General features: G+C 49.4%; 49 protein-coding genes, 3 tRNA genes and 2 pseudogenes (2 of these 54 only partly in view). 21 read left to right on the forward strand and 33 right to left on the reverse strand.

Going from position 1 to position 57671, the window contains the following annotated elements:
* On the reverse strand, positions 1 to 383 hold the beginning of the coding sequence (locus BGX14_RS13145) for a glycosyltransferase (RefSeq protein ID WP_095880123.1). Its footprint begins 1132 nt before the window's first position; the window shows 383 of its 1515 coding nt (coding positions 1–383); its start codon is at positions 381 to 383; its stop codon lies off the left edge, out of view.
* 207 nt (positions 384 to 590) lie between these two features.
* Here BGX14_RS13145 and BGX14_RS13150 point away from each other — a divergent pair, with 207 nt between their 5' ends.
* Genes BGX14_RS13150 through BGX14_RS13160 form a run of 3 tightly spaced genes read left to right on the forward strand, consistent with a single transcriptional unit; the run spans position 591 to position 1942 of the window.
* Positions 591 to 1013: a sulfurtransferase TusA family protein gene (locus BGX14_RS13150; protein ID WP_143394253.1), complete on the forward strand. Its 423-nt coding sequence runs from the start codon at positions 591 to 593 to the stop codon at positions 1011 to 1013.
* Between the two features lie 18 nt (positions 1014 to 1031).
* Positions 1032 to 1613 (forward strand): hypothetical protein, encoded by a 582-nt coding sequence (locus BGX14_RS13155; RefSeq protein ID WP_073302456.1) that lies wholly within the window; start codon positions 1032 to 1034, stop codon positions 1611 to 1613.
* Between the two features lie 2 nt (positions 1614 to 1615).
* Complete coding sequence (locus BGX14_RS13160) at positions 1616 to 1942, forward strand: hypothetical protein (RefSeq protein WP_073302458.1); 327 nt, start codon at positions 1616 to 1618, stop codon at positions 1940 to 1942.
* Between the two features lie 20 nt (positions 1943 to 1962).
* Here BGX14_RS13160 and BGX14_RS13165 read toward each other — a convergent pair whose 3' ends face one another.
* The 5 genes from BGX14_RS13165 to BGX14_RS13185 all read right to left on the reverse strand — a co-directional run bounded on the left by BGX14_RS13165 (position 1963) and on the right by BGX14_RS13185 (position 6073).
* Entirely contained in the window at positions 1963 to 3021 is a 1059-nt protein-coding gene (locus tag BGX14_RS13165; RefSeq protein ID WP_095880125.1) for a SufD family Fe-S cluster assembly protein, read from the reverse strand.
* Entirely contained in the window at positions 3021 to 3770 is a 750-nt protein-coding gene (sufC, locus tag BGX14_RS13170) for a Fe-S cluster assembly ATPase SufC (protein WP_073302462.1), read from the reverse strand. The genes BGX14_RS13165 and sufC overlap by 1 nt, the downstream gene beginning before the upstream one ends.
* Before the next feature lie 12 nt (positions 3771 to 3782).
* Positions 3783 to 4112 carry a hypothetical protein gene (locus tag BGX14_RS13175; RefSeq protein ID WP_095880126.1) on the reverse strand — a complete coding sequence of 110 codons (330 nt, stop codon included), beginning with the start codon at positions 4110 to 4112 and terminating at the stop codon, positions 3783 to 3785.
* A complete protein-coding gene (dnaG, locus tag BGX14_RS13180) occupies positions 4112 to 5662 on the reverse strand; it encodes a DNA primase (RefSeq protein ID WP_095880127.1) in 1551 nt (516 codons plus the stop codon). The genes BGX14_RS13175 and dnaG overlap by 1 nt, the downstream gene beginning before the upstream one ends.
* A 337-nt stretch (positions 5663 to 5999) precedes the next feature.
* A tRNA-Ile gene (locus tag BGX14_RS13185) sits at positions 6000 to 6073 on the reverse strand.
* A gap of 224 nt (positions 6074 to 6297) precedes the next feature.
* On the opposite strand from BGX14_RS13185, the gene BGX14_RS13190 reads away from it, so the two are divergent.
* Positions 6298 to 7650, forward strand: coding sequence for a glycoside hydrolase family 5 protein (locus tag BGX14_RS13190; protein WP_158223330.1), 1353 nt, complete (start codon positions 6298 to 6300; stop codon positions 7648 to 7650).
* A gap of 616 nt (positions 7651 to 8266) precedes the next feature.
* Here BGX14_RS13190 and BGX14_RS13195 read toward each other — a convergent pair.
* The gene (locus BGX14_RS13195; RefSeq protein WP_095880129.1) at positions 8267 to 9844 is read right to left on the reverse strand and encodes a sodium-dependent transporter; all 1578 of its coding nucleotides are present in this window, start codon (positions 9842 to 9844) and stop codon (positions 8267 to 8269) included.
* Positions 9845 to 9854: 10 nt separating this feature from the next.
* Positions 9855 to 10013 (reverse strand): hypothetical protein, encoded by a 159-nt coding sequence (locus tag BGX14_RS15640; protein WP_158223331.1) that lies wholly within the window; start codon positions 10011 to 10013, stop codon positions 9855 to 9857.
* 155 nt (positions 10014 to 10168) lie between these two features.
* Between BGX14_RS15640 and BGX14_RS13200 the strand changes: the two genes are divergently transcribed.
* Complete coding sequence (locus tag BGX14_RS13200; RefSeq protein ID WP_095878741.1) at positions 10169 to 11128, forward strand: IS30 family transposase; 960 nt, start codon at positions 10169 to 10171, stop codon at positions 11126 to 11128.
* A 147-nt stretch (positions 11129 to 11275) separates the two neighbouring features.
* On the opposite strand, the gene BGX14_RS13205 is transcribed toward BGX14_RS13200, so the two are convergent.
* From BGX14_RS13205 to BGX14_RS13260, 12 genes and pseudogenes are all read right to left on the reverse strand, one after another.
* Positions 11276 to 11971, reverse strand: coding sequence for an AzlC family ABC transporter permease (locus BGX14_RS13205; protein ID WP_073302471.1), 696 nt, complete (start codon positions 11969 to 11971; stop codon positions 11276 to 11278).
* 213 nt (positions 11972 to 12184) lie between these two features.
* Positions 12185 to 13570, reverse strand: coding sequence for an amidophosphoribosyltransferase (gene purF / locus BGX14_RS13210; RefSeq protein WP_078777018.1), 1386 nt, complete (start codon positions 13568 to 13570; stop codon positions 12185 to 12187).
* Between the two features lie 181 nt (positions 13571 to 13751).
* Complete coding sequence (locus BGX14_RS13215) at positions 13752 to 15428, reverse strand: endo-1,4-beta-xylanase (RefSeq protein WP_095880130.1); 1677 nt, start codon at positions 15426 to 15428, stop codon at positions 13752 to 13754.
* 163 nt (positions 15429 to 15591) lie between these two features.
* Positions 15592 to 15834 (reverse strand): annotated as a pseudogene (locus BGX14_RS13220) (acetyltransferase); the annotation flags it as partial.
* 6 nt (positions 15835 to 15840) lie between these two features.
* On the reverse strand, positions 15841 to 16698 hold the full coding sequence (locus tag BGX14_RS13225; protein ID WP_073302477.1) for an NgoMIV family type II restriction endonuclease: 858 nt from the start codon (positions 16696 to 16698) through the stop codon (positions 15841 to 15843).
* Entirely contained in the window at positions 16679 to 17626 is a 948-nt protein-coding gene (locus tag BGX14_RS13230) for a DNA cytosine methyltransferase (RefSeq protein WP_078777014.1), read from the reverse strand. Before BGX14_RS13230 ends, BGX14_RS13225 begins: the two co-directional genes overlap by 20 nt.
* A gap of 87 nt (positions 17627 to 17713) precedes the next feature.
* Entirely contained in the window at positions 17714 to 18346 is a 633-nt protein-coding gene (locus BGX14_RS13235) for a Vat family streptogramin A O-acetyltransferase (RefSeq protein ID WP_095880131.1), read from the reverse strand.
* 232 nt (positions 18347 to 18578) lie between these two features.
* A complete protein-coding gene (locus BGX14_RS13240; protein ID WP_143394255.1) occupies positions 18579 to 19331 on the reverse strand; it encodes a hypothetical protein in 753 nt (250 codons plus the stop codon).
* A 14-nt stretch (positions 19332 to 19345) separates the two neighbouring features.
* The gene (locus BGX14_RS13245; RefSeq protein ID WP_073302485.1) at positions 19346 to 20098 is read right to left on the reverse strand and encodes a hypothetical protein; all 753 of its coding nucleotides are present in this window, start codon (positions 20096 to 20098) and stop codon (positions 19346 to 19348) included.
* Positions 20095 to 22620: a hypothetical protein gene (locus tag BGX14_RS13250; RefSeq protein WP_143394256.1), complete on the reverse strand. Its 2526-nt coding sequence runs from the start codon at positions 22618 to 22620 to the stop codon at positions 20095 to 20097. The genes BGX14_RS13245 and BGX14_RS13250 overlap by 4 nt, the downstream gene beginning before the upstream one ends.
* Positions 22621 to 23173: 553 nt before the next feature.
* Positions 23174 to 23246 (reverse strand) — tRNA-Gly (locus tag BGX14_RS13255).
* Positions 23247 to 23303: 57 nt separating this feature from the next.
* The gene (locus BGX14_RS13260; protein ID WP_095880134.1) at positions 23304 to 24107 is read right to left on the reverse strand and encodes a UbiA family prenyltransferase; all 804 of its coding nucleotides are present in this window, start codon (positions 24105 to 24107) and stop codon (positions 23304 to 23306) included.
* A gap of 85 nt (positions 24108 to 24192) precedes the next feature.
* On the opposite strand from BGX14_RS13260, the gene rsgA reads away from it, so the two are divergent.
* Both rsgA and BGX14_RS13275 read left to right on the forward strand, forming a co-directional pair.
* Positions 24193 to 25302: a ribosome small subunit-dependent GTPase A gene (rsgA, locus tag BGX14_RS13265; protein WP_095880135.1), complete on the forward strand. Its 1110-nt coding sequence runs from the start codon at positions 24193 to 24195 to the stop codon at positions 25300 to 25302.
* Between the two features lie 390 nt (positions 25303 to 25692).
* Positions 25693 to 26019: pseudogene (locus tag BGX14_RS13275) on the forward strand (transposase); the annotation flags it as partial.
* 233 nt (positions 26020 to 26252) lie between these two features.
* On the opposite strand, the gene BGX14_RS13280 reads toward BGX14_RS13275, so the two are convergent.
* The 7 genes from BGX14_RS13280 to BGX14_RS13310 form a co-directional block, all read right to left on the reverse strand.
* A complete protein-coding gene (locus BGX14_RS13280; RefSeq protein WP_095880137.1) occupies positions 26253 to 27257 on the reverse strand; it encodes a GSCFA domain-containing protein in 1005 nt (334 codons plus the stop codon).
* The gene (locus tag BGX14_RS13285; protein ID WP_073302497.1) at positions 27235 to 28005 is read right to left on the reverse strand and encodes a ThiF family adenylyltransferase; all 771 of its coding nucleotides are present in this window, start codon (positions 28003 to 28005) and stop codon (positions 27235 to 27237) included. The genes BGX14_RS13280 and BGX14_RS13285 overlap by 23 nt, the downstream gene beginning before the upstream one ends.
* A 111-nt stretch (positions 28006 to 28116) precedes the next feature.
* Positions 28117 to 29409: a citrate synthase gene (locus tag BGX14_RS13290; protein WP_078776904.1), complete on the reverse strand. Its 1293-nt coding sequence runs from the start codon at positions 29407 to 29409 to the stop codon at positions 28117 to 28119.
* Positions 29410 to 29417: 8 nt separating this feature from the next.
* On the reverse strand, positions 29418 to 30722 hold the full coding sequence (locus BGX14_RS13295) for an aminotransferase class I/II-fold pyridoxal phosphate-dependent enzyme (RefSeq protein WP_073302501.1): 1305 nt from the start codon (positions 30720 to 30722) through the stop codon (positions 29418 to 29420).
* A 220-nt stretch (positions 30723 to 30942) separates the two neighbouring features.
* The gene (gmk, locus tag BGX14_RS13300; protein ID WP_073302503.1) at positions 30943 to 31500 is read right to left on the reverse strand and encodes a guanylate kinase; all 558 of its coding nucleotides are present in this window, start codon (positions 31498 to 31500) and stop codon (positions 30943 to 30945) included.
* Complete coding sequence (locus BGX14_RS13305; RefSeq protein ID WP_073302505.1) at positions 31497 to 32408, reverse strand: glycosyltransferase family 2 protein; 912 nt, start codon at positions 32406 to 32408, stop codon at positions 31497 to 31499. Before BGX14_RS13305 ends, gmk begins: the two co-directional genes overlap by 4 nt.
* Positions 32409 to 34976, reverse strand: a complete 2568-nt coding sequence (locus BGX14_RS13310; protein WP_095880138.1) for an NPCBM/NEW2 domain-containing protein — start codon at positions 34974 to 34976, stop codon at positions 32409 to 32411. It lies immediately after the preceding gene.
* 1207 nt (positions 34977 to 36183) lie between these two features.
* On the opposite strand from BGX14_RS13310, the gene BGX14_RS13325 reads away from it, so the two are divergent.
* The 3 genes from BGX14_RS13325 (at position 36184) to BGX14_RS13335 (ending at position 39188) form a co-directional block, all read left to right on the forward strand.
* On the forward strand, positions 36184 to 37143 hold the full coding sequence (locus BGX14_RS13325) for an IS30 family transposase (protein ID WP_095878741.1): 960 nt from the start codon (positions 36184 to 36186) through the stop codon (positions 37141 to 37143).
* Positions 37144 to 37330: 187 nt separating this feature from the next.
* Complete coding sequence (locus BGX14_RS13330; protein WP_095880141.1) at positions 37331 to 37633, forward strand: hypothetical protein; 303 nt, start codon at positions 37331 to 37333, stop codon at positions 37631 to 37633.
* Positions 37634 to 37871: 238 nt separating this feature from the next.
* Entirely contained in the window at positions 37872 to 39188 is a 1317-nt protein-coding gene (locus BGX14_RS13335) for an ISL3 family transposase (protein ID WP_158223236.1), read from the forward strand.
* Between the two features lie 619 nt (positions 39189 to 39807).
* Here BGX14_RS13335 and BGX14_RS13345 read toward each other — a convergent pair.
* Positions 39808 to 41475: a hypothetical protein gene (locus BGX14_RS13345; RefSeq protein ID WP_095880142.1), complete on the reverse strand. Its 1668-nt coding sequence runs from the start codon at positions 41473 to 41475 to the stop codon at positions 39808 to 39810.
* A 217-nt stretch (positions 41476 to 41692) separates the two neighbouring features.
* Between BGX14_RS13345 and BGX14_RS13350 the strand changes: the two genes are divergently transcribed.
* A complete protein-coding gene (locus BGX14_RS13350) occupies positions 41693 to 43777 on the forward strand; it encodes a transketolase (RefSeq protein WP_095880143.1) in 2085 nt (694 codons plus the stop codon).
* Positions 43778 to 44459: 682 nt separating this feature from the next.
* On the opposite strand, the gene BGX14_RS13355 is transcribed toward BGX14_RS13350, so the two are convergent.
* Positions 44460 to 45422 (reverse strand): calcium/sodium antiporter, encoded by a 963-nt coding sequence (locus tag BGX14_RS13355; protein ID WP_158223333.1) that lies wholly within the window; start codon positions 45420 to 45422, stop codon positions 44460 to 44462.
* A gap of 81 nt (positions 45423 to 45503) precedes the next feature.
* Here BGX14_RS13355 and asd point away from each other — a divergent pair, with 81 nt between their 5' ends.
* From asd to prfB, 6 genes are all read left to right on the forward strand, one after another.
* On the forward strand, positions 45504 to 46361 hold the full coding sequence (gene asd / locus BGX14_RS13360; RefSeq protein ID WP_073302519.1) for an archaetidylserine decarboxylase: 858 nt from the start codon (positions 45504 to 45506) through the stop codon (positions 46359 to 46361).
* A gap of 39 nt (positions 46362 to 46400) precedes the next feature.
* Positions 46401 to 47222 carry a hypothetical protein gene (locus BGX14_RS13365; RefSeq protein ID WP_073302521.1) on the forward strand — a complete coding sequence of 274 codons (822 nt, stop codon included), beginning with the start codon at positions 46401 to 46403 and terminating at the stop codon, positions 47220 to 47222.
* Positions 47209 to 48066: a hypothetical protein gene (locus BGX14_RS13370; protein WP_095880145.1), complete on the forward strand. Its 858-nt coding sequence runs from the start codon at positions 47209 to 47211 to the stop codon at positions 48064 to 48066. Before BGX14_RS13365 ends, BGX14_RS13370 begins: the two co-directional genes overlap by 14 nt.
* A 15-nt stretch (positions 48067 to 48081) precedes the next feature.
* Positions 48082 to 48417 carry a GerW family sporulation protein gene (locus BGX14_RS13375; RefSeq protein ID WP_073302525.1) on the forward strand — a complete coding sequence of 112 codons (336 nt, stop codon included), beginning with the start codon at positions 48082 to 48084 and terminating at the stop codon, positions 48415 to 48417.
* A 58-nt stretch (positions 48418 to 48475) separates the two neighbouring features.
* The gene (locus BGX14_RS13380) at positions 48476 to 49489 is read left to right on the forward strand and encodes a peptidylprolyl isomerase (RefSeq protein WP_073302527.1); all 1014 of its coding nucleotides are present in this window, start codon (positions 48476 to 48478) and stop codon (positions 49487 to 49489) included.
* Positions 49489 to 50593, forward strand: a protein-coding gene (prfB, locus tag BGX14_RS13385; RefSeq protein WP_095849475.1) for a peptide chain release factor 2 whose coding sequence is annotated in 2 segments (ribosomal slippage) — positions 49489 to 49557 and positions 49559 to 50593 — 1104 coding nt in all. Because the reading frame shifts where the segments join, the coding sequence is not laid out codon by codon here. Before BGX14_RS13380 ends, prfB begins: the two co-directional genes overlap by 1 nt.
* Before the next feature lie 12 nt (positions 50594 to 50605).
* Here prfB and rfbD read toward each other — a convergent pair.
* Positions 50606 to 51520 carry a dTDP-4-dehydrorhamnose reductase gene (gene rfbD, locus BGX14_RS13390; RefSeq protein ID WP_095880146.1) on the reverse strand — a complete coding sequence of 305 codons (915 nt, stop codon included), beginning with the start codon at positions 51518 to 51520 and terminating at the stop codon, positions 50606 to 50608.
* A 378-nt stretch (positions 51521 to 51898) separates the two neighbouring features.
* Positions 51899 to 52600 carry a hypothetical protein gene (locus BGX14_RS16205; protein ID WP_233126553.1) on the reverse strand — a complete coding sequence of 234 codons (702 nt, stop codon included), beginning with the start codon at positions 52598 to 52600 and terminating at the stop codon, positions 51899 to 51901.
* On the opposite strand from BGX14_RS16205, the gene BGX14_RS16210 reads away from it, so the two are divergent.
* Together BGX14_RS16210 and BGX14_RS13400 are read left to right on the forward strand one after the other, a co-directional pair.
* On the forward strand, positions 52560 to 53468 hold the full coding sequence (locus BGX14_RS16210; protein WP_233126554.1) for a DUF5683 domain-containing protein: 909 nt from the start codon (positions 52560 to 52562) through the stop codon (positions 53466 to 53468). The two genes, BGX14_RS16205 and BGX14_RS16210, sit on opposite strands and share 41 nt — an antisense overlap.
* A gap of 3 nt (positions 53469 to 53471) precedes the next feature.
* The gene (locus BGX14_RS13400) at positions 53472 to 54212 is read left to right on the forward strand and encodes a hypothetical protein (protein ID WP_095880148.1); all 741 of its coding nucleotides are present in this window, start codon (positions 53472 to 53474) and stop codon (positions 54210 to 54212) included.
* 146 nt (positions 54213 to 54358) lie between these two features.
* On the opposite strand, the gene BGX14_RS13405 is transcribed toward BGX14_RS13400, so the two are convergent.
* Complete coding sequence (locus BGX14_RS13405) at positions 54359 to 54679, reverse strand: TfoX/Sxy family protein (protein ID WP_073302537.1); 321 nt, start codon at positions 54677 to 54679, stop codon at positions 54359 to 54361.
* 827 nt (positions 54680 to 55506) lie between these two features.
* Positions 55507 to 55579: transfer RNA gene (locus BGX14_RS13410), tRNA-Gly, on the reverse strand.
* A gap of 80 nt (positions 55580 to 55659) precedes the next feature.
* Here BGX14_RS13410 and hemW point away from each other — a divergent pair.
* Both hemW and BGX14_RS13420 read left to right on the forward strand, forming a co-directional pair.
* Positions 55660 to 56805, forward strand: a complete 1146-nt coding sequence (gene hemW / locus BGX14_RS13415; RefSeq protein WP_095880149.1) for a radical SAM family heme chaperone HemW — start codon at positions 55660 to 55662, stop codon at positions 56803 to 56805.
* Positions 56806 to 56979: 174 nt separating this feature from the next.
* A protein-coding gene (locus BGX14_RS13420; RefSeq protein ID WP_095880150.1) for a hypothetical protein crosses the window boundary here: on the forward strand, positions 56980 to 57671 show its start. It continues 1993 nt past the right edge of the window; 692 of the gene's 2685 nt are visible here — the first part of the coding sequence; the start codon lies at positions 56980 to 56982; its stop codon lies beyond the right edge, outside the window.

Consider the following 57671-nt stretch of genomic DNA (forward strand, 5'->3'; position numbering starts at 1 on the left):
TGGATGAGCTTGATGTCGTAGCCCTTCGCCTGCATTTCGGCGACTTTGCGTTTGGTCACTTCGTAGCAGTCGTCGGTCGAATCATCGAGGACCTGGATCTCGTGCTTATCCTTCGGGTAGTCGATGGCGCAGACGACGTCGATGAGACGTTCCACGCAGTTGGCTTCGTTAAAAACGGGAAGCTGGGTCGTGACCTTCGGGAGTTCATCCATCTTGTGGTCGCGGTAGAAGCGGAGCAGATTCTTGCGATCGGCGAGACGCACCCGGCGAGAATTCTTGAGAAAAAGATAGATGCTCCAGTAGCAGTTGAATCCGTAAACGACAAGTCCGATCCCTGCGATGACGTAGATGACAAAGAGGATATCCAATAAGTATTGAGCCATTTTAAACCTTTTGCATTATCGATGCTTGCGGCCAAATATAGAATTACAAAAGAAATAATGCTATATTCCGTTCGGAATTAGTGACAAAAATATGACACAAAATCGGTTGGAAAAATCCCCTCTGGAAAAATGGCTGGAAGCGAATCGGGAATGTGAAAATCTGGGAAATTCGCTTTTGCTTCTTTTGGGGCACGCTTGGGGGGGATTTTGCGCCGTTCCGATTCCGTTTTTGCCGTTTTTTCGCCGGAAAAGGCTCTTTCTTTTATCCAGCGGTTGCCAAAGTCGGCTCTTCCCGAAGGACTGGGAGACTGGATTGCGCAGCCGAAGGCCTATGCCGAAGAGATTGTCCGTTTTTGCGAAAGATCCCGGGATTTTAGCTTTCCGGCGGAACTCGGTCTGCACCGCTTTGCTTCCGCTCCTGTGGACTTGCGGGGAGTTGCTTGCCCCATGGGTTCCGTTCGGGCGCGTCTTGTGCTTTCGGGAGTGAACTCCGGCGAGGAAATTCTTTTTCTTGTCGATGACGGGGAGCCGATTGAAAATGTGCCTCGGGCTTTGGTTGAAACGGGAAATCGCATCGTTTTTCGCCGAAAAAAAGAAAAATATTGGGAATTATGTGTGTGGAAAGGCTAAATAAAGTAGTTTATATCCATGACTCATCGAATCCAAGTTATCGGCGATGAATTGATGGGTGCCGACGGCGAGGCGGCGACCCTGTTTTCCGAAATGGTCCTTTGCGAATATCCGACCCGGCCTGTGCAATTTGCCATTTCTCCGCTGGTCCGCTATCCGCTGGCTTCCGTACTTTCCCGCGCGCCTTGCGACATATTCGGGAAACTGGCCGAAAGGATTGTCTTGGGACTCGGATTGCATGAATTGCGTCTGGGTGCGGACGCCGAAAAAGTTTTTGCCGTTTACAAGCGCCTGTGCGAAGAAATTCTTTCCAAGACGTCTTCGGTGCTGTATCTGCTGACGATTCCGCAAGAAGCTTTTCCCGAAGCGGCAACGGAAGTGGAAAAATTAAATGGGAAGATGCGTACTTTGGAAAATGGAGACCGAGTCCACGTTCTGGATTTTGCCGCCCATGTGGAGAATTTTGAAAAGGAGCAGCTATTACGGGGAAAGTTTGCGCGGAGCCTCTACGATTCCAACCATGCTTCTACGTCGCTGGGGCATACCCTTTTGGGACTGTTCCTTTCTCGGCGGATTTTTAGTATCAAAAAGGAGTTGTAGATATGATTTCAGACAAGTTTTTGGCGAAAAATGCTGCTTCTGCCCGCGCTTGGGAAGAAACGAAAAAAAGGGATAATCGCCCCCGCGAAAAGAAAGCGTCCGAGCCCAAAATCGGTATTTGTGAAAAATGCAAAAAGGAAGCCGCTCTGCACTCCTACATTTCCCGTGAAATGGTGATAGAAGGCGGTGCCGCAAGTTTTGGAAGGGTCGTGCATTTTTATTGTGAAGACTGCATGCCGCAAAAACGGCGCAACACGCCGACAGAACCGCCGATGACGGCGAAACAGGTGAAAAACCTTTTGCGGGGTGCCAAGAAAAATCTGCGCTAGCGAATGGTTTGAATCTTGCCCTAGGCGTTCAACAACTTGAACAGGCGTTCGCGTCCGGCTTTGCCCGGATGCTCGGCAATTAAATCTTTGGCGAAGGCTTGCTGCAAAAGCGCCTCCGCTTTTTCTTTTTCAATCCCGCGACTCGTCAGATAGAAAATGGCTTCGTCGTCCAGAGAGCCGACCGTATTGCCATGGGAGCAGGAAACGTCATCGTGGTAGATTTTGAGTGTGGGCTTGACGCGGACTTTGGAATCGTCGGAAAGAAGGATGGTATTGACGAGTTCCGAAGAATCGGTGCCGGGGCAATTCGCACTGGCGATGACGCCGCCGTCGTAGCTCATGGAAGAGGCTCCCGAAAGCAGGTTGCGCACAAATTGATGGCTTTTGCACTGCGGCGCATTGTGCTGCACCCGCACAAATCCGTTTTCGCTGGCTTCGCCCGAGAGCCGGTTCAGTTCCCGGAAGGCAAAACGGGCGTTTTCTCCGTTGAGAAGCACCTTGACTTCGATACGGCGAACGGACTCTGTACGATTGAAATCCAAAATATCGACTTGGGAATTTTCGGACTGGAAAACGTGGATGCTGCGGAATTTAAGTTCCCCGGCGTGGGATTCCTCGGTGGAGAAAAGTTCCAACTGGGCGTTCGCTCCGACAAAAAAATCTAGCCGTTCCGCCGAAAGATTTCGTGGGATTTTATTTTCCAGAATTTCAAGGGAAACCCGGGCGCCGTCGCCGATGCGGAAGACCGTGTGCGAAAATTCGTCGTGCGCTTTGAGAATGCCGTTTTCGCTTTCGCCTTTGCCGATGTTCTTGACCAGCGTTTGAGCGCCGAGGGCGATGGGAAGCAGTGCGGCAAAATCGGTTTCGCTTTCGACTTGAAAATCCTTTGGGGAAATTCCCGCTTGGGACAGGCGTTCTTCGTTGCGGTCGTCCTTTGGTTCAATGGGAATGGACGGGTCGGCGATAAAGCGCAGCCCTTCTGCCTGGGCGAGCAGGGAAATGGGGAAGTAGTTCCAGTCTTCGGAGTGGCGGGTCGGGAGGCCAATCGCCCGGATTCTTTCCAAAGCTTCTTTTTGCATTAGACGATGCCCTCAAGGTTTTCGTAGCCTTCTTTTTCCAGTTTTTTCGCCAGTTCCGGTCCCCCGGACAGAACGATTTTCCCCTTGAGCAGAATGTGGACGAAATCCGGCTTCACATAGTCGAGCAGGCGTTCGTAATGCGTCACCAGAATGATGGCGCGATCCGGTGTGCGCAAGTGGTTGATCCCGCCGGAAACAATGCGCAGGGCGTCGATGTCGAGTCCCGAATCCGTTTCGTCCAGAAATGCGTATTTGGGAAGGAGCATCGCCATCTGCAAAATCTCGTTGCGCTTTTTTTCCCCGCCCGAAAAGCCGTCGTTCAGTCCGCGGGTGCGGTAGCGTTCGTCCATTTCCAAAAGTTCCATGGCGGCGTTCAGCTGCCGGTTGAATTCCTCGTCGGAAACGGGTCCTTGATTCAAGTAGGCACGCTTGGAGTTTACCGCCATGCGCAAAAATTCCACGTTGGGAACTCCGGGGATTTCTATTGGGTATTGGGTGCTGGCGAAAAAGCCTTCGTTCGCCCGGGATGCGGGATCGAGTTCCAGCAGATTCTTGCCGTCCATTTCGACGGAGCCTGCGTCTATTTTGTATGCTGGATGTCCGCTGATGACTTTTGCCAGAGTACTTTTTCCGGAGCCGTTGAGTCCCATGATGGCGTGAACTTCACCGGGTTTCACGTCCAGGTTGATGCCTTGAAGAATCGGCGTTCCATCCAACAGGCTGGCTTTGAGATTTTTGATAGAAAGCATGGTGACTCCAATTTATAATTTGCTGCTGAATTGGACGAGTTCGTTGCGGTAATCCAGCAGGTTTTTGAAAAAGGTAGAACTTAGGGAAGGATCTTCGCCGTAGCGGGTTCGGTTTTGCTGCATTTTAGAAGCAAAGGTGTGCAAATCCAGACGCCATTGAATGACTTCGCCGGTTATTGGCTTCGTCTTGAGAACATCCCTCATGCGCTCGGCCGTGCGGATTTCCAGCTCGGCCAGGGTTTCCAGAAATTCCTTTTGCGCAGCTTCCGGCTTCCAGGATTCATCCCCGAAGGATTCGAGGACTTGGGCGGGGAGAGGCGAAAGCGAATCGTGAAGGCGCATCAGATGGATCTGTTTTGTTTCCGCGTATTCCGCGATGGCAGTGCTGAACAGCTCGTCCAGAATTTCGGAAGCGAAGAGGCTGACTCCCGAAGCGGCGAAATCCAAATCGAAGAAGGCGCTGGCCGCTTCCCAAAGAGAAGGGGAGGCGATGACCAAGTGGATGAATCGGAGTTCCAGCGGAGGGAGTGCTTGCCAGGGGACTTGCTCTTCGGGGGAGCTTGTGGAAGTTCGTCCTCTTTTTGAAATTTCCGTTTTTCTTTTTCGGGGCGGATGCCAGCAAAGTCGGGTCTAGTGCCAAAGCGTTCGGCCAGAATGCGCAGATACTGGTTTTGCAGTTCGCTGTCGCGGATGTTGACGAGAATGGATTTGATGTGGGTGATGAACTTCGCCCTGTCTTCGACGGTGTCCGTCGGCGAAATGCGGGAAAGGTAGCTGAACCAGTCTTCGGCGTGGGTAAGCTCGGCCCGAAAATCGTCGGCAGCGGATTCGCCGTGTTCGTTCACAAAGTTGTCGGGGTCGATTTTTTCTCCGTTCGGGCGGGAAAGGGCGACAATCTTTGGAATAATGCCTTGTGGCAAAACGATTTCGATGGTGCGTCTTGTCGCCGTGCGCCCAGCCTCGTCCCCGTCGAAGACCAGATAGGCGGTCTTGGTGTAGCGCGAAAGGATTTCGGCGTGCTTTTCGGTAAGGGCTGTTCCTGAAACGGCGACGACGTTCTTTACGCCGGCCTGAAAAAGGCTGATCATGTCGAAATAGCCTTCGACGAGGATGACCGATCCCGCTTTGGGAATTTCATTTTTGGATTTGGAAAGCCCGTATAGGATTTCACCTTTTTTATAGAGGGCGGTGTCCGGGCTGTTCAGGTATTTGGGGGCCTTTTTCTCTTTGTCGAGAATGCGCCCGCCGAATGCGACCACTTTTCCGGAAAGATTTTCGATGGCGAACATCAGACGGTCACGGAATTTGTCGGCGATGCCTCCGTTCTCCCTTTCGACGGCGAGTCCCGCTTCTACAAGCTGCCGAGGAGAAAATCCGTTTTTGGCGGCGAAACTCAAAAAGCCTTCGCGTCCGTCCGGAGCGTATCCGACTTTAAAAAAGTGGCGCGTTTCCTTGGACAAGTGCCGGGAGGAAATGTAGCCGAGGGCTTTTTCGCTGTGGGGAAGCTGCTCTACAAACCAATCGGCGGCGAGGTCGTTCAACTCGCGGACAAGGGAACGTTCTTCGGCATTTTTCGGATTTTCCGCGTGATGGATGGACGGAAGCTGAAAACCGGTCGCATTGGCAATCCACTCCACAGCCGCTTTGAAGTCCATTTTTTCGTGTTCCATGATGAATTTGAAAACGTCGCCGCCCGCTCCGCAGGCAAAGCATTTGTAAATGCCCATTTGCGTGTTTACGTTCATCGATGGGGAATGGTCGTTGTGGAAAGGGCAACGCCCGACAAAGCGCCCGGATCCGGAACGCTTCAGCGGAACGAATTGCTGGATGATGTCCGCGATATTCGTCTGCTGTTTCAAATCTTGGAGGACGTCGTCTGAATAGAATGCCATTGCGCGGGTAAAGATAGCAACTTGCGCTAAAGGTTTAGGATTAGAGAGTTGGAAGAGGGGAAAGGCTAGTGGTTAGTGGATAGGAGTTAGTGCTTGCATCAAATGATATTTGGCTCGCTCAAGCGTTTCCCGATAAATATCAAATGATATTTTGCTGTCTATCCACATTTTCCGGCTTGTATCAAATAATATTTTGCCGTCCACGCATTTTTCTGGAATTCGTTAAACGATAGGATGCCGCCTTGATGTCGTTTCTCGCTTTTATGTGGCGAATAGGATTCAAATGATTCTGTATGCAAAATAAAAAAGACCCCGGCGCAATGCCGAAGTCTTTAAGTGGAGCCTCCGGGACTTGAACCCGGAACCAACGGGTTATGAGTCCGTGGCTCTAACCAATTGAGCTAAAGCTCCGCTGGTTTCTACCAGTAACGCAGAATATAGAAAAAATATTGGATTTGGAAATCGTGAAATGGAGAATCAAGTGTTCTTTTATTTGTTGGACTTGCTTTGGCGGTTAGTTTTGGGATATTTTTCTGTGCGCTCGTACACATCCGTAAACGTCATCGGGAAAAATTTCCCCTTCCTTCAAAAAAATGGCTTATATTTCTAAAAGAACCCCTTGAATGGAGATTTTTATGAATTGGAATAAAGCTATTGTTGCAGGATTGCTTGCAGTGACGAGTGCCTTTTCGATCACAGCAGAACGTGTCGGCCCTGTCAGTCAATACGGACAATTGATGGCTGGAAAAAATTCAAGCGGCAAGGGACAAATTTACGGTTCTTGCAAAGGCGTTCAAGATGGTGCCGAAGTTCAGGTTCGCGGAATGAGCCTTTATTGGAGCCTTCTGCCAGATGCGATGGAGTTCTGGACCGATGCGGGCGTGACAACGATGGTGAATGACATGAAAATCCAGATAGTGCGGGCGGCCATGGCGACGGGAACAGAGGATTGGAGCGGCTCTTGGAACGGCATTTCGCTCAAAGGATATACGAGCGATCCCAATAATCAAAAACAATTTGTCAAAACCGTCGTAGAAGCGGCCATAAAAAATGATATTTATGTGATTATCGACTGGCATTCCCATAATGCGCATGAACAGACTTCCAACGCGGTGGCTTTCTTTAGTGAAATGGCGCAAGCTTATGGGCAATATGATAACGTGATTTTTGAAATCTACAATGAACCTACGGATATTTCTTGGACGACGATTAAAAATTACGCGAATCAGGTAGTGGCGGCCATTCGCCAGTATTCCGATAATCTGATTCTCGTTGGAACCCGCTCTTGGGATCAGAATCCGCAGGAAGTTATCGGTAATGAAGTCTCGGACTCCGAGAAAAATACCGCCTACACTCTCCATTATTATGCAAATTCCCATTGCTGGGATGGATCTTATAGTTGGGGTGGCAATTGCGAAGGGACGAATGGATTGACGGCGATGAATGCGGGCCTTTCCGTGTTCGTTTCGGAATGGGGAACGGGAAATTCCGATGGCGGCGGCTCGCCGGATGTCAGCCGGAATAATAGCTGGCAGGAATACTTGAATACGCATAAACTTTCCTGGGCGAATTGGTCGGCTTCTAAAATCAACGAAGGCACGGCTGCTTTTACATCGGGCGCGTCGGCGACAAATCTTCAATACAGCACTTCCGGTTCTTTGGTCAAAGGTTTTCTGGCTTCAAACCCGGATTCCTATACGGCTTGTTCTGCGGAAATCGATACCATTCCCGACCCGATTTTTGCGGCTCCTTTAAAACAGAATATCTCATTCCAAAAACTTTCCGGCGGCGTACAGTTTACGCTTCCGAAATCGGGCGTAACGAAAGTGGAAATTTTGGATTTGCTCGGCAATAAACGGTTTGAAGAAACTTCTGCGAAATCGGCTGGAACGCATTTCCTTTCGACGAAGAAACTTTCCAAAGGCGGCTTCTTGATCCGGATTCGACAGCAAGGCGTCACCTTCCAGACGAAGTTTATGAACCTCTAGTTTAAATGACGCCGTTTTTCTCATTCGTCCAGAATTCTTTTTGGACGAATGAAGCGTTTCAGATGGCAAAAGCGTTTGATTTTTGGCATCTTCTAAAAAGTCAATTTGTATGAGAGTGCTAGTGGTCTGTGGTTAGTACTTTATTTTGGGGAATGATGGGCAATCTTCCACCAAATACTCGTTTTTCACTAGGTGAAGTTCTTTTCAAACGGAGCATTTTTCTTTCACAAGGTGAACTCAGTTTTCAGTTCCAACTCCCAATTTTCAACTGATCACGCTTCGGCTAGTTCGACAAGCTCACTAAGCGAAGCTCAGCGACCTCGCAAAGAGGCTTAGTTCGACAAGCGGTTACCGAGCTTGCCGAGTTGCACTAACCGGCGGTCCCTGAGCCTGTCGAAGGGCGCTAACGAATCGGCCCTTTTTGTTGCCCTTTTTAAACTTGAATGGAATGCGCCAAATAAAAATCCGGCAGATCCATCTGGAAATGCCGGAACTTTCGTTTTTTGTAAACGCTATTTCTTCTTTTTGAAGATTTTGTAGAAGCAGAATGTGTTCAATCCGATGATGGCCGTCCACGAGGCAATCATAAAGACGAGTCCGCCGAGAGTCAGTTCCATTAGGCTATCCTCCTGTGTTTTTGTGCGCGCCCGCTTTTCCAGGCATACCAAATCGCCGCGTTAAGGAGTCCGACAAGGGCTAGCAGGAAAATGCGGAATCCCAGGACAAAGGACTTTTGAGAAAATTCGCAGCCGAAGAAGGAAACGACGGCTTTGGGATCGATGTTGTTCATCAAAAGGACGTTCAGTCCATCGTGGAAAATCCATGCGACCAGCAGGGTGAGCAGTGCCGCCGGACAGACGTAGCGGATGATGATGCGAAAAATCCGCGGCAACTTGATGGCACTTCCGCAATTTAAAAGTTCGAAGGCTACGGAATCGCGGTTCTTTCGTTTTTTGCCGAGGACGATGGCAAAGACGAGAGCTTGGACGGCTCCTAAAACGACCAGCAGAAAACTGCCGCCCCAGAAATCCAGTTCGTCAATGGCGCCCGCCGCATTGCCTGCGATAGCGATGATTCCGCCGACAAGGGAAATGAGGCCAATCGTCATGACGGACTTGTTGTGGGAAATTTTTAGGTCGTCTTCACAGAAACTGATTAAAGGCTGGATGATGGAAATGGCGCTGGTGACCCCGGCGATGAACAGCATAAAGAACCAGATGGTCATGAAAACGGAGCCGAGCGGCAGCTTGCCGAATACGAGAGGCATGCTTTGGAACGCCAGCCCGAAAGTTCCCAGTTTGGCGCATTCTTCAATGTTGGATCCGAGGATGAGAATGGCTAGCGGAATCACAATGGTGCTGCCCAAGATGATTTCGGCAAAGGCGTTCGCCGATCCCGCCGAAAGGGAAGAGAGGACGATGTCGTCGTGCCGTTTGGTGTAGCTAGCATAGCAAAAGACGATGCCCATGCCGAGGCTCATGGTAAAGAATACCTGCCCCGCTGCGGCAAGCCAGATTCGGGGTTCCAGGAGAGCTGAAAAATCGGGATTCCACATGAAGGCGAGACCCTTGCCAATATCGGGAAGGGTGAGGACGCGGACGACCAGAATGATTCCCATGATGACGAGAATCGGCATGGAAATTTTATTCGCCCGTTCGATTCCCTTGCGCACTCCAAGAAAAATCAAAACCATATTGCACACGAATGTGATGGCAAAGAAGAGTATCGCTGCGGGAATGCTGCCGATTTTTTCGTTCAACGAAATAAAGTTCCGGAAGAACTCGGTAATCTCCCCGGCTTGGACGACCGCCATCAGTTTTCCGGTCAGGGAATACCAGGCGAAGGCGAGGATCCAGGATTCGATAAAGACGTAATAGAAGATGATGAACAGGGGAGGGAGAAGTCCGAGGGAGCCCAAATACTTTCCCCAAGGCCGGTCGATGATTTTATCGTAGGCGCTCGGCGACGTGCCGTGGCGAAGAATTCCCGCATAGCGCCCCAGCGTCCATTCTATCCAAGAGAGCGGAATGCCCAGAACCAGAAAGGAGATGAGGTAGGGAATGATGAAGGTCCCGCCTCCGTTGCTTGCCGCTTGAACCGGGAAGCGTAAAAAATTGCCGAGACCCACCGCGCTACCGGCGACTGCGAGAATGACACCGAGTTTGGAACCCCAGTTTTCTCGTGAAGAACTCATGTTTTACCTCTCATAAAATAACGCCATCCATAAATAAAACCGCTGCGGTTGCTGCACAGGCGACAATGACGAGTCCGCGCCCTAAAATGGCTGCGGCGGCTGCGGCAAAAAAGGCGGCAATGCCCGAAAGCCGATTGTCCGTCGCATAGAACATGGCAGGGACGGTCATCGCTGCGAGAACCGTAAAGGGAATATAGGACGCGAATTTTCACCGTCAATGCGACTGATATAGGTTGAATCGGGAAGAAAAAAAGTTCCCTAGGGCTAGCCCCTGGGGAACCTGGCCGAAACTTTTCTACCTTGCCGATTCTACCAAAAAAGGACATGGCGGTGAGTCTCAACCAAGCACAAAGATACGAAATACGAGCGCTCAATGCGGCAAAGATCCCCCCGAAAAACATAGCCTTGCAGCTGAAGGTCCACAAATCCACAATCTACAGGGAACTAAACAGGGGCGGCGGCCGCCAGCATTACGACCCGGTCAAGTCGCAGGAACGGGCAGACCTCCTTGCCGCGACAAGTCACCTGCATTACGACTACGACGAGGACGACTGGAAAATCGTGGACGGGAAAATCAAGGAAGACTACTCTCCCGAACAGGTGAACGGACGCGCGAAACTCGATGGGATGGGTGTCCCTAGCGTCGCCACGATATACAGGCATGTGAACAAGGACGAGGACCTGAAGAAGCACTTGCGGCACGGCAAGAAACCATACCGTAAGCGCGGGGAGAAGAAGGACAAGAGAGGCCAGATTGTAGGCCGCGTGCCCATCGAGGAACGTCCGGCAATCGTGGACGAGAAATCACGCGTAGGCGACATCGAGATAGACCTGATAAACAGCGCGGACCATGACGCGAACCTGCTCACGATCAACGACAGGATGACGAATTACAGCCTGATAAGGTATCTTCCGACGAAGAACGCGAAAGACCTGAAGAGAACGCTTGTGAGGGCGCTGAAGGACTTTGAGAAAACGTTCGAAGTCAAGATTCTCACAATCACTTCGGACAACGGGAAGGAGTTCGCCTGTCACGCAGAAATAGCGAAAGCTATGAAGGCGGATTACTACTTTGCGAACCCGTACCACTCCTGGGAGCGCGGTGCCAACGAGAACATGAACGGTCTAATACGCCAATATCTTCCCAAGAAGGAGTCGTTCAAGGGAATCTCTCCCCGGAAAGTTCGCTGGATACAGGATAAACTGAACAACAGGCCTCGAAAAAGGCTTGACTTTATGACCCCTTTAGAGTATATTTATACGCAAGTTAAACTACAAACCTAAGTCGCGTTAGCGACGAAAATCCGCCGGATAAAAAAGAATTCCAAAATTCGCTTTTGAGCTGTTTACGGAGCAAAATGAAAGGAATTGTCCGAAGCAAGTAAGTAACTCCCGCCATGGTCAGCAAATACAGGAAAAAATCACGCCAATTCATGGAAGATTTCCTTGTTTTACGGGAAAAAATCTGGCGCAGAAAAGGGAAGCAATAAGCGCGCAGAGGATAATGGAAAATCCGGCGGAAACCCCTTGCAGAATCGGAATGTATCGGAACGCCAGACTGAGTGCGATGGCAATAGCGACAGCGACGCAGGTCGGCTTGTGCAATTTCATCTGGGGAATCACAATCGCGATGAACATGCCGTATAGGGCGACACCCAGCGCGTTGGTCAGTATGGCGGGAAGAACTTGGCCGGCAATCGCTCCGCAGAAAGTGCCAAGACTCCAGCCGATATAGGGAAGGGCGGTAAGTCCTAAAAAGTAGAGAGGCGTTACCGCTTCCTTTTGCGACATGGCGAGTGCGTAAATTTCGTCGGTAATGCCGACGCTCAAAAGCAGGCGTTGCGGCGTTTTAAATGAGGGCGAAACCTTTTGGGAAAGTGAAATCGCCATCAGGGAATAGCGCAGGTTGATGAAAAAAGTGGCGATTGCCATTTCGATAAAGGTGCCGGCTGCCTGCATAATCTGGATTCCGGCAAATTGCCCGGCGGATGTCAGGTTTGTCATGGAAATGAGCGTGACAAAATCCCAGGGGAGAAACTTGGATCCGGCGATGCCAAAAGAAAAGGAGACGGCGAAATAGCCGATTCCAATCGGGAGACCATCGATAAATCCTTTTGAAAATTTCACGGCAACAATTATAATAAAAGGCCGCCTCGAGGAGGCGGGGAGTTGCCAGTTAATAGTTAGAAGTTAGGAGTTAATAGTTAGGAGTTAGGAGCATTTAGAATGGGAGAAGCGGCTAGTGATCAGCGGCAAGGGGAACGTGCGGTAATTCACTCGCCGCTAGCCGCTAACCACTGCCAACTACCAACTGATAACTGATAACTATCAACATGAACCCTAGCCGCAGCTGAATTTTCCAGTGTCCTTTCCGATATATTCGGGATAGTTGCCGTCAAAACAGGCGGCGCAATAGTCGGCGGGAGCTCCTGTGCATTCTTTCATTCCTTCGATGCTCAAGTATCCCAGGCTTTCGACGCCGAGCATTTTGGCGATTTCTTCCGGGGTCATATTATTTGCCGCCAGGTCGCCTGCATTCGGAAAATCCATTCCGAAATAGCAAGCGTGTGCTACAGGGGGCGATGCGATACGAATGTGGACTTCAGTCGCTCCGGCGTCCCGAATCATGCGCGAAAGAATTTTGAGTGTCGTGCCCCGTACAATGGAATCATCGACGACGCAGACCTTGCGATTTTTGAGAACGCCTTCGATAGGGTTGAATTTCAGCCGGACTTTTTGGGCGCGGACGTTCTGTGTCGGGTCGATGAATGTCCTTCCCACATAGTGATTGCGCAAAAGCCCGAGCTCAAATTTGATGCCGGATTCCCGGGCGTAACCGAGGGCCGCTGTTGTCGAAGAATCGGGAACGGGAATGACGACGTCCGCTTCGACGGGGCATTCCCGGGCGAGCTGTTTGCCCATTTTGCGGCGCACCTTGTCGCAGATTTGTTCAAAAATGCGGGAGTCCGGTCTGGCGAAGTAGATGTATTCGAAAATGCAGTGGGCAAGGTGATCTTTCTTGACGAAGGTTTCGGAATGAAGGCCGTCTTGGGTGATGGTCAAAAGTTCACCCGCTTGGATGTCGCGGACGTAAGTGGCACCCAGAAGATCGAAGGCGCAGGTTTCGCTGGCGATGCACCAGCCGTTGCCGAATCGGGCAAGCGACAACGGTCGGAATGCGTAACCGTCCCGCGCTACATACATGGCGTCTTTGGTCAAGATGATAATGCAAAAGCAGCCGGTGAGTTTGGAAAGCGCTTTTTTGATGGCTTCCTTGACGTTTGGCGCATGGGTTCTGGCTATATCGTGCAAAAGAATTTCGGAATCCGAAGTCGTTTGAAAAATATGCCCGGCTTCTTCCATCTCGGCGCGGAGTTCGGCGGCATTTGTCAAGTTGCCGTTGTGGGCGATGGCTAGTTGCCCCCATTTGCAGCTGACAAGAATCGGTTGCGCATTGGCGAGAGTGCTCGAACCTGTCGTGCTATAACGGACGTGCCCGATGCCGGCAAATCCCTGCAGTTCGTCAACGTTGTGTTCTCGGAGAAGGGTGGATACAAGTCCCATGGATTTTCGGACTCGTATTTTTTCTCCGTTGGTGATGGCGATGCCAGCGCTTTCCTGGCCTCGGTGTTGCAGGGCGTAAAGTCCCATGGCAACATTGCGGGCGACGTTTTCGCTATTGTAAATGCCGATAACGCCGCATTCTTCGTGAAGTTCTTCCAGCATGGAATCCTCTTGGATGATGGAACGAATCTAAAAAAAACGCCCGTTTTCAAAAAGAAAATGGGCGAAGGAATTTCAACCGGGATATATGGTTCGGCTTGGATATCCGAAAATTCAGAACATTTTTGTAAAGAATGCGAATCGCATTGGAAATTGGCCCCCAAAAGGCCTTCCGCAAGAGGATTTATTCGACTCGCATTTCAAAGGTCTTGCCTTCGGCTGTTACCTGGTAAGTTCCTTTGAATCCGCGAAAGTGGGCGAGTCCATCTTCGCCAGCGACCGCGGTCGTGTCGGTGTTCCAGATTTTGTGCCACAAGTCGAAAATCGCTTTGGCTGCGGGCTTTTCGCGCCCGTCTGCGGCAATAACGCCGCCGTTCTTGAGCCAATGGCGATTGTCCCAGAATCCCCATAAAAGAATTCCCGAAACGGCGGGATGGCTGAATGCGGTGCGGATGAAGGTCTCGTATTTTTGTGCCTGTACGCTTTCGGAATCGTTCATGCCTAGTTGCCAATCTCCGATGTCAAATTCCGTGATCTTGATGGGCAAGCCGAGAGACGCCAGCTTATCCAAACGTTCCCGGATTAGGGCCGGGACGACGGGGCGTAAGCCGAAGTGACATTGCACGCCGATTCCATGAATGGGAACTTTGCGGTCCAGCATTCCTCGAATCAGATTGTAATAGCGGTCTGTTTCTCCGGCGGCGACGACATTGTATTCGTTGATGTAAAGCTTGGCTTCCGGATCTGCGCGGTGCGCCCAGATGAATGCGCTGTCCAGAAGATTCCAGCCGCAGGTGTTGAAAGTGTATGCTTCGTGCAATGGTTCGTTCCACACGTCGTATTCGGTGATTTTTCCTTTGTATTCTTTGAGGTCGCGGTCGATTCTCGCTTTGAGATAGTTGGCGAAATCCTTGCATTTCTTGGGCGAACCCGGATTGGAATAGTGCTTGTCGAAACCGTAGCCCTGGTGTCCCCACATCAAGGCGTGCCCTCGCAGTTCCCAACTGTTTTGTGCGGTAAAGTCGGTGTATTCCTTCATCTCTTCCCGTTTGACTTTTCCTTTTTTCGGTTCGTATTCAGGCCATTTGAACTGGTTTTCCGAAACGCCGTGCCAAAAGAATTTCTTCGCTTTTTCACGATACCATTTTTCCACGCTGTCCTGCTTGCTGTTGCCGTTCATTTTGTAAAGGGCGAGTGCCGTGCCAAATGGGAATGCGTGCCGTTGCAATTTGACATGGACTTTTTCTCCGGGCTTTGCCTTTACCGAAAAGTCGGCTTTGCGCAGGCTATCGATGCGCGATTCGGAAGAGGCAAACCATTGGCTGTCCATGGAACCGATTTTTTCGATTTCCACGTCGTCCATTTGCAGCCAGCCTTTTTTCAAACCCACATGGAAGGTGACGTTATTCAGCCCGTAGCCCTTTTGGTCGGCGAGAAATGTCATCGAATAGGTTTGCCATTTTTCCGAAAGGTCGAAGGAGGCACTTTCCTTTTGGCGGTAATCCGGCGGGCCGCCTTGGACAATCGCATTGATGGGAACGTTTCCTTTGGCCTTGAACTTTAATTTGTAATAAGCTGAATCCGCTAAAAATTTTGGCGGTTGCAGTTGCAATCCCCACCAGATTTTTGGCAGTTGCTTTACGACGATTTTAACGCCTTGCGATCCGTCGTAGCCGAGTCCGGGTTCGGCGAGCTTCATTTCGACGGTTGCGGGACCGTCGGGATTGTTCCAAAGATACCAGCCGCCATCTCCGTATTCCATATTGCCGTTGCTCAGAATATTTTGAGCTACAGCGGATGTGCAAAAGAAAGCGAGGAAAATGGCGGAAGAAAAAAATCGGTGTTGAAAAAAGGAAATCATATCATCCTCGTAGAAAAAGGTTGTATCACTTAATATAAATCTGTCGTCATCGGAAAAAATCGGGATTTCTTAAAATGACGGTTTATCTGTATCGATTGTGTCAAAAATGGAAATTGCCAAAATGGAAAATGCCAGAAACGAAAATGGCGAGCCTGTAGAAAACTCAGAGGAGTTCTTTTACCTTTCGGATGTCCCCGCTGGTGAGGATTTCTAAATGGGCAAAAATCTTTTCCGCGTCCCAGTCCCACCATTTGAGTTTCAAAAGATATTCCGTCAGTTCGTCGTCAAATCGTTTGCGGATGACGTGGCACGGATTTCCTGCGGCGATTGTGTATGGCGGAATGTCGGACGCGACGACGGAATCCGCGCCGATGTGAACGCCGGGCATGACCGTTACGTTTTGTCCAAATGGTCAAACAGACAAATCCATCGGCAGGTCGCTGATTTCTTTTATCCGTTTCCCGCTTATCAGCACATCCAGCATTTCAATGGAATCTTCCGCTCCGGTGGCTTTTACGGATTCAATAAGTTCATATAATGCGAAATGATACATACAATCGATATCGCCCGTCCCAAGCGCAAGCGAAGCCAGACGGCTCGGAAGCGGCTCTCCTGTTACCACGACAATATGCGGCAGATGTCCTTTTCTGTTCCGAATCAGTCCGAGAGCTTCTGTCCGGCTGTTTTGCGCACGGTCGCTTCGCATCGTCCATTTTGCGGATACAGACGCATGAAGTATTGGTAAGCCTCCGTTCTTTTTGCGGATGTCGGTCATTTTTGAAACAGAGTCATCCACAATGGCAACTGAACTGTTGATTTCCTCGTCGGACACAGGATTCCTGTAGACGACAACATCGGGCGCAATCATGTAGTCGTTTCCCATGCTAGCGGCAAGTTTTGCATCCGATTCTGTCAGGTGGCTCAAGTATTCAAGGTGTTCATATTGGGCAAAACTGCTCGTCTTTACCGCGCTCCGATTTCCCAATTTTATGATATGCCAATCTCCCGGACGCAGATTCTGCAAGTGCGGAAATGTGTCCGCCAGAAACTGCATATTGACTTCCTCGAACTTCGCACCCGATGTTTGTCCAAGAGCCTTTTCCTTGATTTCTGCGGTTAAGCGATTTGCAATTCCCTGCGCTATTGCAACTGACAGTTTGGACGAAGAGTCCGCGTTGCTGGGGATTCCTTTTGCATCAATGGTAAGAATGCCTTTTTCGAGCAGACTTCTGTGATATTCTTTCCGTGCCTCAGCAATCAATGCTTCCATGTTCCAAAACCTTCCTTATTTCTTTTCCGACGCTTTCCGCAACCGGCGGAGGAAACGCATTTCCAATCATACGGCATGCAGCTGTTTTCTTTGTTCCGAAATTCCAAGTGTCGGGGAATCCCTGTATTCTTGCAATCATGCGCGGAGTAAGACGGGGCATTCCGACAAAATCCTGTGCCGGTGCTTCATTTGCGATGCCGCGTCCGTCAACACAAATTGCTTCCCATGCTTTTCGAGAGCGAACGGGTCCCAAATCAGGCCCGCCGTGCTTTTTTGAGCCACCGACAATCGTCGGAGCTATGGTGTTTGCTCGGCGAATCCATTCGTCCGCACCTTTCCATCCGTTTGCACGTATCAAATCGGCAAGCGTTTCTCCGACTGTTTTTGCAAGCCCTGGCTTTTCTTTCGGGTATTCAAAGGAATCGTCTATGTCGTTTCGTATTCCCACAATTACAACACGCGGACGCAATTGTGGCACACCATAGTCAGAGGCATTCAGCAGTTTGATATGGACGCTGTAACCAAGTCCGGAAATTTGATTCAAAATGGAATTCCGATAGTCGGAAAATACCGGGTCAAGAAAACCGCGGACATTTTCCAGCATGACGGCGCGCGGATGTATTTCTTCTATCAGGCGTATTGCTTCCGGGAACAAATCGCGCTCGTCCGATTTTCCGAGCTGCTTTCCTGCCACCGAAAATGGTGGACAGGGAACGCCGCCGGCAAGCAGGTCGATTTTACCACTGTATTCTTTTCCAGAAAAATGCTTTACGTCTGTACAGAGAATATTCCATTCAGGCTTGTTGGATTTCAGGACGGTGCAATAATCGTGTTCATACTCAACAAGCGCGATATGCGAAAATCCAGCCCGAGCAATCCCTAACGCTTGTCCGCCCGCACCGGCGCAAATTTCAATGCTCGTAAGCATAGAATCCTCGCTTTTTTACATCGTACATAAAATTATAAAACCAGTATACATACTTTTTCCGATAAAGAGAATAACGCAATTCTAAATTCACCCAATCTCCCGAATCTTCTCCACGTCCCCGCTTGTGAGCGCGTCGAGGTTCGCAAAAATCTTTTCCGCGTCCCAGTCCCACCATTTGAGTTTCAAAAGATATTCCGTCAGTTCGTCGTCAAAGCGTTTGCGGATGACGCGGCACGGATTTCCTGCGGCGATTGTGTATGGTGGAATGTCGGACGCGACAACCGAATCCGCGCCGATGATTGCGCCGTCGCCGATGTGGACGCCCGGCATGACCGTTACGTTTTGCCCAATCCACACGTCGTTTCCCACAACGGTGTCGCCTTTGAACGGAAGGTCTGAAAGCGCGGGCGTCGATTTTTCCCAGCCGCCGCCCATGATGTTGAACGGATACGTCGTGACGCTTTTCATCCGATGGTTCGCGCCGTTCATGACGAATTCGATTCCCTTTGCTATCGCACAGAACTTTCCGATGATGAGCCGGTCGCCAAGAAATTCGTAGTGGTGCGTCACGTGCCTTTCAAAGCCTTCGGAATCTTCCGGGTCATCGTAATACGTGTAGTCGCCCACGGTGATGTTTTTGCGCGTGATGACATTTTTGATGTAGCATACGCTCGGAATTTTTTCGTTCGGGTGAACGGATGCGGGATTTGGGCCAATCATATTCTGTCCTTTTGGGAGTTGGAAATTTTGCAAAATTAAAATAATAGGGGAAAATGTGCGCGAAGGAATCGCCACATTGCAGAATCTAGTACTTTGTTGAGAAGATAGAGGATTGAGGAACGCGAAATGGACGGATTGTAAATGGGAACGAAAGAGATTACAGCTGAAGCGCAAACATACAATTTTTTCCGATAAAAATGCCTATCAGAAAATTCTTCATGGAACGCTTCTGCTATTGTAAAAGCAACCTTTTCCCGGCGATGTCAAGAATGGCGGGCGATGACGGCGTAGTAACCTCTCGGCTTTGAAGAACTCCCGAACGCAGCAGTTTGCCGTTCAAATCGAAAAGTTTGTAAGGTGTACCAAGATCTGCGCCGTTGATGCGAAACTTGCCTTGCGAAATTTTTATTGTATGCAGATGGTTTTGCACAAACGAATGCAAAGAAATTGCGGACGGCGATTCCACGAGGGAACAACAACTATAATTTGGCAGCATGTGGCCTGTTCCGTAGGCCATATCGATGTCGCATTCGCCTCCATTTCCCATCTTTAACGAATCTATCACGCTCAAAATAAACGACTCGGCAGAATCTTTTTCCATATTGACGACTCCCAACTCCTGAAGTCGCATAAACTCCGCCAGCAGAACTTCACTGAATTGCAGCGTGCCGCTTTGACCAACCGCAGTAAGACTAAAGAAATCTCCTTCACAAACTTGCGTATTACGATAAACCCAAATTTGTTCACTATCAAAAAGAGTTGCAAAAGTCACTGTCGTATCTAGCGGAGAAATATATAATATACTTCCTTGGGTACAGGAGAAATCATCTCTATAATTTTGAAATTTTTCTATTGTTAGACACGCCTCGGAAATTTTTCCAAAATTAATATATTCAAAATGAGTTTCATAAAATGCTTCTGGATAATAATCTAAAGCAGCAGAAAATTTCATAAAGGTAAATAAAATAAAAAGTATTTGTTTCATTTTTCGTTTTCTCCTTACTTCAAAAGCAACCTTTTCCCGGCGATGTCAAGAATGGCGGGCGATGACGGCGTAGTAACCTCTCGGCTTTGAAGAACGCCCGAACGCAGCAGCTTGCCGTTCAAATCAAAGAGCCTGTAAGGTGTACCAAGATCTGCGCCGTCGATGCGGAACTTGCCTTGCGAAATTTTCGTTGAGTGCAGATGGTTTTGTACAAACGAATGCAAAGGGATTGCGGACGGTGTTTCTACAAGGGAACAACAACTATAATTTGGCAGCATGTGGCCTGTTCCGTAGGCCATATCGATGTCGCATTCGCCTCCATTTCCCATCTTTAACGAATCTATCACGCTCAAAATAAACGACTCGGCAGAATCTTTTTCCATATTGACGACTCCCAACTCCTGAAGTCGCATAAACTCCGCCAGCAGAACTTCACTGAATTGCAGCGTGCCGCTTTGACCAACCGCAGTAAGACTAAAGAAATCTCCTTCACAAACTTGCGTATTACGATTTATCCAAATACTACCTAGATAAAACATAAATCCGAACGACACCGTGGAATCCAACGGCGATCTATAATAAATGGAAAAGTCGTTGTCACAGTTTGCCCCATCGTCAAAAGTAGGCAGCTGCGTTATTGTTTCGCAGGCTTTCGGAATATTTTCATAATTGACGAATTCAAAATTCGTGTAATACATCGTTTCGGGAGGAGTTGCCAAAACCAGACCGATAAATAATACTTCGCAAAGCAATATCTTTTTCATCATTTCCTCCTGGCGACAACAGTATTCATTTCCGGGGCAAACGGAATGCCGTAAACCTGCGCATATTGGTGAACAGTTACGTTCTTGCCGAGAAAACGTCCGTAAAGGGATTTATTCGATTGACCAAGAATCAAATCGGCGTTCGGGGCGAAAATTGTGCCCGCCCACATTCCTTCCACCGTCATTGTTTCTGTGCCGTGCTGAATGAGTTTGAAGCCTTTGGCGACTTTTCCCAAGTCATCATTCAACGTTCTTGCCCGCCAAATGACGCTGCCGTTTAAATGCAAAATGGTTTGCATTCCCGGATGGATGAACAGCACTTTGCTGCCGGATTCCAATTGGATATTCCCAATGTACATTTCTCCAGCTTCCACCAAAAGTGTTCCTCCAGAGTGCACTTTTAATGTCTGGAAATGGTCACCGTCTTTCAAGGTGTAACTTTCGTTGTAGGCGATTTCTTTTACATTTTGCATTGTCGGTAGTTCAGCGATTTGGTATGGCCACAGGGTTTCTAATTGAAGGATAAAGGCTTTGTCGAATATTACATTATTTTGTTTTTCCAAGTTCAACACTTTTTCCGGCAAAGAGTAAACCCGAACATTCCCCGTTACCACTGCATAATCTCTCAAAAAAATGCCACCTTTTGACGTAATCCGACGGACATAAGCACTGCGTCCAATGCTCACCGCATACGCCGAATCCTTTGATTCCGATGCAATGTCACAATTTTTTGAATTTTGATGACATCTTACTCCGTCATTTACGGACAGATGCTCCCTCGCATAAAGCGTCAGAATTCCGGGAACATCCAGACCGATTTCTATCGGAGTGAAATCATCGTCCGCATCGTAAACATCCGATTCCTCGTCCTCTTTCAATCCGTTTTTATTTTTATCTTCTGCACCATCCGCCTTGCCTCCGCCATCCGAATCCCAATCCAACTCGGCGCGTAAGCTATCGCCATCGATATCGGCATAAGTCAATTGTGTTATGCCATATTTCCAAACGGTTCTATTTGTATCAGGAATATTTTCCCTTATTGTATAAGAAAACACTTCTGTTTTGTCGTTAATGCCATCTCCATCGGAATCTGGATTTTCTGGATTGGTTCCGAAGCGTTCGATTTCATCGTAGTCCATCATGGCGTCCCCATCGCTGTCCGTATGAATGCGCGCATCGGACATTCGGACAGAACCATTCACATTTGCGGCAATGAACCCTTCCAATGCCAAAGATTTCAAAACGCGCCATTCCACTGTTCCGTCATTGTCCGTGTTCAACAGGCGCACATCCATGCGCCCTGAAAGCGAAATCCGGTAGGCATCCAAAATCATCACATGTGTATGATTCCAAACGTAAAGGGGAATCCCTGCATTTATCCACGTTTTCACATCTGTTTCTGAAGGGAGCGAATCTTTACGGATAAGTGAAGCGTTTTCATTCAATACCCAAAGTAATAGAGAGGAGAAATATGTATCATCAAGTCCTCCTTGTGCATCATGCAGGAATGCTCCTAAAATTTTCGCTTTTATAGAATCGGAAAAAACGGACAGATTAGGATAGTCTTTAAACTTTAATTTAATCTCGTCTTGAGCAATGTTCCCGCCATAATAGTGATTCAGCTCCTGCGCACCGACCGCCCAGCAACGGAAGCTTTCCTCTTCATCATAATGAGAATGCTCTAAATGCGGTTCGTCCCATTTTCGTACAACCGCCATCTCGCCCCACTTTACGTCCAGCAGCCTTGTGTCCTTGCGAGCGGCAAGCGGTGTCACATCCAGTTTATTTTCTAAAATCCAGGCGGTATCGGTAAAAACCGAAATCCGTTGCCAAAACAGGTCGTCCAAGGGCTTTGCGTCCCCTTCCCAGACGGCACTTCCCAAGCCGTATTCGGAAGATTCTACTCGCCAAAGATATTCCCCAGAATCCAAAGCCGCGTCCGCTTGATTCTTTTCCGTTATTTTTTGGAATACGGTCGCTGAATCCGCAGCAGAAAGAACATTCAATCGGTAACTTTTTGCGCCATCGACTTCACGCCAGGCGAAGTGTACTTTTTCTCCGGGAGAAAGAGAAACTCCCGAACCGGACGGGAGCGAAATTGGAGCAGCATCCGGGAGAGTCCCCGGCAAAATTCCTTGAACAAATTCCCCGTTGATATGGATAGCAATTTTTTCAGTTGTTGAAAAATTTTCGGATGCGGGATAGCTGTAATCCGCATTTTTTGCAAAATTGCTCCAGTCCGAAAAATGCAAGCCCAAAGAAAGGCCGCCGCTGTCCGGGAAAATTCCAGGAGGCAGCGTAGGAATTAAAATTTTCATAAAAGGATTTCCGGAATCTGGCTTTACGATTTCGGCAAGCAAATTGGAAGGATGATGCCTTTCCACTTGAACCGGTAATTTCTTTTTTGAGAGAAAATAGCGCAGTTCCACATTTCGGAGTGAATCGCCCGAATCGTTAAATAGACGGATTCGGAGTGCTGTCTGCGCTTCATTTGAAGGTTGCTCGTCGCGACTTTCTACCGTCATCGCCAAAATTGAACTCGCCAAGGCGAGAATTGCGAAACAAAAGCGGAAGGCCATTCCATACCTCTTTTTAAATGGTTGAGGATAATATAACTAAAATTATTTTGAATTGGAATTTTTATTTCTTAAGGCCTTTTTTGTACGTATATTTTTGGTATTCGGAAATTATTCAGAGTGTTTTATTCTGTTTTGCGCAAGAGCGCGCTCCTCGCTCCCCCTTCGGGCTCGACACAGGGCGTCGAGTCCCGTCCGCGTCCATGTTTCGCTACGCTCAGTCCGCGTCCGTTCGGCCCCTCTTCTCGGGTCCTCGTCCCTTTCTGAATGCAAAAGAGCACCGAATAAATCGGTGCTCTTTAGAGCGGGAAAAGGGAGTGATTCGCTCGGAGTCTCGCGCAAGAGCGCGCTCCTCGCTCCCCCTTCGGGCTCGACACAGGGCGTCGAGTCCCGTCCGCGTCCATGTTTCGCTACGCTCAGTCCGCGTCCGTTCGGCCCCTCTTCTCGGGTCCTCGTCCCTTTCTGAATGCAAAAAAGCACCGAATAAATCGGTGCTCTTTAGAGCGGGAAAAGGGACTCGGACCCTCGACCCCGACCTTGGCAAGGTCGTGCTCTACCAACTGAGCTATTCCCGCGAGGACACCGCAATTATAGAATTAAAATGGAATTTCGTCAAATGAAATGGGAAAAAATCAAAAAAAATAATCCGACGACCATGGATGATTTTGTCCATTTTTGTGCGGTTCGGTATTGTTTTTTTTGCGAAAAACGACAAGTGAAAAAAATGAGGGGATAAGAGGAATGAGCGTCCACAGAAAACTGCGGGGCATCCAGCCGATGGCGACAGGAATCGGAATGGAAAACAGCGAAAATAGCAGCAGGAGATTGGCGAAAAGGCTGGCTTTGTTTTCTCCGACGACAAGTGGAATGGTGATAATTCCTGCGTTAAGATCGCCTTGAGTATCTTCCAGGTCTTTGAAAATTTCTCTGGCGAATGTGAAAAGGAACGCAAAACCGATGGCGGTGTAAATCGGGTGAAAATTCGCTTGGGGAAGGAACAGGCTGCGCATAAGGGGAGTCGTGCATAAAATGGCCACGCAGACATTTTTGATTAAGGGAATGCGCTTGATATTTTTGTCGTAAAAAAATAGCAGAATCAGCAAAGCAAAAAAGAAGAGCAGATGGGAAGTTGGACTTGGAGAAATGAATCCGGCGGCCAGCGTGATGGCAGCGCAGATGTCGGCGAATATCTTTGCTGAACGGACGGAGATTTTTCCGGCGGGCAGCGGGCGTGACGGCCGATTGATTTTATCGATTTCTAGGTCGAAAATGTCGTTCAGGATATTGCCGAAAGCGATGGCGCAAGCAAAGGCGATCGCATTGGCGGCGATGCCGCGCAGGGTGAAAATCCCTTGGGAAAGGAAGATTCCCGCAGCGAGGGTGATTTCCGCGATTAGGATGTTTCCCAAGCGAGCCATTTGAAACAGAGAACGCATAAATCAAAGATAGCTAATCGGGTTTTAAAATAGGCAAATTCAGAATTTATAAAAGCCGTTTGCCCTTCGTCTATTTAAATTAGTTATGATGTGTTTTGATTCGGAAAATGAAGAAGAACGAATTTCCAGGTCTTCGAGACGGGATTCGCGCGCTCGCCGTGTGAACACGATGGAAATGTGGAAGCGGGGAACTTTGGATGATCGCCCGATTAAGGAACGCTGGAGTCGGGAATTTAAAAAACCGAAAGTCAAAAAAATCAAGGATCCTACGGAAAAATTTGATTCCGCCGCTTTGGAAGGACTCGTTCTGGAAGTGCATCGCCGGACTTGCGTTGTGCGTCTTTTGGGCGGGGAAGTTATCAATGCGACTTACCGCGCAGCTGTCGTTCATGAATTGAAGGAGTTTCCCGCCGTGGGCGATTCGGTGATGGTTGCTCGCGCTAAAGATGCCGACGAAAATGCGCCTTATTCGCTCCTTCGGGTTCTTCCACGGCGCTCGTCGCTTGTTCGCCCGGGGCCCAAAGACAAATCTCGGCGAGAGTTGGTGCTGGCGGCGAATGTCGATCAGGTGGTTGTTGTTTCCAGCGTGGCGGAACCTCCTTTTAATTACGGTTTTGCCGATCGATTTCTGTTGGCGGCGAACCTATGCCAATTACCGCTGGTGATGGTTTTGAACAAGACCGATCTGGTGGAAAATTTGCCGCAGGGCGTTCAGGATTTTATTTCGATTGTAGATAAATTCATTTGTGTCAGTTGCAAATCGGGTGCGGGGCTGGATGCGCTTCGTGATGTGTTGAAAAATAAGTGCTCCGTGCTTTCGGGAAAAAGCGGGGTGGGCAAATCCAGTCTGGTCAATGCGCTGGTGCCGGGAGCGGCTTTGAATGTGGGAGAAGTTCGCTCGCTGGATGGCAAGGGGCGTCACACAACGACTTCTTCAAGTCTTTTTGAATTGCCGTTTGGCGGTCGCATTATCGATACGCCGGGGATTCGGGAATTGGGCGTTGCGGAAATGGATGAACATGATTTAGCGCGCTCTTTCCCGGGATTTTTTCACAATGATATTTTCACTTGCAAATACAACGATTGCATGCATTTGAATGAGCCGGGTTGCGACGTACTTGCCCGTGTACGTTCGGGAGAAATTCCGCAAGCAAGATACGAGAGCTACTTGCGGATTTTGCATTCTGAAAATTAATCTGTTCCCTAAAAAAGAAACTTCCGCTTTTGACTTCTCAAATTCAGAAAGATCTTCGAGGCTCTGCGGAGTGTTGAGAAGTAAGCCCTGATCACGTTAAACGAATCGCTCTTCTAAAAGCGCATAGGAAATTGCAGCTTTCTATATCGCTGTTCGAATTTACGAGCCTATGAAAAAAATCTGTAAATGAAGCTCGTCAAAAAGACGGATGAGGCGTTCTATAGTAAATTATTGCAAAGGAGCCTCAAAATAAGAAGAAGTCCGCCCCCTTCCTCAGGTCAAAATGTCCTCTTTCAACTCCTAAAATCGGGGCGGAAAGGGGACTCCAAGGTCCAAGAAAACAACCGACACGTCGCTCAGGGACGCATTCCTTGAACGCATAAAGAATCAAGCGAACGAAAGAACCGTGGCGTCCAGGATGTACTCGTCATCTGCGCCGATGGACTGACCGGTATCAAGGAGGCCATTTCCGTCGCCTTCCCAAAAACGGAATACCAGCGTTGCCTTGTGCGCCAGATTCGCAATACGTTCAAGTACGTGGCGGACAAGGACCGTAAAGAGTTTGCTGCCGACCTGAAGGGAATCCACAATGCTCCGAAGGAGTCGCAGGGTGCTGAAATACGAGACCGCGTAGCCGAAAAACGGAAAGCCAAGGAATCCACACGCCATGAAGAGCTGGTACATGAATTGGGATGCGCTCACCTCAAGGTCTTGTAACTGGCCTCTCTTGAAGCTACGAGGAAATGGACCATGCCGATTCGTAACTGGGGTGCAATCTACGGCGAGTTCTGCATCATGTTCGAAGGTCGACTGCCCGAATAAACAACATTCCCTTACAAAGAAAAACTGACGCATTACGCAATGCGCTAGCTTTAAGAGTGCTTGACAACTGTTAAACCAATTTGCTGTAGAACAGCCTATTTGCAGAAAAAATTTCACTGGCTCATTTACTACCGCAGCAGTTTCTTGAAAAATTCCATTTCGAGTTCTAAATTCAAACCGGGAATTGAGTCAACGAGTTCTTTGGCTATCGTCAGGTGTTTTTGTGCAAATTCTTTGGTCTTTGGGGAAGTTTCGTCTTGAATTTGATGCGAAGCGGCTTTCAAAAACTTTTCGACACGGCGGAGCTTTTCGGCAAAGTCTTTTGCGATATGCGATTCGGTTATGCGCTCGAAAATATAATCTTCTGCAACTTCCGAAAGGTGGATCATATCCCGCGCATAAAAACGGTAATCGCGGAGCTCGTCCATGACGATTTCATAAGCGGGAAAGTATTCGGCAAAATCGGAATGGTTGCGTACAAATTCATAGACGGCAAGCAAAAGCGTCGCTTTGGAAACGGAATTTTCTGGAGCGCCGTCCTTGAAATGACGCAAAGGAGAAACCGTACAGACGATTTGAATTTTCGGATTTTGGGAGCGAAGAATTGCCGCAATGTTTTTCAGCGAGAGAATTGCCTGTTCCACGGAAATCCGTTTTCGTACAAATGTTTCTGCTGAAGCCTTGTGGCAATTGGAAACGACGGTATTTGCCGGGTAATTCTTGTCAGTATCTTTTAAAAAATAAACGAATGCGGAGCCTAAGGTGATGAAAGCGATATCGATTTTGGGAAGATGTTTTCTGAAAGTGTCGAGAGCCGCATTTAAATTTTCCAGGCATTCTTTTTTGTTTTTTCGAGAAAAGGATGAATGTGCGTCCCAGCAATGCCAAAGTTCGCCATCAAAGAAAACGTCCTCTTCCGTGTAAATTTTTCCACTGGCGGCATTTTCCATCAATCGTTCAATGGAAAGCGGGTTGTAGAGAACTCCGAAGGGGTTTGCCAATGTGTGAAATTTGCGAAAGGCGAAACGTTTAGAAATGGCTTCAGCAAAGCAGGAACCGATGAAAAGGATGTTTTTCGAATAATCCAAATGGATTGGCGATGGAGGTATTTCAATGGTTGTGTACAAATTCATTGTGGATGTCCTGCATGACAAGTCCCGCCATCATGAATCCAAACAGGGCTGTGGCATGGGCGATGGAACCGTTGTAAGCGACTTTGTGAAATGCCGCCGGGGAGCTGTCGCCGGCAAAAACTTCTCCTTTGTTGGGCAATACTTCATCGCTAAAAACGCAGACGATTTTCTTTTTCGGGCGAATCTGCATTTTTTTGAATTTTTCGCGGAGGGCACGGGCAAGCGGGCAGCCTTTGACTTTCCAAAATTCGGCGGTCTGGATTTTGATCGGGTCGAGTTTGAGCGCGGCTCCCATAGAGGAAAAAACGCGGGCTTGGGTCTCGGCGGCTTGCAATAAAAGGTGCGCTTTGTTTTCCAAAGAATCGATCGCGTCAATAATATAGTCGTAGCTTTCGAGTTGAAAAGAATCGCAGTTGGACTTTTGATAGATTTCTTGGAGGGCGTGAATGCGGGCGTGCGGGTTGATTTCCAAAAGGCGTTCTTTAAGAACTTCAACTTTGGGCCTTCCGATTGTTTTGGTGGTTGCTAGCAACTGGCGGTTGATATTGGTGACATTTACAGTGTCGGGATCCACAATGGTCAAGTGTTCGATACCGGAGCGCACGAGGCTTTCTGCGCACCAACTGCCGACACCGCCGACACCGAAAAGGATGACGCGCTTTTGAAATATATGGAGCATCAATTCTTCGCCAAAAAGGCGGAACTCTCTGTTGAAAATGGAAGTGTGAGAAAATGTCGGATCTATCATCGTGTCGTTCAGGTGAAATTTTCTAATAAATATAATTTGGTGGAAATTTTTGTTCCTGATGAAAAGCCCCGAAAGCTGTAGCTCTCGGGGCGCAAATAAAAAGGTCTCGGCTTATCCTCGATCGTCGATCGGGAGCCAGGGACGGGATTCGCTGCCCGTGTAAATCTGGCGCGGACGATTGATTTTCGATTGGGGATCATCGTGCATTTCTTTCCAGTGGGCAATCCAGCCGGGAAGTCTGCCGATGGCGAACATCACCGTGAGCATATTGGTGGGAATGCCCATGGCGTGGTAAAGAATGCCGGAATAGAAATCCACGTTCGGGTATAGCTTGCGTTCAATGAAGTAGTCGTCCTTGAGGGCGGCGTCTTCCAGTTCGGAAGCGATGTCGAGAAGCGGGTCGCCAATGTGTTCGCGGTCGAAAATCGTGTGGACAAGACCTTTGAGGACTTTTGCTCTCGGGTCGTAGTTTTTGTAAACGCGATGCCCGAATCCATAAAGTTTAAATGGATCCTGCTTGTCTTTCGCTTTTTCGATGACCTGCTTGACGGTAAGTCCGCTCTGGTGAATTTTCATTAGGGTTTCGAGTGCTGCTTGGTTGGCACCACCGTGGAGAGGTCCCCACAAGGCGCAGATTCCCGCGCAGATGCTCGCATAAAGGCTGGCCTGTGAACTGCCGACCATACGCACGGTTGAAGTGGAGCAGTTCTGTTCATGGTCGGCGTGGACAATCAGAAGGACGTTCAGCGCATGGACGAAGAGCGGATCCACATTGTAGGGTTTCGCCTTGCTCGAGAACATCATGTTGAGGAAGTTCGAGCAGTAGCTCTTTTCCGCGTCGGGGTAAACGAACGGTTCGCCGATGCTTGCCTTGTAAGAGAACGCGGCGATGGTGCGCACCTTTGAAATGAGGCTCGCGACTGTCAGATTGAAAGCGTCCTGTTTGCTTTCGTCATCGTAAAAACGCGGGGTGAAAAGCCCGAGGGCATTTACGACCGCACCGAGGATTCCCATCGGGTGCGCGGACGGAGGCATTTCGCGGAAAAAATTCAGCAGGTTTTCGTGGATCAGCGCATTTTCGGTCAGAAGCCTGCGGAAAGTGCCAAGCTGTTCCCGGGTCGGCAGTTCTCCGTAAATCAGGAGCCATGCGGTTTCCGGGAAAGTCGTGTAGGCCGCCAGGTCTTCGATATTGTATCCGCGGTAACGAAGAATTCCCTTTTCCCCATCGACAAAGGTTATCTGGCTTTTGGTGCTGCCCGTGTTGGTATAACCGTAGTCCAGCGTGACAAGTCCAGATTCCTTGCGGAGCTTGGAAATATCGACAGCCTTTTCATTTTCCGTTCCGGTTATAACAGGAAGATTGTAGGAATTTCCTCCGTAATTCAGGGTTGCGAAATCGGCCATTGAGTCTCCTATGGGTTATGGGAAGTGAGGTCGGTGATTGCCCGATAGACATTTTCAAAAAGTTGGGGCAACAGGTCGGTGGGCACCGCCGAGAAGGCGAGTCGCAAAAGTCCTTTCAGCATGATGGTGCCGGTGCTGTAATTTTGAAGCAGATGGACGCGGACGGATTCGGCATCGACGCCCTTGGGTTTCACGCACATGAAGTAGCCGCTGTTGAAAGGCATCGGATCAAATGCGTTCTTGTATTCCGGGTGTTCTTGCAACGTCTTTTGGATAACGTCGTAGCGTTTTTTGAGAACGGCATATTTCTGTTCTTTTTCCTGGATGTATTCCGGGCTTTTATAGGCTTCCAGAAGGATTTTTTGGGAAATGCTAGGAGCGTTGGAAATGTTCCCGCGGATAGCGCCGGCGGCTTTGCTTTCGAGTGCTTTCAGCTGTTCGGCGGTGGCTCCTTGGAAGCCAAAGGTGATGAAGCCGACGCGGAAACCCCAGACGTAATCTTCCTTGGTGGGACCGTCGAGTTTGACGGCGAGAATGTCCTTGTGGGCGTCCACCAGTTTGGCGAAGAGGGATTCCCGGGTGACTCCTTCGGCATAAACCAGTCCGAAGTAGGCGTCGTCCAGGAGGGCGACAATCTTGTTGCCTTTTTCGGCGGCGCGGACAAGGACTTCGGTGATTTTCTTTGCTTCTTCTTCGGTGGCGGTGTAGCCGGTCGGGTTGTTCGGAAAGTTCAAAAGGAGAACTTTCTTGCCGATGCCGTCTTTGGCGAGAGCCGCTTCCAAAGCGTCAATGTCGAATCCGCCGTTTTTGAAGGTGTTGAATGTATCGATTTGCGCACCGTAGCTGTTTTCAAAAGCGAGTTCGTAATTGTCCCAATAAAGGTCGGGAATGATGACTTTGTCGCCGGGATCCAGAAAGAGATAGCCGGAAATGGAAATCGCATGGGTCAGCGCGGCAGAAACGACGGGGCGGGAGAAAGTTTTAGAGGCCAGAGTCGGATTCTTGCGGATGATCTGTTCTTTCCAGGCGTCGCGGAGTTCCGGGTTGCCATAGCTGGGCGCATAAAGAAAAGCGTTCTTGGGAAGGTTCAGCGATTTCTGGACGCAGGGAAGAACCAGCGGAGATCCGTCGTCTTCCAAGGCTGTCCCGATGGTCGCGTTGATTTTTTTTCCTTTGGCTTCGCCTCCTTGTCCTAAGATGCCCTTGCTGGGAAAGAAGATGTTTTTTCCCTTTTGTGAAAGCATTTGAAGGATGGATGCTCCGTTCGCAGCGAGATCGGCGTTGAGAGCTTCGGCGAGAGGATTGAGAGTCATATAGGTTTGTCCTTATGTTTTTTCCAAGACGCAAAGATAAAAAATGAAAGGGAATTTGCGGAAGTTTTGCCTTTTGCTGTGGTGCAGAAAGAAAGGAAATCTCTAGGGACTTTTTGTTTGCGCCAAGAATTTTCGCCGAAACTGCCGGAAGAGATTTGGGTTGGCGCGCTTTTGTGAAATGGCTGTGCGACCGCTTTGTTGAAAAATGCAGAAGCCGCTTTTATTCCAAAAAGATTTTCCGCAGTTGATCCGCCGCCCGCTCCAAGTCGTCGTTGATAATCGTGTGTTCGTATTTGCCGTGCTTTTCGGCAAACTCGATTTCCTTTTTGGCGTTGTGCAGGCGCAATTCGATAACTTCTTCGGAGTCGGTCGCCCGGTGACGCAGGCGTTCTTCCAGCACTTGCAGCGATGGAGGAAGAATGAGAATGCCGACGGCATCCGGATAAACCTTGTCAAAATTGACTTTGCCGAAAACGTCCAGATCGAAGAGGACGCGTTTTCCGTCGGCGAGCATTTTTTCGACAAAACTTTTGGGCGTGCCGTAAAAGTTGCCATGGACTTCGTTCCATTCGACAAGCTCGTCGTTCGCTATCATCTTCTGGAATTCGTCGCGAGTCTTGAAAAAATAATGCACACCATCGATTTCGCCTTCGCGGGCGGGGCGTGTCGTCGCCGAAATGGAATAGACCATGTCGGGAAATTCGTGAATGACCAAATCTTTGAGGGTCGTTTTTCCAGCACCCGACGGGGCGCTCATCACAAAAAGGTCGTGCTTCATTTTTTGTCCTCAATATAAAGCGGGCGTTGTTTCACTTCTTCGTAAATGCGACCGATGTATTCGCCGAGAATCCCGATGGACATCAGTTGGATGCCGCCGAAAAAAACGATGGCGGTCATGAGAGACGCCCAGCCCGGAACGGTTACAGCCGGATTCAGGAATTTTTCGAGAATCGCCCAGATGCCAATTCCCAAGGAAACGAGCATAACGCTTAAGCCCATGAGAAAACTGATTTTGAGCGGAGTCGTGCTAAATCCCGTAATGCCGTCCATGGCGAGCCGGAGCATTTTGCGGAGCGGATACTTGGAGGTTCCCGCAGAACGGGATTGCCTGTCGTATGGGATGCCGATGCGTTTGAAACCGACCCAGCAGACAAGCCCGCGTAAAAAGCGGTTCCTTTCCGGAAGGGCATTCAGCTGTTCTACCACAACGCGGTCCATTAGACGGAAATCGCCGGTGTCCATGGGAATGTCGATATTCGTGAGCGAATGCAGCAGTTTGTAAAAGCAGTGCGCGCTCGCTTTTTTGAAAAAGGATTCGCCCTTCCGTTTGCGGCGTTGGGCGTAAACGACCTGATAGCCTTCGCGCCATTTTTGAAGCATCTCGTGGATGAGCGCGGGCGGGTCTTGCAAGTCGCCGTCGATGATGACCACCGCTTGCCCCTGAGCGTGCTTGAGTCCTGCGCTAAAAGCCGCTTGGTGCCCGAAATTGCGGCTGAAATTGATAAGCTTGTTGTTCGGCGTTTGGGAAACGAGGCCTTCCAAAATTTCTCGTGTGCGGTCCGAGGAACCATCGTTCACAAAAATCAGTTCGTGTTCGACTTGGGCAAGTTCTTCGGTCAGCACGGAAAAGGTTTTGGCGACGATTTCTTCTTCGTTATACAGGGGAACGATGACTGATAAAAGCATTTAGTTTTTCTCCGCTTCCGCTTGAACTTCTTTGGGGAAAAGGGTGGGAAGAACGATATCTACATGGTCGCAGTTTTTGCTTGTAAGGCTGTCGGTGACAATGGAAAGCCGCTGAACGCCTTGAACGGAAATGTCGAGCGAATCCGCTTTGCTCAAGGTGACCGTTCCGCTTTGATAGAGGAGCTTTCCGTCGCCGAGAACTTTATATTGAACTCCGTCGCTGCACAGGCTTTCTTCATCCAATCCGATAATGGCTGTCAGGCGGTTGAATTTTCCCAGAAGTTCAAAATGGGTTTCGCTAGGCGCATGCGTTCCAAAACCGTCGGGGTATTTTTGGGATTGAACGGTAAGCGGATTTCCTTCGATAGAGGCGTTCGTGCGCAAATCGCCCCAGCCCTGCTTGTGGAAAGAAGGAGACATCAGGGACAGTTGCAGAGCTCCTTCAAAACGGAAGAATCGGATGGAAGGAATTTCCGCAATCTGCTCGTTGGAAACGGAGTCGATGATTCTGGCGGTCAAGAAATTGTATCCCGGATTCAGGATGGGACCTGTCAGGGTGTCGGCAAAACTGCCCGCTTGGTAGGGCTTTTCAAACAGTTCCTTGCCGTTCAGGGAAAATCGGATTTTCCAGGGTTCTCGAGTGCTTGCGTGGGCAACGGAATTGAATATGAATGTTCGGGTTTCGGGATAGCCGCGCCAAATGCCGAAGGAAAAAAGTTTTTCGGGATCGTATTTTCTTTGGGCGACGATTTTGGCGATGCGGAGCCAGTAATTGTGAGTGATAAGAATTTGTGCGACATCTTCGAGTTTAACTTCCCGTTCAAGAATATCGCAAGTCGTGGGAATGCGGTGTTCCACGGCTTTGGCGTGGTACGTTTTGGAATCCCAGCAGTCCAACCCGCGAATATAATAGACTTCTCCCCGGTATTTTTCAATGAGCTTTTCCAAAGAATCCGCCGAAATTTTCCGGAACCGGTCGTAATGGATAGAGGAAACGGAATAGCCGGTGAAGTGCCAGGGTCTGCCATAGACAAAAAGGCGAGGTTTATCTGGCTGCTTGTCCAGCCACTTCCAAATTTCATGTTCTTCGGTTGTCAGGTGGTTCCGGTTATACATGATGTTCTTGTTGAAACTTTCCTTGTAACCGAAGGTGTGCCCCCCGAAGAGAAGAGCCAAAAGAACGGCGGCAACCAGATTGGCGGTCGCGTTGGCGTTCAAAGAAAATTTTCCGAGAAGGAAATAGGCGATAGAAAGCGCATTGCGAATGGCAAACGCTGCAAGGTATGCCATGGTCGGCATCATGACGAGGGCGTAACGCTGGTTGATTTCAATCGTGAAATCCCCAGAAACGTTTTCGAGAATGATGTATGTCTGGATGTGATAGAGCAGCAGGAAACCGGCGATTTTGGAGTATTTTCCGAACTGCCTGTTGTAGATTTCTTTGGAAACCCGGATGAGAAGAAATGCGAATCCGGCAAGGAAAAGATAGTTGAAGCTTGAAAGGAAGGGATTTGCGAGAATCCCGTCGCCGGAAAGAGGGCGAGTCATCACTTCCCAGTTGTTTTTCAGGTTTTCCAGAAAGTGCCCGTGGGCGGAATAGGCGCCTCCTTGAAAGCCGTAGCCTTGGAAATAGCTGATGGTGATGAGAATGGGAATGGAGAAAAGGGAAAGGGTGACGAAGAACGCCGGGGCTTTGCCGTCTTTTTTATCCAGAATTTTGGGAAAGGCGACGACGAGGAATGCGAGAAAGCAAAAGACGGTTTCTTGGCGAGTCTGGGCGAAAAAGCCGAGGACGAGGGCGCAGAGAATCCAGTGGCGGATGGTGTTTTTATCGAAAGCCCAGCGAAGAATCCACAGGGAGAGAGCCGAAAGGAAAATGTAGAGCGGCTCGACGGACATCGACCGGAATTGAAAAAGAACGGTCGGCTGCGCAAATAGAATGATGCTGGCTAGAGCTGCGGTCAGATCGTCGGCTGTCCACGCTCGAATGGCAAAGAAGAGAAGTAAAGCGGAAAAGAAAAGCAGGGCAAGCTCCATATTGAAAATCCAGTGCAAATCGGTTCCGAAAATCGGCATTCCGAGAAAATACAGGAAAGAAAGCCCTTTCGTTTTGAAACTGTCCGAATTTTGGTAGCAGTCCAGTTTTCCGTCGTGAAATTCTCCCTGGTCGCAGGTGCCCGTCGTCTGGTTGAAATACATATTCTGTGCGACTGCCATAAAAATGCTTTCATCGCTTTGTACGCGGTGCCGCGCTTCGATTTGCGTCCCGGCAAAAAGGGTTGCTCCCAAGGCGAAGAGGATGGTCAGGACAATGAAAGGCTTGGGTGGCAGGTGCTCTTTGACATAGGAACGAAAATCCCGGAAGAGGCTAGCAAAAAGAACGAGAATCGCCACGAATTGCACAAGGAACAGCGGCAGCGGAAGTCTTAAATCCAGAATGCGGATGATTTCTTTCTCGCCAACATTCGGGGCAAGATAAATCAGAAACGGAATCAGGGCGGCGATAACAACGCCCGCGATTCCTGCCGGATGTACGAGATTTTTGAGTCGAGCTAGTATGTTTTTCATTGGAAGTGAATATAGTTTTTTTGATACGTTCTTGTAGAAAGGGAAAAGGTGAAGTGCTTAATCGGGCGAACCGTTTGAACGGTCAAGGATTTTTCTCCGATTTATTGTTCGCGGAATATTGCAAAAACTCTATTTTCAATCAGAGGCAGAATGGGTAAGGGGGATTGAAGTGAAAATACGGATAGTGTTCGGTATAATTATCGTGATGGTGAATCTAGCAGGCGCAATCGCTGTCTATATCTTAGACGAACAATATTCACAAACGAATTAGACAGTTTTAAGGTTTAAAATAGAGAATAATTTCAGCGACACCTTGAATGGTATTGAAATCCGCTATCTCGCAATTCGGGACGCATCCATCATAGCCGAATCCGATTTGTATTATCTTCCCGGGGGAATGGCCGACTCGTCTTTTGAATATTCAGAGAAACCTTCGCTTGAGATTTATTTCTCAAATATCGTTCTGATACACTTGGCGGGATTTCAGGATGTGCGGTGGGACTTCACAATAAGGATTGGTCCACTTGGATAAAAGAGGAAGACCCATCCCAACCCGAATCCAATGTATTGCTGAAAATGTATTTGCGGAAATGGAGAATGGTGCCATATTGAATGATATGGTTGATTTTTTAGCGGAGTAGAATTATGTTAATGGCTTGCATCAAAACGGGGATTTTGACCTGTGCAAAAATATATGGATACAAATCAAATTACAGGAATCCGTCTAATATCAACAACACCGTTAAATGGTATTAAAGCGTATACGGATGAAGACATTCTTTGTGAAATTATTGCATAAAACAAAGATGAGCAATTTTATCCTGATTCTTGCAATGAGAGAGAAATTGATTTTGAACATGGAGATTGGTTTGCATTGTCTCGTTGCCGATATTGGAAGAGAAATTGTGCTCCGATGATTGAAATGACGTACCCTTGTTGAATAAGACGGCGCTATTCCCGCAAATCTTCTGCGGCATAAGGAGTTGCCGTTTCGACGGGAGATTATAGGGCTGTGCTGGTTAGGTATTCCAACAAAAAAATAAATCTAAAGAAAAATATTTCTTTTTTGAAATTAAATATGTCGCGAATTTTCACCGTCAATGCGACTGATATAGGTTGAATCGGGAAGAAAAAAAGTTCCCTAGGGCTAGCCCCTGGGGAACCTGGCCGAAACTTTTCTACCTTGCCGATTCTACCAAAAAAGGACATGGCGGTGAGTCTCAACCAAGCACAAAGATACGAAATACGAGCGCTCAATGCGGCAAAGATCCCCCCGAAAAACATAGCCTTGCAGCTGAAGGTCCACAAATCCACAATCTACAGGGAACTAAACAGGGGCGGCGGCCGCCAGCATTACGACCCGGTCAAGTCGCAGGAACGGGCAGACCTCCTTGCCGCGACAAGTCACCTGCATTACGACTACGACGAGGACGACTGGAAAATCGTGGACGGGAAAATCAAGGAAGACTACTCTCCCGAACAGGTGAACGGACGCGCGAAACTCGATGGGATGGGTGTCCCTAGCGTCGCCACGATATACAGGCATGTGAACAAGGACGAGGACCTGAAGAAGCACTTGCGGCACGGCAAGAAACCATACCGTAAGCGCGGGGAGAAGAAGGACAAGAGAGGCCAGATTGTAGGCCGCGTGCCCATCGAGGAACGTCCGGCAATCGTGGACGAGAAATCACGCGTAGGCGACATCGAGATAGACCTGATAAACAGCGCGGACCATGACGCGAACCTGCTCACGATCAACGACAGGATGACGAATTACAGCCTGATAAGGTATCTTCCGACGAAGAACGCGAAAGACCTGAAGAGAACGCTTGTGAGGGCGCTGAAGGACTTTGAGAAAACGTTCGAAGTCAAGATTCTCACAATCACTTCGGACAACGGGAAGGAGTTCGCCTGTCACGCAGAAATAGCGAAAGCTATGAAGGCGGATTACTACTTTGCGAACCCGTACCACTCCTGGGAGCGCGGTGCCAACGAGAACATGAACGGTCTAATACGCCAATATCTTCCCAAGAAGGAGTCGTTCAAGGGAATCTCTCCCCGGAAAGTTCGCTGGATACAGGATAAACTGAACAACAGGCCTCGAAAAAGGCTTGACTTTATGACCCCTTTAGAGTATATTTATACGCAAGTTAAACTACAAACCTAAGTCGCGTTAGCGACGAAAATCCGCCTGTATATTTGGTTCGGCAAAATCTTGATGATTTTGACCAATCTTTTTTGGAAACGACAATACGATATGTAGAAATAAAAACGACATCTCTATTTAATACTTGTTTGTTAAATCTCGGTTCTTTCGAACCGGCGTTTATTGACATATTGAATAAGGAGTCGTTATGTCCAATACAGCTAAGTTCCGTATCAATGCGGAGGAAATCCGCCTCACCAACAGCCGCCGTATGCTGATTGCCAGCATGGACAGGGTAACAGAACGCTTGGAAAACAGGCTTTTTGCCTTGAGTGCCTCGGAAGTTGACCGGTTGAATCGCCTGTTGGAAAATATCCAGAACCGCCTGGCGGAAATAAACGACCGGCTGATGGATATTCAGATCCAGAAGCGCGAAATCACGTTCAGGGTATCCTTCCCCAATATGGAGAAGGATAGCGAACGCAAATCCTGCATCGTGTGGAAAACTTGATTTTATTTCTTTAAGCTCTCCGCAGTCTCTTTGTTAGGCGGCGGGGAGTTTTTTTGGGGGGTGGGGAATTCTATACGAAGTCCCCACCCCCCGCAATACCTCAACACTTTTTAGGCTCTTCATCAACATGTGTGGGTGGCTTCGCCCCCCTTTTTTTGTTGACTTTCGCCTAAATCAAACAAAAAAAATGGGCTATTTTCTAAAATTTAATCGCCAAAAAAAACAGAAGAAAAAGCCCATGTCAAAATTATACAAATCCATCTTCAATGTCAACGGCTGTTCAGTCGTCAAGCAGGAGCAAACCGACACCACGGTCACCATCACGGTAAGACTCACCAAGGGCAACGCCAGCAGGTGCGGCTGTTGTGGGCGAAAAGGGAAGCTCTACGACAACGGCCGGGAACAGAGGGTATGGCGGACGCTCGATCTCGGCACGAAGATGGGCTTCATCAGGATGGACACCTACAGGGTGAAGTGCAAGAAATGCGGCGTAAAAACGGTGAAGGTGCCGTGGGCAAGCCACAGGTCAGGCTTCACCGACGCCTTCGAGCAGCAGGTCGCATGGGCCGTATGCAGCATGTCGAAAAAGGCTGTCGCAAAGCAGCTACGCATCGCCTGGAATACCGTGGGGGAAATTGCCGACCGCGTATGGGATCGCCTGGACACAAGGCCGATCAAGGCAGGCTGCATCTTCAGGCGCATAGGCATCGACGAGACCAGCTACAAGAAAGGGCACAAGTACATAACGGTGGTAGTGGATCACGACAGGCGCTGCGTGATCTGGGTCCACGAGGGCTACGGGAAGGAGGTGCTGGACCTCTTCATGAGGGAACTCAGCGAAGAGCAGCGCAAGGGCGTGGAGCTTGTGACTTGTGACGGAGCCAAGTGGATAAGGTCAAGCATCGAGGAGTTCCTGCCCAATGCCGAACGGTGCGTGGACAGCTTCCATGTCGTACAGTGGGCGACAGAAGCCCTGGACAAGGTCCGTGTGGAAGCCTGGAAGGAGGCCCGCAAGGAAAACCGCAATCAGAAACGGGGCCGAGGCAGGCCCACGAAGGATAGCGTCCCGAAGGACCGCACCGCGGAGGGGATAAAGAACTCCAGGTACGCTCTGGGCAAGGCTCCAGAGAACCTTAACGAAAGCCAGCAGAGAAAAATAGAACTCATAGCAAGCCGCTATCCGCGTCTCTACAGGGCATACCAGCTCAAGGAGGAACTGCGCATCATCCTGAAGATGGGCTATGACGATGCCAGGGAAAATCTGGACAGGTGGCTGTGGCGTGCAAGCCACTCACGCATCGGCTCAGTAAAGGATCTGTACGCAAAGATCAAGCGCAACTACGACGGAATCCTCAACACAATCAGGCTGGGCGTGTCAAACGCAAGGATCGAGGCGACGAACAACAAGATAAAGCTACTGATACGGACTGCCTATGGCTTCAGGAACATGAACAACATGCTGTCGCTGATAATGTTGAGCTGTTCCTATGTAGATGTAAAGATAGCCTACGAATGGGAATCGGTATCGAGAGAATCATCTAGCAAGGCTGCCTAAATGCTACCACACATATTGATGATGCCTCACTTTTTAGAAGGATTTCAAGGAAAGCAAGCGTGGCGGGGGATAGAGTGAAGGGAAAAGGGGGCCGGCCTTCGCCACTTTGATGCCCCCTTATCCCTTCCACCCGCCGCGGCTTTGCACAATTCGCCTAAAGGAAGCAGAGCTTCCAAGGCTCATGGGGCTTTGCATCCCTGAAACTAGGAATTTCCGATTCCGTAGTTGAAGTATCCCTGAAAGGGGCAATTCGCCTAAAGGAAGCAAGCTTCCAAGGCTCATGGGGCGCTGCATCCTGTCAGCGAAAAGTTTGAAATTTCATTTCGCAATAAGGCGAGTCTATCCGTTAGAGGGTAAAATTTTCCTTTCCGAAGAAAAACATTCCCGTCCAAGAAAATCTTCCCTGATGACAACTGGCACTTTCTGTGGAAGATTGTATATTCATCCCTTTTTTTCCTGATTCCGCTTTTGGTGGAAACCGGAATGTATTCGGTCTTGTGCGGGTTGAAAATCTGTTTTGGGGTGGCAAGAGCTAAAAAGAGCGGCGCGGGCATGTCGTGAACACGAAAAAGGCTGCCCGCAGGCAGCCTTGAAATTTTGGAAGGGAATTCCGACCGGATTAGCCTTCGATTTTCTTGGCGGTAATGTTGATGGTTATTTGTTTCGTATCAACCGACTTCTCGATAATCACAAGATACGTCGAGCCGCCTTTCTGCAATCCATACGTTTGGGTGGCGGCGCTTTCGGATACCGATGCATAGCCCGCATCGCTCAATCCCGACGACAAGGAATTGGTGAAGGTCGTCAACTTTGTCCCTTGGGATGACAAGAAACTTTGTTGCGCCGCCCATACCGCGGTGTCCGCGCTGGATGCCCCCTCGTCTTTCGTGAAGGAGGCGAGTCCCGCCAAAAAGTCCAGGTTCTCGTCGTTGAAAACAGTCGGCGCGGAAGAGCTTGAAGACTCGCTGCTGGAGGATTCCGCCGAAGAGCTGGACTCCGCAGAGCTGCTCGAAGCGACGCTGGAACTGGAAACAGAGGACGAGGACTGCGCGCTGCTGCTGGACACGGACGAAGAGGATTTGGCGCTGCTGCTCGAAGATTTGGCGCTCGAGCTGCTGACCGCCGGGGTGAGGGTGAGAGGAATTTTTGACAGCCAGTGTTTGTTGATGTCTTCGCAATCGGCTTGGATGAGCGGTTCAATGAAAGAACGATTCTCGAAACCTTCGATGGAAAAACGCACATCGCCGTTGCTGGAAGAAGTGACCTTTCCGCCTTTCTTGAAAAATTCCATGTAAGGATCGGAAGCCTTGAGCCCAGTCAGCGACTGCACTTTGGTGAAATCGTCGTTGTCGATTGCCGTTTGGATTGCCAAAACGGCGTTGTTGAAGGCGGTCAAAGAATCCGAATCGCTGTACCACTTGGTAGACTTGATGTCAAAATACCACTTTTTCCCGTTGACAAAAGTGAGTTCGGCTCGGGTGAGATTATCGGCAAGGCAGCCGTATACAATGGAATTGCTATATGTGCATAGCTGGGAATCCATTAGACCGGACATATAGGCGACGCTCAAGTCGGTTTTCAATCCCTTGTATTCATAAATTCCCCAAGGCGAAAGAGCAAGGCTCGAGTCGCATTTGGCATCGACATGGAAACCGTATTGATAGGCGGTGCATTGCATCCATCCATTTGTGCAAACGTATGCGGAATCCATTACGCGGGACGCCGATACCAAACATTCCGAATAGCTTGCCAGACGCTTGTCCGCATTTGTATAAGCCGACCATTGGAGCTGCCAAGGCACGTTTAACACAAGGCTGTCCCCGATAGCGTAAAGGGAGATTGTCGTGATGCTGTCGGAGCAGGTTTTCAGCATTTCGATGGGGAGAGCGGAACTGCTGGAGGCCGCTTCCGAACTGCTGGAAACGATAGCGCTGGAGCTGCTCGAAAGGGAATCCGCCACCGAGGAACTGGAAAGCGAGTCGCTTACGGCGCTGGTGTCCGCCGAAGAGCTGCTCGGGTTCTTTCCCGACGAAGAGGAAACTGCGGTCGTGTCGTTTGCAGTGGTGTCCGTCGCCGTCGTGTCGCCGACGATTATCCATTCGCCGTCATCGCAAAAGTAGTCCGCGGAATCGCTTTCCACGTAGAGGGTGTCGCCGGCGATTTTCTCGGTGCACTCGGGCAGGTCGTCCTTCGTGCTGAAGATGTCCGGGGTTTTGCTGCTGGAGCTGCTGTCGTCTCCGCAGGCGATAATGCCCAGAAGAGCGGCACCCGCGGCGGCTGTTTTCAAGGTGAAGATTTTTATGTTCTCTCCTTTGATGTGGTCTTGAATTGTGCCAAATATAACAATTGACTGTTTTTTTTCTTACGCTTTTGAAAATCCTCTTAAAATTTTTACCGGGAAACCGTCGCTATAGCCGTTTTTCCTGCGAGATTTCCTTTTTGTAGTTGAGAAATTGGGGAATGTATTTTAAATTTGGGGCGCAAAATTTTTACAGAGGCTTCCTGTGGACAATTCCATTATTTTAAAAGCAGCAGACAACGTTCGAATTCTTTCCGCCGCCATGGTGGAAAAAGCCAAGTCCGGCCATCCGGGCGGAGCGATGGGCGCCGCTACGGCAATTACTCTTCTTTTTGCGGAATTTCTGAAGTTCGATCCGAAGAATCCGAACTGGGAAGCGCGCGACCGCTTTTTGATGGATCCGGGGCACATGTCTCCGCTGCTCTATGCCGAACTCGTTCTCACAGGCAGACTTTCTCTGGAAGATTTGAAAAATTTCCGTCAATTCGGCAGCATCACTTCGGGCCATCCGGAACTTTCCGTGGAACACGGCATAGAGAATTCCTCGGGGCCTCTTGGACTCGGGCAGGGAATGGCTGCGGGAGTCGCGATTGCGGAACGCTATAAGGTCGCCCAGTTCGGGGATATCGTTTCGCACAAGACGGTCGCCCTCGTTTCGGACGGCGGCATTCAGGAAGAAATTGCTTATGGAATTGGGCGCATCGCGGGGCATCTGAAACTTTCCAACCTGATATTCTTCTACGACGCGAACGGCGTGCAGCTCTCTTGCAAAACCTCCGACGTGATGGATCAGGATTTCAAGAAACAATACGAATCCTGGGGCTGGCGCGTGCTGGAAGCCGACGGCGAAAATGTGGATGAACTTCGCCAGGCGTTCAAGGCGGCGTTCGCCGAAAAGGAACGCCCGACGATTGTGATAGGCCATACGACCATGGCCAAGGGTGCTGTCGGTGCTTCGGGAGAATCTTTTGAAGGCAAGGTTTCGACTCATGGGCAGCCGCTTTCCGGAGCGGGCGCTTCGACGGAAGAAACGATTCGTCATCTGGGCGGCAATGCGGAAAATCCGTTTGAAATTTTCCCGGAAGTCAAAGCGGCGTTCGACTCTCGTTTGCAGGAACTTGAAAAAATCGCGGCGGACTGGAATGCGAAAAAGGCCGATTGGGACTCCAAGAATCCGGAAAAGGCTGCCACTCTTCGGAGCTGGCTTGCGGGCCGGAGCGTAAAGCTCGACTTGCGGAACCTGGCGCAAAAGGACGGGGAAGCGACCCGCAACAGTTCTGGCACGGTGCTTTCTTATTTGGCCAAGAATTACCGCAACATTATTTGCAGCTCGGCGGACCTTTCCAATTCGGACCAGACTCAAAAATTCCTGAACGAAACGCGCATTATGACGCCGGGGGATTTCGGCGGGGCTTTTGTGCAGGTCGGTGTCGCGGAGCTTTCTATGGGTGCCATCGCCTGCGGTCTTGCTCTCTCGGGTGGACTCTATCCGATTTGCGCGACTTTCTTCGTGTTTAGCGATTTTATGAAGCCGGTCATCCGCATGGCGGCTCTTCAGGGGCTTCCGGTCAAGTATGTCTTTACGCACGACAGTTTCCGCGTCGGCGAAGACGGCCCGACTCACCAGCCCATTGAACATGAAACGCAGCTTCGGCTTTTGGAAGACCTTGTGAAGGAAGATGGGCGTCCGCAGATGCTCGTCTTGCGTCCGGCAGATGCCGCCGAAACGACGGTGGCTTGGGAAATGGCTTTTGAAAACGAGAACAGCCCGACCGCTCTGATTTTGACCCGTCAGAAAGTGGGCGCTCTTCCTGTGCCGCAGGGAACTTCCCGTTATGCGGAAGCCGCCAAATGTCGGCGGGGCGCTTACATTGTCAGCGACAATACGCCGTCTGGCAAAAATCCGGATTTGACCTTTGTGGCTAATGGTTCCGACGTTCTGCTCTGTCATGATGCTGCGGAAATTTTGCGCGGCGAAGGCAAAAATGTGCGGGTCGTTTCCATGATAAGCCCGAAGTTGTTCCTGATTCAGGATGCAGCCTATCGCGAATCCGTCATCGTGCCATGGACGCCGGTGTATGCGCTTTCGAGCGGGCTTCCCGTTCTTTTCAAGGACGTGGTCGGCGGATTTGGCAAGGTTGCTGGGTTGGAACGCTTTGGGGCTTCGGCTCCGGCTTCCGTTCTCGAAAAGAAGTTCGGCTATGAACCGGAATCGGTGGCGAAAAATGCTCGGAAGTATTTGGCTGAATTTGCGCAGAACATTGCAGCCTTTAAAAAGGTGAACGGCTAATTTTTTGGCCCGTTGATTGTTTTTCTATCCCGGTTTCGTTCTTGCGGACCGGGATTTTTTTTGGAAAGGGCTTTGCTTTTTAGGGAAAAACTTCTTTTCAAAGGGGAACAACTTCTCTTTCCAGTGAAACGGCTTTTTTAAATAGTGAATTTCGGATGGGAAGGAAAAGTTTATTCGGGCATTGTACTGCTTTTGCGGATGGCGAGTTGGTGGTTAGCGGTCAGCGGCTAGCGGCTAGTTCGACAACCGGTCCCTGAGCCTTGGTTAGTGAGCCTACCGAACTAGCCGAAGGGCTGGAACTGTGAAAGAGGGGCGTTTGGAGAAACGGTTGCCTGCCCGTTTTTCGTCTGGGACGGCGAATGTCACGATGCCGCGGTCCGTTTTTTGCGCGGGGCAGTGAATGGCACGATGCCACGAATCGTTTTCATCCGGGACAGTGAATGTCACGATGCCGCGCCCCGTTTTTTGAATCGGAAGAAACGAAATTTTTTGGAAAAGGCTTTTAGAAACGGAATAGAAAGGACTCTGTTTTTGCAGGAACGTTGTTTTGAGGAATGGGAAGTAGCTGGAAATGATTTTGCGTGAGGCATGTGGAGGGTGGCGCTTGCGCCAGTGCGAAGCACCGACTGGAAGTGAGCCCGGAACACGCCGACCCGCCGAAGGCGGGGCACGCCCAGAAAGATCAGCGCATAACGAGATACGCGGTATAGCCGACGTAGCAGATGAGAAAGAAGATTCCTTCGATGCGGTCGAAGTATTTGGGCCTGAAGGTGCAGGTGACGAGGAATGTGCAGAGGGTCGCAAAAATCATGACGGCGAAATCTTCTACCCGGACGCCTTGGATGGCAATCGGTTTGGCGACCGACGAGACGCCGAGAATAAGGAAGATGTTGAAGATGTTGGATCCGATGACATTGCCGAAGGCGAGTTCCGAATTTTTTTTGAGGGCGGCGACGATGGATGTAATCAGTTCGGGAAGAGATGTTCCGAGGGCGACGACGGTGATGGCGATGACCGCATCGCTGACTCCCCAAGCCCGCGCCAGATTTTCTGCGGCCCCGAGAAAGAGTTTGCCGCCAAAGACAAGTCCGGCAAGGGACGCGATGGCGATTGGAATCAAAAGGAAAACCGGCTTTCCGGTGAGGCGGGAAATGGCTTCGTCTTCCGTGCCGCTTGTTTCCTTTCGGCTTTTGTAAATCGTGAATCCCATGTAGGCGAAAAAGAGGACGAGAAAAACGATGCCGTCGATGCGGGTGATCGTGTTGGAAAAATTATCGGAGAGCAGGGATTTGTGCCCGAGGAGGGTGACTAGAACGGCGGCGAAAATGCCAAACGGAATGTCCCGGCGGATGATGTTTCCCTGGATGGCAAATGGAAGGATGGTTGCCGATGCGCCGAGAATGAGAAAGATGTTGCAGATGTTGGAACCGATGATGTTTCCTACGGCGACATCGCCGTTGCCGTTCCAGGCCGAGGAGAGCGATACGAACATTTCTGGCGCAGAAGTTCCCATGCCGACAATGGTCAGGCCGATGACGAAGCTGGAAACTTTGGCGCGCTTGGCAATAGCGACGGAGGAATCGACTAGAAATTCCGCTCCCAGAAGCAGCAGGGCTAGTCCGGCAAAAAGAAACAAATAATCCATGGTGAAAAAAATAGATAAAATCCGCATCGTCATATTTGAGGCGTGCGGGCGGAGTTTTGTTAAATTTGTAGATTTGCTCCAATGAATTCTCCTCGTTATGTTTTGATGAAACTCCTCCCGAAGAATCTGGAATCCCGGCTCTTTGGAAATCTTGTGCATCTGAAAATTCCCGTACTTTCAAAATGGGCTCGGAATCTTTTCGCCAAGGCTTACCGTCTGGATATGTCGGAGTCGGCGCTGCCGCTTTCGTCGTATGCGAATATCGGCGAACTGTTTGTTCGGCAGCTGGCGCCGGGCAAGCGCCCGCTGGCGAATGCCGAAGTGGTCAGCCCAGTCGATGGCCGGGAATCGCAGACGGGAATCTTGAACGGAAAAAATCCGCAGATGATCCAGGCAAAGGGCAAGACGTATTCCCTTGCCGAGTTGATCCGGGACGAAGATTTGGCGGCGCATTTTGCGAATGGACGCTTTGCGACGATTTATTTGGCTCCGTTCAATTATCACCGGATCCATTCGCCTGTAGCGGGGAAGCTTCTTTCGGCGAGCTATTGTCCGGGAACGCTTTGGCCGGTAAACCCTTGGAGCGTGGAACGCGTTGAAGGGCTTTTTTGCATTAACGAACGCATAACCACCCGGATAGCCGTTGACGGCGGCGGGGAATTGCTTTTGGTAAAAGTCGGGGCGACGAATGTGGGGCGCATTGTGGTGAATTATGCGCCGAACTGGATAACGAATGTGGGAAAATTGCCGAGAAAAGCGCCGCGAATCGATTACATTCCCCGCTCGGAATACCGTTTTGAACGGGGCGCGGAATTGGGGCGTTTTGAAATGGGCAGCACGGTGATTCTCGTCGCCGACGAAATTCTTGCCAGCCGGCTTCCCGAACTTTTCCAATCGACGCTTGGCAAAGCTATTAAAATGGGCGAATCGCTGGTTTAAAAATCTTCGTTTTTTGCACGGACGATTTTTGCACAAAAGATGAGATGGGAAATCGAACATCCGGACGTTATGCGGGCTACGGCAGATTTTGTGCGGGCGTTTGCATCTGTTCCTGATCCGATTGTCGCTGTCGCCGAGCATTCGAAAACGCTGGAAGGCCGTATCGCTTGGGTTTTGTTCGGTTCTTGTCTTGCGCAGGAAATTCCGCTTTATTTGTTGCAGAAAGTTCTCGAAGTCCTCTCTCGGCAATATCCCGATGAAAGGCTTTGGACTTTTCCGCTTCCTCAAGAAGTGGAAATTCGGGATTTGGTTCGCCAAGCCAAAAAGACGTACGACTGGCCTTTGGAAGAAAGCGTTCCCGGCATTTTCTGGAGCGTCGGCAATTTTGTCCGCAGGCGTTCTCCGCTGGTGGGCTGGGCGACTTCTACATCGTATAAAGGAATCCTCAGGGATTTGAGCGAAATTTTTTTTATGGGCAAGGGCGCCTATCAGCCCAAGGCGATTTTTGCCTTGTCCCGCCTTTTTTCGGCGCAGCCCAGAGGTCTTGCCATTTCTAGGAATAAAGAGCCTGGCGATATTTGCCCGATTCCTTTTTCTTTTGGCATTCGCTGCTGGATGGGCTTTTTGGGGCCCGGCAAGGAAATCGGATTTTCCCAAAAAGAGGAACGTCAAAAACGAATGCTTTCGGCGACTTTTTGCAAGGCGCTCTCGCCCCAAGATCCGCATAAGGTTTCTCACGCGTTTCAGTTCTTTTGGGAATCTTCGCCGTCGGGATGGCTTTGCGCAGATTTCACCGAACACTGCGAAAAGTGCCCGCTCGCTGCGTTTTGTCCTCGGAGTTTAAAAAATGAAAAAAATTAAAAGGTGGATGATTTTAGGGGCGCTGCTTGCTTTTTGCGGTTGCAACCAAGAAGAATCTCTTCTGGAATTGAATTTGTACAAATTTCTGTATCGAGAAAAAGCTCCCGTAAATGTGCAGCTGTATGATTCCGTTTCTGTTCTTCGACGAGTTCCTTCGGCTTGGCAGCTGCGGAATTATGCCATTTCCAATATGGCGGAATTGGAATATGTGCCTGTGGAAGGGGACACTCTTCACGTTCGCCTTCTGGAATTTTCTTCCGACATGTCGGCTTTGGCGTTCTTTTTGAATAGCGGGCTTGTGCAGGAATCTTTCCCTGTCGTCGAAGGGAATTTCCGGGAAATCGCTATGCGTGGCGGTCGGCGGCTCTTTGTTTTCCGCTACGGGCTTCTGCGCAATTATGAACGGAGCGAGTTGGAACGCTTTGTGCAAGGATTTCCGAATTATCGCGCTGGCCTTCCACAGGAATTTTTGAGTTTGCCGATTTCGAATCGGGCGATTGGACAGACTTCTATCCAGATGCGGGATTTTTTGGGCGTCGAATCGGAATTTCCGATGTTGATTTTGGGCTATAGGGGCGATGACGTTTTTTGGAATGCGGCTCGGAGTTGGGGCTCTGTCCCGCAGGACGCTTGGCAGGTGTGGGTGGCAAACAGCCGCAAGTTGCATCGGAATGTCGCCCTTTCCGCGGACACGGTCTTTTTTAATGCTGGGGCGGAAACCCGAGGAGCGGCCCTTCGTCTTCCGGACGGTCGGGTAGTTTGCGTTTGGGGCACCCTTTCCGCAGAAAACCTGCGAAATCATTTTCAAAAGGCGGCGCAGAGCGTTTACGATTCTCCGAAATAATTATATTGGGACTATATGTCACAAATCGATACTTTTGCAGAAACAATTCTTGAAAAGCTCCGTATGGTTTCCCAGGCGGAAACCGTCATCGGCAAACCCATTCAGGCGGGAGCCGTTACCCTTATTCCGGTAAACCGTGTTTCGATGGGCTTTGGACTCGGCGGAAAAAAGGAAAATGTGGCGGCTTCCGGCGGCGGACTCTCTATCCATCCGCTCGCTTTTGTCGTGATTGCGGGCGACGATGTTCGCATCATGCCGGTTTCGCGGGAAAATGACATGGTTTCCAAAATTGCGGATCTGGTTCCGGATGTCCTGTCGGCTTTCAAGAACAAGAAACCATCGGACGAGTGATATCTCCACTGTAAATTTTCTATATTTTCCCCGTCAGAAAAATTAACCAAGGCTATCTATGCGCTTTTTGAATCTTGTTAAAAAATCCATTCTCCCTGTGATGATTTGCTCGACGCTGGCTTCCGCCCAGCTGATGAGTGGAAGCAATTTGGATGTTATTCGTGTCGGAAAAACCGGTATTTCCCGGGCTCGGATCGATAGTCTCTCCGATGCGTTGGCAAAGGCTCAGGCGCGTGGACGTCAGGTGCCACCCGAAGCGATGAAGCAGGTTCGCTGGGCGGTTATCGACAATCTGGTCGGCCAGGAACTGGTCAAATTGGAAGCGAAGGCTTTGAATATCAAGGTTCCCAAGGCTCGGATTGACAGCGTGGCGGCTCTTTTCAAATCGCAATATCCCAGCACCGAAGTTTTTAAGAACGAACTCAAGAAAAACAACATCAGCGAAAAGCAGTTCAATGAACGCATCGAACAGCAGTTGCAGAGCGACATCATCCTGGAACAGAAAGTGCCGTATCCCAAGGACCCGACCGACAAACAGATTGCCGCTTATTGGGAACTCAACAAGTCCAAGGTTCCTCTGAACGATACGATTAGCGGAGCCCGGATTCTTTTGAAAAGCAAAAAGGGGGAATCCAAGCAGGCGGTTGCCGATAAAAAGGAACTTTTGAAAGGCCTTGCCGCTCAAGTCCGTTTGGGCAAAGCGAGTTTTGCGACCCTTGCCGCTCAATACAGCGACGATGCGGACGCTCGTAAAACCGGCGGCGTGATGAATAAATTCATCGCCAAGTCCAAGGGGGCCGATTTTGCCAAGGCGATTGGCAATCTGAACGTCGGCGACATCTCGGACGTTTTCTCCACTACTGAAGGCCTCCAGATTTTTATGCTTACCGAAAAGAACGACGGCAAGTTTGAAAATTACAAGGTGCAGATTGAATACATCCTTCGCGTGCAGGCGGAACAGGAACGCCAGCTGAAAGTGAAAGCCTATCTCGACGAGCTGGCCGCCAAGTATAAAGTGCAGTATCTGAACAAGGACTACACACCGGAAAATGCGATTGGAGGCTCCAAGTAATGGCTACAACTTCCCATGTAGGGCTTACAGAGCTCCGCTCCCGAATTGACAAACTTCGGGGGTATCTTTGACCTCGAGTCTAAAGAAGTAGAACTCTCCGTCCTTGAAAAGGAGTCCGGAAATCCGGAACTCTGGAACGATCAGGATAAGGCCCAGGCCCTCCTGAAAAAAATCACGTCGCTCAAAAAAGTCATCGCCGATTGGAATGAAGTTTCTTCGACTTGTAACGACTTGTCCGAACTTTATGAAATGGCAAAATCCGAACCGGATTCGCAGGAACTTTTCGACAATGTGGAAGAAGAATTCAAAACCCTTCTCCATCGGGTCGATGAAATGGAATTTCGCCGGATGCTTTCCGGGCCCGATGATGCTTGCGCCGCTGTGCTGACCATTCATCCGGGAGCCGGTGGAACAGAAGCTCACGATTGGGCGGAAATGCTGCTTCGTATGTATAAGCGCTTTTTGGAACGGGAAGGCATGGACTTTAAAGTCATCGATGTTCAGGAAGGTGAAGAGGCGGGAATCAACAGTGCGACCATCGAAGTCAAAGATGAATATGCCTATGGACTTCTCCGCTCGGAAATCGGCGTGCATCGTCTGGTGCGCATCAGTCCTTTCGATGCGAATGCGCGGCGGCACACCAGTTTTTGCGCTGTCTATCTGTATCCGGAACACGACGAAGTGCAATTTGAAATCAACCCCGCGGACATTCGAGTCGATGTCTATCGCTCTTCGGGGGCGGGCGGCCAGTATATCAACAAAACCGATTCCGCCGTCCGTATGACGCATATTCCGACTGGGATTGTCGCCAGTTGCCAGACGGAGCGTTCGCAGATTCAGAACCGAGCTACGGCTTTGAAAATGCTGACGACAATGGTTGCGGAACATTACCGCCAAGAAGAAGAAGCGAAGCGCGATGCCCGCCTTGCCGAGAAGAAAAAAGTGGAATGGGGTTCGCAAATTCGTAGCTATGTTTTGCAGCCGTATCAGCTGGTCAAGGATTTGCGTACAAACGAAGAAACGTCCGATACGACGGGCGTTCTTGACGGGAAAATCAAAGCTTTTGTAAATGCCTACTTGCTGCATGAAGCGCAGCAAGCGTAAGCATTCGACCGCTTATTCCTGAATTTCTTGGAGATACCTTTTCAGGGCGTCTTGCCATATCGGGAGCGGTTTAAATCCGTTTTTGACAAGCTTGGATTTGTCTAGGCGACTGTTGAAGGGGCGCTTGGCTTTGGAAATGCCGTATTCCGCCGTGGTCACGGGAATGACGCTGGTCTTCAATCCCGCCTGTCGATAGATTTCTCGCGTAAAATCATACCAGCTGATGTAGCCGCCTTCGTTGGTCGCATGGTAATAGCCGTATTTGTCGGATTCTATCATGTCTATCAGCAGGCGTGCCAGATCGTAAGTGTAAGTAGGCGTTCCGATTTGGTCGTGGACTACGCGGACAGTGTCGTGGGATTTTCCTACGTTCAACATCGTTTTGATAAAGTTCTTGCCGTTTTTGCCAAAAACCCAGGCGATGCGAACGATAAAGTATTTATCCAGATTCAAAGCGACGGCGAGTTCCCCTTCTAATTTGGTTTGCCCATAAATGTTTAGAGGTTTGTAATCTTTGCAATCGGGCTCCCAAGGCGTAGTACCTTGTCCGTCGAATACGTAGTCGGTGCTGATGTAAATCATTTTGCAGTCCAGCTGCTTGCACATCCGGGCGATGTTTTCGGTGCCTTTTGCATTGATGGCGCGGACTTTTTCCTGCTTGTCTAGGTCTTCGGCTAAATCAACCGCGGTCCATGCCGCACAATGAATGACCGCATCGGGACGGACTTGCCCCAAAACTTTTTCAACAGTTTCTTTGTCGGTAATGTCCAAAGGAATATAGGTCGCTTTGGTCACATAACTGTCGTCTTGTACACCGCTATAAACGGAAGCGATATCGCTGCCGACGCCTTCATGATTTCTTTTGGCGAGCTCGTTCATGACATCGTGGCCGAGCTGTCCTGCCACTCCGGTAACAAAAATTTTCATACGATGAAATTTAGAAAAGGGCAAGGAAAAAAACGGGCGATGCAATAAAAGAATGGGGAATGATGTGTAATCCTCCCAACTTTCAACTAGTCACCAACCATGGTTCGACAAGCTCATCAACCGTGGTTCAACAACCGGTTGCTGAGTCCGTCGAAGCACACCAACCGGCGGTCCCTGAGCCTGCCGAAGGGCAGGGACCGGTTGGAACTGAATCCTGATAACTGATAACCGAATTCCCCTTGCGAAAGAAAATGCCCCGTTTGAAAAGGAGTTCACCATGTGAAAGAAAGTTCAGGTTTTGAAAAAAATTTTATTTGAGGGGATTTGGAGGAAGATTGTATATAATTCCCGAAATTAGCGACAATGATGGGATGATTTCTAAAATAGTTGTGATAAAAAACGAGCAAAGGCGGTGATAAAATGCAGGGCAGATTTCCGCGGAAACGGCATTTTCCATTTGCCTTGAATATCTTCCCGATTGCTTTTTTGTAAATTCTGTTCCATGCGATTTATCGTGATGGCTATCAGTTTTTTAGTTTTTTCTTCCGCCGCGTTTGCGCAGGTGCGGGACTTGTTTGCTGAATTTGACGAGGAAACAAAAAAAGCGGACTCGTTGAGTTCCTCTTCGGTGGCGGTGAGCTCCGCGGTCGAGGAAAGCAGCTCTAGCGCAGAGCCGAGTTCTTCTTCGGAAGTTCTTGTTTCTTCTTCGTCTGCGATGAGTTCCGCTGCCGCAGAAAGCAGTTCCAGTTTAGCTGCGTCCTCTTCGGCGACGTTGCCGAGCAGTTCATCGCAAGAAGCGAGTTCATTCTCGGTGGTGGCGTCTAGCAGCAGCCTGATGAGTTCTTCGAGTTTGGCTTTGGATTCTTCTGCGGTGGAAAGTTCCTCGTCTGGATATCTTTCGTCTGCGGTAGCGGATTCGTTGTCGGCGGATTCTGCCGTTTCGGATTCGGCGTTGTCGGCTTTGGCGGACACCATATCCAGTTCCTCATCGCTCGCGTCTTCGCTTTCTTCTTCGTCTGCGGCGTCCAGTTCTTCTTCCGTGCTCGTCGCCAGTTCGTCCTCCATTTCCCGTCGGGACATTCTCGGCCCCACGAAGGTTTCCAAGGTTTACAGCATCGATGAAATGAAAGGCAAATACAAGAGTCCGCGAAAGGCTCTCTTCATGTCGCTGGTCGTTCCGGGAGCGGGACAGCTCTATGTGGGCGGTTCGACGTTTAATTATGTCCGCGGAGCCGTATATCTGGCTTTGGAAGGTGCTTTGTGGGGAAGCTGGTATTACTATTCCGTTTACAAGTATGACAAGCAGACGGACCGTTACAAGAATTTTGCGAAAAAGCATTTTTCGGCTCACCAGTATGAATCGAAAATGCACGACTTGCGCAACGGGCTGGATGATTCCGATGAAGAAAGCAAATTTGTGGAGCGTTATCTTTCTAGCCGGGAATCCTATTGCAAGTCGATTTATGGGGACGCTTCGACGAATGGCTGCTATACGGGAGACGCTTCTACCGAAATGACGAAAGACAACAATCACGTCAATCATCTGAACGGTTCGTTTAGCCTATATAATTCGGGTTCGTTCTATTCTACAATTGCCGGTTCGGCTTATGTTTTGGGTTGGGATGATGTGGAAAATGAAACTCCCGTATCTGCACTGAATCTGGGCGATCGCGATTCGGAAGTTGTTCCGCTCGGTGAATCCGCCAACTGGAAAACCTACCGCAGCATGCGAAGCAAGGCGAATGATTATGCCGATATGCAGGCCTGGTTCTTTGGCGGGTTGATTTTGAACCACATTGTTTCCGCTTTAGATGCCGCCTGGTCCGCTCATGCGCATAACAAAGTCCTTTACGAAGAAGAGCTTTCCTGGTTTGACCGGTTGCATTTTGAAGGCGGATTTGTTCCGTCGGATTCCCGTTCGATGTTGAATGTCTATTTCAATTTCTAGACCATGAAAAAATTGCTCGCTGCCTTTGTCCTCTTTCTTTGCGTCGCCGAAATTTCTGCGCAGCCTGTAGTGATTTCGGTGGATGAATCGATCAGCAGAAATTCGCAAAAAAGTTTGCCGCTGGCTATTGGTGCTTCGCTTTTGCTTCCGGGAATGGGACAGCATTATTTGGGCGAGGAAACATTTGTAAAAGCTTATGTTTGGACGGATGTCGTATTGTGGGTCGCCACTTTTGGCAGCTATTTCTTTGGGGAACGGCAAATTGCCAGCGCTCGTTCGTATGCGTCCCGTTATGCGGGAATTTCCAATCCACCATCAAGCGAAAGCTTTTTGAATCTGCTCGGCGATTACCGGAGTCGTGGGGGGGTCGATGGGGAAAATGCCAATCCGGATTCGGACGAAGATTACAACCAGGCGATGATTCGCAGCGGCTACGCCATTGACAAGGATTATCCTTTTGACGAAGCGCACACCTGGAATTGGGGCTCCAGCGACAATCCGGAAACCTCTCGCCGGATGTCGCATTACCGGGATATCTTGCGTAATTACCGGATTTCCCGAATCGCTTTTCAGGTTTCCATCGGGGCGCTGATTTTGAACCGCGTCATTTCGGTTTTGGATGTCATGCGGATTTACCGTTCCACTTCGAGTTCGCTGGCGGAAACATCGGCTGCGCGTCATTTGGCGATTTTCCCGGAATTTAGACCGGAAGGCCCTGGTGCGACATTGTTGCTTTCGTTTTAAAAACGGGTTGCGCAAGGAATTATAGCGGTTAGTTTTCAGTTTCAACTTCCAACTTCCAACTCCTAACCGGTTCCTGAGCCTGTCGAAGGGCACTAGTCGCTAATCACTAATGTGGGCAAATCGGGTGGAATTTTGTATATAATCCCCTATTTTTTCGATGTCTTTTTGGGAAACGGAAGTTCGTTAAATATCGCTAGAAATAAATCGGTTAGATACGTTGCCGAATCGATATCTTCGATGAGAAGCATCTCTTTTGCTCCCGGATAAGGCGAAGCGAATTCAGGATTTTTCACAAACGCCAAGGCCGATGGCACCGGCTTCACAAGCAATCGATTATCGCATAGATAGGCCGCTATTTTCCCGCGAAAATAAATAATGTATTCGCCCATCATCTGCTTGGACGAAATTTTGTCTAGCGATGAAAGCTGATTGAGGATGAAGTTCCGAAAGTCAGGGCTGGTAGGCATGGGAGTCCTTTTGTTTCGGCAAAATTAAATTTTTTTGAAAAATAAGAAAGAGGGAGGAAAAATCGGAAATGGAAAATAGAATTTAGAGAATGCGCGATGGAAGCGGCAGCTACGTTCGAGGCTGCTGAATACTGGAGAATTCTGTTCTTTTTGTATGAAGAATCCTTTATATTGGCATTTGAAGCTTGGAATTTCTGAAAAGTATTTCTTGGAACAATTTGTTTCAAGGTGCGAATACGATTTTTATGGCGAGTATCTGCAATATAAAATGTGGCTTTGAATTATTCAATATATGAAGATGCGTTTTTTCACAAGGGAGAAGGCTTTTTCAAAGGGAAAATTTCTTCTTAGAAATGGCGCCCTTTCTCGCTGATTGCGAAAAGCTCGCTATTCTATGGGTCTAGAAAATTTCAGTTGGTCGGGAGATCGTCCTTTCTCGCATTTTCACAAAACGGGTTGCGAACAAGATTGATATGGCTTTGTTGCATTCGCGTCTTGCCATAATGTTCTCACTGAAAAATTCCTTTATACATTCACAAACAAGTTCCGCATCCGGTCGTCCCCTCTTCTCGGGTCCTCGTCCCTTTTAGCATAAAAAAAGACGCTTTGCAGCGTCTTTTTGTTTTAGAGCGGGAAAAGGGAGTGATTCGCTCGGAGTCTCGCGCAAGAGCGCGCTCCTCGCTCACCGCAAGGGCTCGACACAGGGCGTCGAGTCCCGTCCGCGTCCATGTTTCGCTACGCTCAGTCCGCGTCCGTTCGGCCCCTCTTCTCGGTTCCTCGTCCCTTTCTGAATGCAAAAAAGCACCGAATAAATCGGTGCTCTTTAGAGCGGGAAAAGGGACTCGGACCCTCGACCCCGACCTTGGCAAGGTCGTGCTCTACCAACTGAGCTATTCCCGCGAGGACACCGCAATTATAGATAAAAAAAATAAGACTGTCAAGGTGTAAAAGAGAAAAAATGAAAGCTATATTCCGATTTGATGAACGGGCTCTACATCCATATTCCTTTTTGCACGAAAATCTGCGGGTATTGCGACTTTGCTACTGTTGCGGGTTCGGCGAGGCTTTTTGGCGAATATGTCGATTTGCTTTTGCGGGAAGCGGAACGCCGTTTTGGGGAAAATCCGCATTTTATTCGGCATCTGGAAACCGCTTATTTTGGTGGCGGGACGCCGTCCGTTTTACCGCCTAGGGAGTTTGAACGGCTTGTGCTTGGCTTGGAATCTCTGGGTGTGGGTTTTCGGCATTTGCAAGAAGTCGATTGGGAATGCAATCCGGATTCGGCGACGGATGAAAACTTGCAGGCGGCGATATCTTTGGGGGTGAACCGCATCAGTCTTGGTGTGCAGACTTTTGACAATGAGCTTTTGAAAGCCATCGGGAGACGAGGAACGGCGGAACAGGCTCGTGATGCCTTGCGGAGAATTCTTCGGCTGCCGGATTTATCGGGAAAAAAGATCCGAAGTTCGGCGGATTTGATGTTCTGGCTGCCGGGGCAAACGCTGGCGGGCTTTGAACGGGATGTTCGGGAATTGGCGGAAACGGGAATCGGGCACGTCAGCTTTTACGGTCTGACTTTGAATCCGCGGACTGTGCTGGGAATGCGTTTTGAACAGGGAAAAATTTCTTTGGACGAGGGCCTTTACGCCCGAATGTATCGTTCGGGAGTTCAGATTTTGCAGGATTACGGGCTGGAACGCTATGAGGTTTCCAATTTTGCGAAACGGGGCGAGGAAAGCCTTCACAACCGCAATTATTGGCGACGCGGGGAATATCTGGGGCTTGGTCCCGGCGCTCACAGTTTTCGAGGCAATCAAAGGCTGGCGGCCCCTTCTCGCTATCTCGAATGGAAAAAATGGGTACTTGCCGGTTGTCTCGAATCGAAAATGGAAATCGATAGGCTTGGAAAAAAGGAACGGCTTTGTGAAAAAATTTGGCTTTCTTTAAGAACCCGGGAAGGCTTGGACTTGCAAGTGCTTGATTCCGAAGAAGATATGCAAATTTCATGCCAAAAAATAGAAAAGTGGGCTCGCAAGGGATACTTGCAAAAAAGCGGAACGAAAATTTCCCTTTGCGGAGATGGCTGGCTTTGGATGGATTCCGTTGTCGAAGATCTGATTCCTTAAAGATTTGGGCGAATTTTATCGATTTTTGAAAATTTCGGTATTCAATCGGGGATATTCCCACTTGGAGCATAGTAAAATCTTTATTTTGGCTTGCCTTCGGATTTTTTACATTTATGGATGTATTTTTAGTCAAGAAAGTGTCACAGATCACCATTATTTTGTGAAGATTGAATCATGATACGCTCGATTCTTGCATCTGCGCCATCTTTGGCTTTTGGCATCGTCCTTCTGGCGACGATGGTTTTGCAAGCTGCGCCCGTATGTCCTGAAAATGGAAAGTGCAAATATTATTCCATTTACACCTCTCCGATTTCATATCTTTGGAAAACGGCGGAAGGCTTTGAATCCATTCCGGATAGCGCGATTAAAGGGGCGTTTTTTTACACCTATGCGCCGAATGATACGCTGATTTTAAATCCTTGCAGCAAGGATTATGCGACGGGAAAAACGACTTGCGATAATTCCGAAACCCTGTCTCACCCGACGGCAAAAGTGGTGGCCGATTCGACGAAAGGCTTTTTTTATACCAAAGCTTCCTCCCATTATCCCGCCGAAAATTTGCCGCTTGGAATGGCGGTCGAAGCAAACGGCAAACCGACAATTTTCCGCTATTACACCTTTTATGTCGCCAATTTGGAATTTTCTTACCAAAATGAAGAGGGCGAGCGGGTGGTCGTCTCGCCGGAAACCCTGATATCCTTGCCGGTGGATTCCAGTTTATCCGTGGATGTGCGGGCGGTTATTCCGGTCGGTCCGGATTCCGGGCTAACAGATACGACTATCAATAAGTATGCGTTTTATTTGGAGCCTGTCCGTGGGGCAGAAAATCTGGTGTTCACGACGCCGGCGGGGGACACGACGGATCG

The organism is Fibrobacter sp. UWS1 (assembly GCF_002300445.1).
GTDB lineage: Bacteria > Fibrobacterota > Fibrobacteria > Fibrobacterales > Fibrobacteraceae > Hallerella > Hallerella intestinalis.

What these genes read in the sequence shown, in the direction of transcription:
- BGX14_RS13190 (WP_158223330.1), top strand. Translation starts at nt 6,298, where the DNA reads ATGAATTGGAATAAAGCTATTGTTGCAGGATTGCTTGCAGTGACGAGT.
- BGX14_RS13195 (WP_095880129.1), bottom strand. Translation starts at nt 9,844, where the DNA reads ATGAGTTCTTCACGAGAAAACTGGGGTTCCAAACTCGGTGTCATTCTC.
- BGX14_RS13365 (WP_073302521.1), top strand. Translation starts at nt 46,401, where the DNA reads ATGAGATGGGAAATCGAACATCCGGACGTTATGCGGGCTACGGCAGAT.
- BGX14_RS13325 (WP_095878741.1), top strand. Translation starts at nt 36,184, where the DNA reads ATGGCGGTGAGTCTCAACCAAGCACAAAGATACGAAATACGAGCGCTC.
- BGX14_RS13335 (WP_158223236.1), top strand. Translation starts at nt 37,872, where the DNA reads ATGTCAAAATTATACAAATCCATCTTCAATGTCAACGGCTGTTCAGTC.
- BGX14_RS15640 (WP_158223331.1), bottom strand. Translation starts at nt 10,013, where the DNA reads ATGACCGTCCCTGCCATGTTCTATGCGACGGACAATCGGCTTTCGGGC.
- BGX14_RS13285 (WP_073302497.1), bottom strand. Translation starts at nt 28,005, where the DNA reads ATGATAGATCCGACATTTTCTCACACTTCCATTTTCAACAGAGAGTTC.
- asd (WP_073302519.1), top strand. Translation starts at nt 45,504, where the DNA reads ATGAATTCTCCTCGTTATGTTTTGATGAAACTCCTCCCGAAGAATCTG.
- BGX14_RS13295 (WP_073302501.1), bottom strand. Translation starts at nt 30,722, where the DNA reads ATGACTCTCAATCCTCTCGCCGAAGCTCTCAACGCCGATCTCGCTGCG.
- BGX14_RS13400 (WP_095880148.1), top strand. Translation starts at nt 53,472, where the DNA reads ATGAAAAAATTGCTCGCTGCCTTTGTCCTCTTTCTTTGCGTCGCCGAA.
- BGX14_RS13215 (WP_095880130.1), bottom strand. Translation starts at nt 15,428, where the DNA reads ATGATTTCCTTTTTTCAACACCGATTTTTTTCTTCCGCCATTTTCCTC.
- BGX14_RS13305 (WP_073302505.1), bottom strand. Translation starts at nt 32,408, where the DNA reads ATGCTTTTATCAGTCATCGTTCCCCTGTATAACGAAGAAGAAATCGTC.
- BGX14_RS13200 (WP_095878741.1), top strand. Translation starts at nt 10,169, where the DNA reads ATGGCGGTGAGTCTCAACCAAGCACAAAGATACGAAATACGAGCGCTC.
- BGX14_RS16205 (WP_233126553.1), bottom strand. Translation starts at nt 52,600, where the DNA reads ATGTCCCGACGGGAAATGGAGGACGAACTGGCGACGAGCACGGAAGAA.
- BGX14_RS13330 (WP_095880141.1), top strand. Translation starts at nt 37,331, where the DNA reads ATGTCCAATACAGCTAAGTTCCGTATCAATGCGGAGGAAATCCGCCTC.
- BGX14_RS13380 (WP_073302527.1), top strand. Translation starts at nt 48,476, where the DNA reads ATGCGCTTTTTGAATCTTGTTAAAAAATCCATTCTCCCTGTGATGATT.
- dnaG (WP_095880127.1), bottom strand. Translation starts at nt 5,662, where the DNA reads ATGGCATTCTATTCAGACGACGTCCTCCAAGATTTGAAACAGCAGACG.
- purF (WP_078777018.1), bottom strand. Translation starts at nt 13,570, where the DNA reads ATGCTGGAAGAACTTCACGAAGAATGCGGCGTTATCGGCATTTACAAT.
- BGX14_RS13355 (WP_158223333.1), bottom strand. Translation starts at nt 45,422, where the DNA reads ATGGATTATTTGTTTCTTTTTGCCGGACTAGCCCTGCTGCTTCTGGGA.
- BGX14_RS13225 (WP_073302477.1), bottom strand. Translation starts at nt 16,698, where the DNA reads ATGGAAGCATTGATTGCTGAGGCACGGAAAGAATATCACAGAAGTCTG.
- BGX14_RS13155 (WP_073302456.1), top strand. Translation starts at nt 1,032, where the DNA reads ATGACTCATCGAATCCAAGTTATCGGCGATGAATTGATGGGTGCCGAC.
- BGX14_RS13245 (WP_073302485.1), bottom strand. Translation starts at nt 20,098, where the DNA reads ATGATGAAAAAGATATTGCTTTGCGAAGTATTATTTATCGGTCTGGTT.
- BGX14_RS13370 (WP_095880145.1), top strand. Translation starts at nt 47,209, where the DNA reads ATGAAAAAAATTAAAAGGTGGATGATTTTAGGGGCGCTGCTTGCTTTT.
- rsgA (WP_095880135.1), top strand. Translation starts at nt 24,193, where the DNA reads ATGATGTGTTTTGATTCGGAAAATGAAGAAGAACGAATTTCCAGGTCT.
- BGX14_RS13165 (WP_095880125.1), bottom strand. Translation starts at nt 3,021, where the DNA reads ATGCAAAAAGAAGCTTTGGAAAGAATCCGGGCGATTGGCCTCCCGACC.
- sufC (WP_073302462.1), bottom strand. Translation starts at nt 3,770, where the DNA reads ATGCTTTCTATCAAAAATCTCAAAGCCAGCCTGTTGGATGGAACGCCG.
- BGX14_RS13175 (WP_095880126.1), bottom strand. Translation starts at nt 4,112, where the DNA reads ATGCGCCTTCACGATTCGCTTTCGCCTCTCCCCGCCCAAGTCCTCGAA.
- BGX14_RS13235 (WP_095880131.1), bottom strand. Translation starts at nt 18,346, where the DNA reads ATGATTGGCCCAAATCCCGCATCCGTTCACCCGAACGAAAAAATTCCG.
- BGX14_RS13375 (WP_073302525.1), top strand. Translation starts at nt 48,082, where the DNA reads ATGTCACAAATCGATACTTTTGCAGAAACAATTCTTGAAAAGCTCCGT.
- BGX14_RS13405 (WP_073302537.1), bottom strand. Translation starts at nt 54,679, where the DNA reads ATGCCTACCAGCCCTGACTTTCGGAACTTCATCCTCAATCAGCTTTCA.
- BGX14_RS13280 (WP_095880137.1), bottom strand. Translation starts at nt 27,257, where the DNA reads ATGAATTTGTACACAACCATTGAAATACCTCCATCGCCAATCCATTTG.
- BGX14_RS13260 (WP_095880134.1), bottom strand. Translation starts at nt 24,107, where the DNA reads ATGCGTTCTCTGTTTCAAATGGCTCGCTTGGGAAACATCCTAATCGCG.
- hemW (WP_095880149.1), top strand. Translation starts at nt 55,660, where the DNA reads ATGAACGGGCTCTACATCCATATTCCTTTTTGCACGAAAATCTGCGGG.
- rfbD (WP_095880146.1), bottom strand. Translation starts at nt 51,520, where the DNA reads ATGAAAATTTTTGTTACCGGAGTGGCAGGACAGCTCGGCCACGATGTC.
- gmk (WP_073302503.1), bottom strand. Translation starts at nt 31,500, where the DNA reads ATGAAGCACGACCTTTTTGTGATGAGCGCCCCGTCGGGTGCTGGAAAA.
- BGX14_RS13310 (WP_095880138.1), bottom strand. Translation starts at nt 34,976, where the DNA reads ATGAAAAACATACTAGCTCGACTCAAAAATCTCGTACATCCGGCAGGA.
- BGX14_RS13230 (WP_078777014.1), bottom strand. Translation starts at nt 17,626, where the DNA reads ATGCTTACGAGCATTGAAATTTGCGCCGGTGCGGGCGGACAAGCGTTA.
- BGX14_RS13250 (WP_143394256.1), bottom strand. Translation starts at nt 22,620, where the DNA reads ATGACGGTAGAAAGTCGCGACGAGCAACCTTCAAATGAAGCGCAGACA.
- BGX14_RS13160 (WP_073302458.1), top strand. Translation starts at nt 1,616, where the DNA reads ATGATTTCAGACAAGTTTTTGGCGAAAAATGCTGCTTCTGCCCGCGCT.
- BGX14_RS13290 (WP_078776904.1), bottom strand. Translation starts at nt 29,409, where the DNA reads ATGGCCGATTTCGCAACCCTGAATTACGGAGGAAATTCCTACAATCTT.
- BGX14_RS13240 (WP_143394255.1), bottom strand. Translation starts at nt 19,331, where the DNA reads ATGAAACAAATACTTTTTATTTTATTTACCTTTATGAAATTTTCTGCT.